Raw genomic sequence first — 43,811 nt, 5'->3', positions numbered from 1 at the left:
GGCCCCGGCAGTGGTCCGCGGCGCCCCGGCGGCGGGCGGCCCCACGCCCGTGTCCGGGCACGGCGACGCGCTGGCGGTGCTCCAACAGGCGGTACGGGACAAGGCGCTGGTCTGGGTGGGCTACGTCGACGCGCACGGGGCGACGGCGTCCCGGCTGGTCCGGCCGGTGTCGATCGGTGCCGGCTACCTGCGCGCCGAGGACGACCGGACGGAGATGCTGCACACGTTCGCGCTGCACCGGATCACGGCGGCAGTGCTGGAGGAGTGAGCTACTCCCCGTTGCGGCGCAGCGTGCCGATCACCGACACGGCCAGCAGCAACGCGAACGCGGTACCGGCCGCCTCACCCACCGAGTCGACGAAGCCCTGCTGCTGCACGAGCAGCCCGAACAGGAACCAGCCGAACACCCCGGCGGCGGCGGCCGCGTAGGCGAGCACCACCGCCGTGGGCACCTCCTGCTGCCGCGTCCGTTCGTCCTCGGGAAGCACGTCCTGGTCAACGGTCATGGCAGTCCCTCCCCGTCCCGGCATGGACCCGGCTTCCAGGGTTACACCAACCGGAGCGCGCGGACAGGGGTTAAAACCCTGATCCGGGCGGTCCGGTCACGGGTGGGGCGGGTTCCGGGCCGGTTCAGGTGCCGGGGCGGCGGGCTCAGGTGCCGGGGCGGCGGCCGATCACGACCACGCGGGTGCCGACCGAACCCAGCTCCCAGAGGCGTACCGCGTCACGGTGCAGCAGGTTCACGCAGCCGTGCGAGCCGATCGCGCCGTTGTGCAGGTAGGTGGTGGTCTCGTGGAAGCCGATCCCGCCGTTGAACTGCTGCCAGTACGGCAGCCACACCTCGTACGGGTTGGACCACTCGCGCGGGTTCTTCCGGCCCACCGAGTACGTGCCGGCCGGAGTGGCGTAGCCGGACATGCCGGTGCGCGTCACCGTCGGACCCATCACCACCTTCCCGCCGCGCATCGCCCAGACCGTCTGCCGGGTCAGGTCGACGCAGAAGGTGAGCCGGGAACCGGCCTTGCACCGCGCGGTGTCGGTGGCGGTGAGCCGCTTCGCCACGTCGTACGTGGTGGGGCCGGCGCGACCCGAGGACGGGCTGATCCCGTACCGGATCTGGAACTTCTTGATCGCCGCGCAGTCGGCGGCGGACTGCTCGCCGTCCACGGTCAGCGTCCCGAAGCCGCCCAGCCGCGTCAGGTACGTCTCCACCGCCCGCTGGTGCTCCCCCTGCGGGCACCCGGCGGACGCGCTCGGCTTCGGCTTGGGCTTCGTCGTCTTCGTCGCCTCGGGTGACCGGGAGGGTTTCGGCGAGGCCGTCCGGCTCGGCTGCGCCGACGGGGACGTGACCGGCTGTTCCGGCGTGGGCGACGCGCTCGCCCCCGATGCTCCCTCCGTCAGCCCGACCGGGCCGGGGGTGCTGCCCCCGGCGCCTTCCGCCTGCGGATCGAGCGCGCAGGCGCCGACACCGACCAGCACGACCACCGCCAGGGCGGTGGCCCGTGCGAGAAACCGGACACGCTGCATGGGCCCTCCCTGGACAGTCGTCCCGCTTGCTAGACGTGTGGGACGAGTATGACGTTGCCTGTCCAGCGAGACTTTTTTGCGGCGCCCTCCGGCGTGCAACACTGGATGGTCGGCCTGCGGCAGGTCAGCCGGGGTGTGGACGGGATGCCGGGCGACCGGGTTCCGGGCGACGAGTTTCCGGGCAGCGGGTTCCGGGCGATGCGAGAGGACGCTGGCGTGAGCGGTGGACCACTGATCGTGCAGTCGGACAAGACGCTGCTGCTGGAGGTGGATCACCCCGACGCGCAGGCGTGCCGGATGGCGATCGCGCCCTTCGCCGAGCTGGAACGCTCCCCCGAGCACGTGCACACGTACCGGCTCACGCCGCTGGGCCTGTGGAACGCCCGGGCCGCCGGCCACGACGCCGAGGGCGTGGTGGACTCGCTGATCAAGTACTCCCGCTACCCGGTGCCGCACGGGCTGCTGGTCGACGTGGCCGAGACGATGGACCGGTACGGCCGGCTCCAGCTCGCCAACGACCCGGTGCACGGCCTGGTGCTGCGCGCGCTGGACCGGGTGGTGCTGATCGAGGTCGCCAAGAGCAAGAAGCTCGCCGGCATGCTCGGCGCGAAGCTGGACGACGACACCGTCGCGGTGCACCCGTCCGAGCGGGGGCGGCTCAAGCAGGCGCTGCTCAAGCTGGGCTGGCCCGCCGAGGACCTGGCCGGGTACGTGGACGGCGAGGCGCACCAGATCGAGCTGGCCGAGTCCGGCAAGGACGGCGGCAAGCCGTGGACGCTGCGGTCGTACCAGCGGGAGGCGGTCGAGGCGTTCTGGGCCGGCGGCTCCGGCGTGGTGGTGCTGCCCTGCGGCGCCGGCAAGACGCTCGTCGGGGCAGCGGCCATGGCCGAGGCGAAGGCGACCACGCTGATCCTGGTCACCAACACGGTGGCGGGACGGCAGTGGAAGCGCGAGCTGATCGCCCGCACCTCGCTGACCGAGGAGGAGATCGGCGAGTACTCGGGCGAGCGCAAGGAGATCCGCCCGGTCACCATCGCCACGTACCAGGTGCTGACCTCGCGGCGCGGCGGCGCGTTCACCCACCTGGACCTGTTCGGCGCCCGCGACTGGGGCCTGGTCGTCTACGACGAGGTGCACCTGCTGCCCGCGCCGATCTTCCGCTTCACGGCCGACCTTCAGGCCCGTCGCCGGCTCGGCCTCACCGCGACTCTGGTACGCGAGGACGGCCGCGAGGGCGACGTGTTCAGCCTGATCGGCCCGAAGCGGTACGACGCGCCGTGGAAGGACATCGAGCAGCAGGGCTGGATCGCCCCGGCGGAGTGCACCGAGGTACGGGTGACGCTCACCGACGCGGAACGGCTCGCGTACGCGACGGCGGAGGCCGAGGAGCGCTACCGGATGGCGGCGACCGCCCGCACGAAGCTGCCCGTGGTGCGGGCCCTGGTGGACCGGCACCCGGACGAGCAGGTCCTCGTCATCGGTGGGTTCCTCGACCAGTTGCACCAGCTCGGCGAATACCTGGACGCGCCGATCGTGCAGGGCTCCACCACGAACAAGGAACGCGAGCGGCTGTTCGACGCGTTCCGCTCCGGCTCGTTGCGGACCCTGGTGCTCTCGAAGGTCGGCAACTTCTCCATCGACCTGCCGGAGGCGGCGGTGGCGATCCAGGTGTCCGGCACGTTCGGCTCGCGGCAGGAGGAGGCGCAACGGCTGGGCCGGGTGCTGCGCCCGAAGGCCGACGGCCGGCAGGCGCACTTCTACACGGTGGTGTCCCGGGACACCATCGACACCGAGTACGCCGCGCACCGGCAGCGGTTCCTGGCCGAGCAGGGGTACGCGTACACCATCGTGGACGCCGACGACGTGCTCGGGCCGTCGCTGCCCACAGTCGACTGAGCGACCGGTGGGCCGCCCCTATCGGGCGACCCACCGTCACGACCGGGTCAGGAGTAGTTGACCAGGAAGTAGTAGCTCGTCGTGTCGGTCCACACGCCGTCGGCGGTCCGGCCGCGCACCCGCATGCTGTACGAGCCGGCCGAGGTCGGCGTGAAGGTCGCCGTGGCGACTCCGGCGGCGTTCGCGGCCACGGTCACCGGCTGCCCGTCCTCGACTGTGTACTCGAACTCGGTCACACCCGGGCTGCCCTGGGTGAAGGTGAACTCACCGGCCACGCCCACACCGCCGGACCACTGACCGGCCGGGTAGGTGCCCGAGCTGACGAGCGGCGCCGTGCCGACCAGGAACGGGTAGTCGGTCTGCGGCGTGTAGTCGCCCGCGGCGGTACGCCCCCGTACCGAGATGAGGTTGGCGCCGTTGCGGTCCATGGTCACCGTGATGTCCGTGACCAGCGCATCAGGCTTCTTCGGCACGCTCTGCCAGGCGCCGCCGTTGAGCTGGTACTCGAAGGTCGTCACCTCGCTGATCTCGGTGTAGACCCCGAACGTGCCGACCGACCCGATCCCGCCACGCGGGCTGTACTCGTCGTAGGCGCTGCTCACGTTCACCCGGGCGTCGCGGACCCGGAAGTAGTACCGGCGTTCCGGGCTGACCGTGCCGTCGGCCGTCCGGCTGGTGACAGTCAGCAACGTGTAGCCGGAGTGCGTCGGCGTGATCTCGACGGTGGCCCGGCCGTCCGCGCCGGCAGCCACCACCTGCTCCTCGCCGGCGTACTCCAGCACGTAGCGGTACTCGGTCACGCCGGAACGGCCCGGGTTGAAGGTGAACCGGCCCGTCTGCCCGGGCTGGCCGCCCTCACCGTTCTCCGGGTAGTCCTCGGACGTCACCACCGGCGCGTCGCTGACCTCGAACGTGTACGTCCGGGTCGGGGAGAAGGAGCCGTCCTGGAACCGGGTACGCACCGTCAGCGTGTTGCTGCCGGAACGGTCCGGGGTGAGCGTCACCCGTGCCCAGCTGTAGTCCGGGTCGACGACCTGCTCCGGCCCGTCGTTGAGGCGGAAGAGGTAGGCGTCGACGTCGGGCATGCCGGTGTCGAAGTTGAACTCACCGGGGATGCCCACGCCGCCCCAGGCGCCGTTCTCGTAGTAGGTGCTGGAGGAGACGTACGGCTTGGTGTCGATGACGTTGAACTGCTGCTCCTGCGTCTCCGAAACAGTGCCGTCGGCACTGATGCTCCGGACGTTCAGCACGTGCCAGCCACCCTCGGTGGGCGTCCAGCGCAGCACCGCCGTGCCGTCCGCGGCCGCGTCGATGCGCAGCAGATCGCCACCACCGAACGTGTACTCGTACGCCACCACACCGGTCCGGCCGGGCCGGAACGTGAAGGTGCCGGGACGGTCCACCACCCCGTCGTGCTCGGGGAAGTCGAAGTCGTCCGACTCCACGGTCGGGAGGTCGCGGACCCACACGTTCTCGGTGTGCCCGCCGACGAGTTCGCTTCCGGCGTAGCTGCGTACCTCGACCTCGACGAGGCCCGCCTCGGCGAACGTCACCGGGATCTCGGTCGGGCCGTCAGGGTTCACCGGCACCCGGGTCTCCGCGCCGGCGCCGATCCGGTACCCGAACTCGGTGACCCCCTCCACGTTCGTCGACAAGGCAAGCTTGCTGGGCAGCCCGACGCCGGCCATCGTCACCTGCACCTGCGGCGCGGTCGACTTCACCCAGAACTCGTAGTGCACAGTCTCGGACGAGTTCGACGCGCTGTCCACGCTGCGCACGCTCAGCGAGTCGGAGAACGAGGTCGGGGTGTATTCGAGCGTCACGTCGGCGCCGGGCGACGGCGCGGGGATGTAGTGGTACGCGTCGCCGAAGCGGCCCCAGTAGTAGCCGACCACGTCCGGCGAGCCGTTGGCCTTGAACGTGAACGTCCCCGGCACCCCCGACCCACCGTGCGGCAGGCCGTCGTTCGGGTACTTCTCCGAGGTCACCACGGGGGCGGCGGGTCGCTGCGCGTCCACCTTGACGTAGCACGGCTCGGCCCACGGCGAGAAGTCGTGATCGTCGTAGGCGCGGGCGGTCCAGGCCACCACTGTGCCGTGCGGGTATTGCGACATGTCCCAGTCGAGCTTCGAGAGGGCGCCGCCGTAGCTGTATCCGAACTGCTCGGCACGCTGGTCCTCGTGGCCGACCGGCCATGCCGCGAACTGCCCCCGGTAGGTGGCGTCGTTGCTGTCCGCGTCCGCGCCCTTGACCATCAGGCCGTGGTTGCGCGGCCCCACCGGCTGCGGGTTCGTCTTGGTCCCGCAGGCCCAGGCCGGGAAGTCGATCCCGATCTGCCCGACCGTCGGCGCGTGGTTCGCCTCACTGTTGATCACCGGGAACGGACGGAGCTTACGACCGTGGGAGAGCTTGCCCTCGGAGCCGTGCGGCAGCCGGATCTCGACGGTGAGCGTCTGCTTGCCCTGATCCGCGAGCTTCTGAAGGGCGGGCATGATGTCCCACGCCAGATAGCCGGGGCAGGCCGCCTCCCCGCCGGCCTGGACCGTGCCGAGCAGCTCGCGACGGCGCGGGCTCGACGCCCAGCTCGTGGTCGCGGTGATCGGGTCGGTACGCCACAGCTCGACCGGCTGGGCGATCGAGCAGTCCGCCGCGGAGCGCTCCGCGACGACCAGGTCCGCCTTGTGGATGACGGTCCCGCGGAAGCGCGAGACGTCGAAGGTGAAGTAGGACCGGGACTTGTGCTTCGTGCCGGTCGCGTCCGTCCAGGCGCCGACCGGCGCGTCCCCGTCCGTGTTGACGAACGACTTCCTCGGCTGTTGCGAATCCGTGTAGGCCCAGCCGGACTTGCCGGTGGTCCGGTGCTCGTAGGCCTGCGCCGGAGCGGTGTCGACGCTGATCAGGCCGGCACCGAGCACTATGCCCAGTGACGCGGCGAGCATTCTTCGTGCGCGCACGACGATGCCCCTTCCCCCCGTAGGACAACGGCGTGCATCGCCGTCGAGTCGCATGAGGGTATCGAAGGGGGACGACAGAGGCGTACGCCGATTCGGCTGGCCTGAGCCGACCGGGCGGACCGCATCGGCGCGGCCCGCCCGGTCCGACGGTCAGCCCTTGCCGCTGGCCCGGAACGCGACCCAGGCGTCGCTCATCCGGTCGGCCTGGCCCGGGGTGAACATGTTCATGCAGGAGTCCTGCGTGTAGTCCATGAAGTTGTGGATCGGGTCCAGCCCCGGCGCGGTGCAGGTGTCCGCCCCGATCGGGCAGTTGAACTGCGGCGCCGCCTCACGCGGCGTGTCCGCCACGAAGTCGCCGGACGCGGAACAGCCGTGCGCGAACGTGTGCTCCAGCATCAGCCAGTGGCCCACCTCGTGCGTCAGCGTGTCACCGAGCGCGTACTTGCCAGCCGTGCCACCGGGCATCGACTCGTCGAGCATCACCACGCCGTCGATGTAGTCACGGCCGTTGTTGTAGCCCTTCGGGAAGTACGCCCAGCCGAGCAGCCCGTCACCGATGTTCGCCGCGTAGACGTTCAGCGTGCGGGAGTCACCGGTGTAGAGCGCCTTCTTCATGTCCCGCTCGTTCTTGCCCGGCACCACCGCGTACCAGGCGCTGTTCACGGTCCAGGTGGTGTCCACGAGCGAGAAGCGGAACGGCGTGTCCGACGCGTCGGCCGCGGTACGACCCGCGAACGAGTCGTTCAGCACCGTCATCTGGGCCGAGATGAGCGTGTTCCAGCGGGCCTTCTCGGCCGCGCTCAGCTCGTGGTCCGAGATCATGTGGAAGACCGTCGGGACGGTGACGCTGCCGTTCGCCAGGCGCGGCGAGTCCTTGATGACGCCGTACGCCTTGGCCTCGTTCGTCGAGTAGAGCTCGGGCTCCTTGGCGGTGGCGCCCTCGCGTACCCGGGCGGCGCTGTGCGTGTCGGCGCCCGGCTCACATTCGGCGGCGGGAGAGGCGGTCACGGGTGCGGCCGTGGCCGCGACGGGGGCTCCGCCGGCGGTCAGGAAGGCGGCTGCGGCAGCGACGAGCACTGCCAGGTGGATCGTCGGTTTCCTGTGCATCGTTGCACCTTTCGAGAGGCATGAAAGGAGTACCGACGCGGGGTTGTCAAAGCTGCGGATCGATGACGTCGTCGTCCCAACATAAGACCACGTCAGAGGCACGGACAACACCCCCACCAACCCGGGAGATCCGTCTCTACCTAGCCACAATCTTTGGTGGCTGCGTAATTCAGCAAACGCTGAACCGGGCGGCAGCCAGCACATAATGGGCCACGCTCACGCCCTCCACCGTAGAGGCTCTATAGGCCCATGACCCGATTCGCTTCGCTCGCAAGAAGCCTCGCGCGAGCCTTGACGAAAGCCTCGTAGTCTCCCGAAAATAGCTCATGCTCGGGAACGAACGCCAACGGAAAGGTTAATTCGGGCGACGCCAGGTGGACCCGATAAGTGGCGGGCGAATCTCCACCGAGAATCTTATTGTCAATAGAACTGATGAAGCAAATGTTGGCCAACAGACTATGCCTTTCCACATCTATCCCGGCCGAACGAAGGTACGCCTGCGGGTAGATGTGATGGAACTCATTACGATTATAGCTTTTTAGCACCGCCGCCAAGTCGATGCTTTGGCCTGAAACAAGACTGCGCGGGCGCTGCTGAGCCAGCATGAGAATGAAGGTGCGACTCAATACAGTACTTAGCTTGAACTGGTGACGGAGAAACAAAGACTCATCGACATTCACAGACATGTCGGTTAGGCGACATTTGCGACCGGCCCGCAGGTTCTTAATCTCACTGATGTCCGCAGCAAGACTCGGAGTTACGGATCTGCCATAGCGAGCAGAGAAGCAGGCTCGCCAGAACCACCTTAGGATAATCCGTCGCTGTGCGTCAGAGTAGCTAACCGACCGCCCATCCGGCGCAGAGAAGAAGACTGACAGGGGAACAAGCGTAGAGGCGTAGGGAAGATTAGCAAGTTGCTGAACACCCAACTCCCTTCGCACGAAATCGATCGCTCCTCGGATTCCATTAATGACATGAGGAAAGAGTTCCCTGACCTTAGCCCCCTTCATTGAGATCATCGCTTTAGGTGAGGCATCACCCTCAACAATTGCTGCACAGCAGCGCAAGAGAAGCGTAATCTCTTCGCCCACATCACCGAAACCGAAGGGCTCCAACTCCTCGCTCAGTTCCGAGAACTTCCGCTGAAGATCGAAATCGTCAGACCAGGTCCACGCGCTGAGCAACTGCAGAGTATCCAGCTCAACCCCAAGACGATTGACGCGCTCAAAAACAATCGCCACACCCGCCCTATCGTCAGTCGCGAAGCTCTGAATGGGGATCGAAACTTCCTTGAACTTGCTATGCAGATCGTCAATCACAGCTATGACATCAGAGGACAATTTCCTTGACGCCTCACCGTAGGCTGGCGCATCAAAAAGTACCGCCAGAGGAAAGTACCTGTCTGGATCCGCGTCAGCAGGTGACAAGGCCAGGAATTGACTATCCTGCGCGTCTGCATCACTTCGATAATCGAAGTAAATGTTCGTCCATTCGGTTGCCTCAGCTGGCTTAAGTTCGGTCTGAAAGACACCAAAGATGCTAGTTAGCCGCTGCTGCCCATCGAGCACGTAATCGACCGGATAGTCGGCAGGCCTGGGCGGAAGAATGAAGGGGCCAAGGTCTCGCTCCGTCTGCAATTCGGCCTTCGTGCGCCAGAAGAGTAGCGCGCCAAATGGATAGCCCTTATAGATGCTATCCATGAGTTGAGCGACACGATCCGAGTCCCACACGAAGCCCCTCTGGAAAGCAGGGATCCTCACTCTACCTTCAGTTACGGCACTGATCAGCTGCCTAATCGAAGTCATGCCCCTACTTCCAGTAGAGTTATCAAAGTTTGACTCATTCCGCAATATCTCGAACCTGCCGCCTACTGAAGATCGTGGCGCAGCTCGGACCTCTTTCCTAGTCGCCTTGGCAGGACTAGGCAACCCTCACTTGCCGACTAGAGCACGATCGGAAAGCGCTACTCACCACTGACCTGCAGGTTCGTCTGTAGAAGCACTAGATCGGCATTCGGTCGGCTTTCCGACACTTCTCGGCGCATGTCGAACGCCTAGCAGGCCAGCGCGGGCACGTCTTGGGCGGCTCGCACCGAAGCAGGACTTGCCCGCACCCTCTATAAGAACGGCACCCGCATCGGGCGCCTTGTCAGCGGCGCCGGTGACGGGCGCGGCGGCCGAAGTCGCGGAAGCCGAGCCGCCGGTACAGCCCGGCGGCCGGGTTGTCGTCGTTGACGCAGAGCCATGCGGCGTCCGCGCCCGCGTCGGCGAGGCCGCGCAGGACGCGCGCCACCAGGTACGCGCCGACCCGTCGCCCGCGCCACCCGGGCACCACGCCGACCTGGTCGATCCAGTTGTCGAGCACGGTGACGAAGCCGGCCGCCGCACCGTCCGGGCCGCGTGCGAGCAGCGTCAGCTCCGGGCGGAAGTCCTCGTCGTCGCGCAGGTCGCCCAGCCACTCGTCGGCCTCCGGCTCCACGAATCCGGGCCGGTCGGCGAACGACGCGCGGTAAGTGGTGAACAACTCCGGCCCCAGCGTGGCAGGCTCCACAGCCACGCCGTTCGGCGCGGCGACCTCGGGCAGCACGTCGAGGTCGTGCCGCAGCACCCACTCCAGGAACGTCCGCGTGTAACCGCGCGCCGCGAACAACTCCTCCGCTGCCACGTTCCACGTCTCCGTGGTGACCAGCAGGCCCCCGTCGCCGGCGTGCTTCTCGGCCCGGTCCAGCAGCGCGCCGCCGAGTCCGCGCCCGCGCCACGCCGGGTGCACCAGGCCGGTGGCGGTGGCGGGCGTCCGCCCGGTGCCGACCCCGACGGCCGCGACCAGGTCGTCGCCGGACCAGGCGCCGTGGGTACGCGTCTGCAGCAGCCGCGCCCGCGCCAACGGGGTACGCCCGAACAGCGGCAACCCGCCGTCAGTAGCGAGGCACGCCTGCGCCAGGCCGGTCAAGGCGGGCAGGTCTTCCTCGCCGAACTCCCGCCACACCAGCCCATCGATCCCGCCCACGCCCACTCCCGCCACCCCGCCCGACCCTCACGGTCCGGCACCCCGACGCAGTAGGCCCCACCCCGCCCCCCACGGTCAACCACTTTCCCCACCCGCCCCACCCGCCCACCCGCCCACCCGCCCACCGCGATCTTGGAGTTGTGGCACCTCACAAAGGCCGCCGATCCGACCATCTGGGCGCCACAACTCCAAGATCGGCAGAAGCGCCCCCACCACCCTGTCGATCATGCAGTTGCTGCCCCGACAGAAGCCGCAACCCGGGCACCAGGAGGGCCGAAACCGCAAGATCGACGGGGGCTCGGGCGGGGGCTCGGGCGAGGGCTACGGGGTGGGGGTGGCGTGGATCAGGACTGTGGCGCCTGCGGACAACGGGGCCAGCAGCCACTTCAGGGGTTGCTCGTCCTCGGTCGGGTTCACCACGAGGCGGTCGCCCGGGTGCAGGTCCATCCGAGTGGCGATCTCGGCGGCCAGGCGCCGCCACGCGCCGAAGCTGGTGCCGTCCGGCGTGGCCGGGTCGGACGGGTCGACGGCTGTGTAGTCCGGCGGGTCGGTCGGGTGGCGCAGCACCTCGGCGGACCAGTCCAGCCAGCCCGGCGGCACCTCACCGAGCGGGCCCGGCCCGGTGCCCACCAGGTAGCGGTGCGCCCCTTCGGGCACGTCCTCCAGCCAGTCGTCGAGGCGTTCCGGCGTCACGAACACCGCGTCGTACGGCCGGTCCGCGTCCGGTTCCAGCACCGGCAGCCCGGCCAGCGCGCGGGGCCGGAACGAGACGGACAGCCCGACCGACCAGGCCCCGAGCAGCACCGCGGCGGTACGCCAGTGCGGCGGCAGGAGCACCGCCACCCGGTCACCGGGGCGCAGCCCGCACCCGTCGCGGAGCAGCCCGGCGCTGCGGGCGGTCCACTCACCGAGCTGCGCGGCGGTGAGGTCGGTGCGTTCCCCGGTCGCGTCGTCGTGGTAGCTGAGCAGCGGGTATCCGACCGCGTCGGGCGCGACGGCGACGGTTGTCTGGTGGGCCATGCGCGGACTCCTGTCTGCCGGTCCGCTCACCCTAACCGCGGGAGCCAGCCGGCCGGGACAGCCGAGCACGCCGACACCGAGCCCGCAGGGACAGATGAAGCAGCCCCGTTCAGCGCGCGGGCAGTTCGGGACCACCGTCGAGCAGCGGCGCCAGCAGGTCGCCCTGCTTCTCCACTCGCTTGAGCACCTCGCCGGCGGTGTACGGCCGCGTGGACGGCCGCTTCCCCGCCGCTCCGGCCTCCACCTCGTCCCAGGTCAGCGGCGTGGACACCGAGGGCACCGACTGGGCCCGCAGCGAGTACGGCGCCACAGTCGTCTTCGCCGCGTTGTTCTGACTCCAGTCGATGAAGACCTTGCCCGGGCGCAGGTTCTTCGCCATCTTCGACACAATCAGCTTCGGGTGCGCCTGCTCCAGCTCCTGCGCGATGCGCTTGGCGTAGTCGGAGACGATCTCGGCGTCCTGCGTGCCGGCGATCGGGCAGCAGAGCTGCATGCCCTTCTTCCCCGACGTCTTCGGGAACGAGGAAATCCCGTCGGAAGCCAGCCGGTCGCGCATCAGCAGCGCGACCTGGCAGCACTGCTTGAGCGCCGCCGGGGCGCCCGGGTCCAGGTCGACGACCATCATGTCCGGGTGCGCGCCGATCTTCCACTGGGGAGTGTGCAGCTCCAGCGCGGCGAGATTCGCCAGCCACACCAGCGTGGGCAGCTCGTCGCAGACCACGTAGTCGATGGTCTCCCGCCCCTTCGTCGACCCGGGGGCGGGCAGGTTCTCGGTGCGTACCCAACCGGGGGTCGCGGCGGGTGCGTTCTTCTCGAAGAACGAGCCGCCGTCGACGCCGTTGGGGAACCGGATCCGGGTCAGCGCGCGATCGCTCAGGTGCGGCAGCAGCGCGGGGGCGATCCGGGTGTAGTAGTCGATCACCTCGCCCTTGGTGAACCCGGCCTTCGGGAACAGCACCTTGTCCAGGTTGGACAGCTCCAGCGAGCGCCCCTCGACCTCGACCTTGAGCCGGTCAGACGGCATCGTCGACCTCCTCGGGCGGCTTGTCCGGGCGCAGGCGCAGGATACGCGGGAAGCGCAGCCGGCCGTCCGGCGTGCGCTGGCCGTACTTGACCTCCACCACGATCCGGGGAGTTACCCAGATCGCGCCCCGGGCATCCTCGCGCGGCACGCCGGCCGCGAACGGCGAGTCGGTGGCGCGCAGCGGCTCCAGCTCGCGCAGCAGTTCCCGTTCGATGGCCGCGCCGATCCCGCCGCCGACCCGCCCCCGGTAGACGAGCCGCCCGTCCGGGCCCGGCACGCCGACGAGCAGGCCACCGACGCGCCGCGCCCCGGGTCGCCAGCCGCCGACCACGAAGTCGCCGGTGACCTCCAGTTTGACCTTCACCCAGTCCGGCGAGCGCACACCGGGCCGGTAGAGCGAGTCGACCCGCTTGGCCATCACCCCCTCCAGCCCGTGCTCGCCGGCCGCCGCGTAGGTGGCCGGGCCGTCGCCGAAGACCGGCGGCACCGCCCACCGGGCGGCGCCGAGCCCGAGCGACTCCAGCGCCGCCCGCCGCTCCCGCCATGGCCGGGCGGTCAGGTCGACGCCGTCGAGCCGCAACAGGTCGAAGATCATGTACGTGACGGGTACTGTCGCCGCCAGCCGCGCCGCCTTGACCGGGTTACGCACGTGCATCCGCTCGGCGAGCGCGGTGAACGAGGGCTGCCCGTCGGTGAAGAGGACGACCTCGCCGTCGAGCAGCGCGTCGCCTACCTGCTCGGCCAGGTTCAGCAGTTCCGGGTACGCGGTGGTGATCTCGACGCCGGAGCGGGCGTAGAAGTGCCTGTCGCCGCGGGAGATGTCGGCGAGCGCGCGGACGCCGTCCCACTTGAACTCGTACGACCAGGCGGCGCCGGCCGGGAGCGGCCCGGTCGTCGCGAGCATCGGCTTCAACGGCGCGCCGGGCACCTCCTGACTGTAGTTGGGCACGGAAGCGCGTGCGTCCCGTTCGATCGTTTGCGATTCTGGTGGTCAACCGGGGAGAGGAGCGCGGGAATGCGGGCGATCTGGAAAGGAGCGGTGTCGTTCGGCCTGGTGTCGATCGGGGTGAAGGTCTACTCGGCCACCGAGGAGAAGGACATCCGTTTCCACCAGGTGCACCGTGAGGACGGCGGCCGGATCCGCTACAAGCGCACCTGCTCGGTCTGCGGCGAGGAGGTCACCTACGACGACATCGCCAAGGGGTACGACATCGGCGGCGGCGAAATGGTCATCCTCACCGACGAGGACTTCGCCGACCTGCCGTTGAGCACGTCGCACGCGATCGACGTGCTGGAGTTCGTACCGGTCGAGCAGGTCGATCCGATCCTCTACAACAAGGCGTACTTCCTGGAGCCGGAGGGCTCGGCGACCAAGCCGTACGTGCTGCTGCGCGACGCGCTGTCCGACTCGGAACGGGTGGCGATCGTCAAGGTGGCGCTGCGCCAGCGCGAGCAGCTGGCCACGCTGCGGGTCCGCGAGGGCGTACTGCTGCTCAACACCATGCTGTGGCCGGACGAGATCCGCCGGCCCGACTTCGGCTTCCTGGACGAGGACCTGAAGGTACGCCCGCCGGAGCTGGCGATGGCCAGCTCACTCATCGACTCGATGGCCGGGGAGTTCGAGCCGGACGCGTTCACCGACGACTACCGGGCGGCGTTGCAGGAGGTCATCGACGCGAAGGTCGAGGGCCGCGAGGTGGTGCAGCCGGAGGAGGAAGAGGCCGCGCCCGCCGCCGCGGTGGACCTGATGGCCGCGCTGAAGGCGTCGGTCGAGCGGGCTCGGGCGGCCCGGGGCGGGGCGCCGTCCGGCGGCGGGGCCGAGCCGACCCCGATCTCGTCGGCCCGATCGGCGAAGAAGGCCGCGAAGAAGGCGCCGGCCGGGAAGACGGCGGCGAAGAAGGCCGAACCGGCGAAGAAGGCGGCTGCCAAGAAGGCACCGGCGAAGAAGACGGCGGCGAAGAAGGCCGAGCCGGCCAAGAAGACCGCGGCCAAGAAGGCGCCCGCGAAGAAGAAGAGCGCCTGACGCGTACGGCGAAGGCCCCGCCCCCGATGGACGGCGGGGCCCGCACCGCTCAGCCGCGGCCGAGCTTCTCGGTCGGGGTGACGCGGACGATGACGCGCTCCTCGCCGGGGCGGCGCCAGGGGTAGGTGTCCTGGCCCAGGTACTTCTTCGCCATCCGGTCGATGTGCTCGTCGGCGCCCTCGGTGACGAACTCGACGGTGCCCTTGATCCACAGAGTGCGGTAGTCGTCGGCCTTGTCCGCCACCGACACCGCGACCACCGGGTTGCGGGACATGTTCAGGTACTTCTGCCGGCCCTTGGCCGTGTTGAACACGACGTGCTCACCGTCGGTGTCCACCCAGACCGGGGTGACGTGCGGGGTGCCGTCGGCCTCGACCGTCGCCACGTGCGCTAGCTGCGGCTCGCCGAGCAGGGCCAGGTCTTCTTCGTTGAGGATCGCCATGGTCGGAAACTACCCCGCGCGGTGCCCTCGTATCGGGCTTCGTGTCCGGATCGTGGTGGCCGTATGGGCACGCTGGGGCTCCGGGCGGGTACCGTGTGCGCTGGCCTCGGCGGCGGCCCGCCGGGGGCGCACCCACCCACCCTGCAGGGAGTCGACGTGAGCGAGCGTGTGGAGAACCGGTCGGCGGGCCAGGCCCCGGCCACCAAGGCACAGCGGCGGCTGGCCGCCCAGCTGGCCGAGAAGAAGGCAGCCGAGGCGCGTCGCCGCCGGCAGTCGATCCTCGGCGCGGCAGTGGGCGTGCTCGCGGTGGTGGCCCTGGTCGGCGGCCTGGTCTGGCTGAACAGCGGGGACGACGACAAGGCGTCCACCGCCGGCTCCTCGGCCAGCCCCACCGCACCGGCCGAGCCCACCGCGCCCGCCCAGGAGCTGCCCGCCGGCATCGACCCGGCGCTGAAGACCAAGCCGACCGTGCAGGCCGGCACCGGTGAGCTGAAGAAGCTCACGGTCACCACGCTCGTCAAGGGCACCGGGCCGGCGGTGAAGGCGGGTCAGAACATCACCACGAACTACGTGGGCGTGTTCTACAAGGACGGCAAGCAGTTCGACGCGTCCTGGGACAACGGCCAGCCGGCCACCTTCCAGATCGGCGTGGGCCAGGTCATCAAGGGCTGGGACCAGGGCCTGGTCGGCGTGCCGGTGGGCAGCCGGGTCCAGCTGGACCTCCCGGCCGAGCTGGCGTACGGCAACGACGCCGCGGGCGGGCGCCCGGCCGGCCCGCTGCGCTTCGTCGTCGACGTCCTCGCTGCGCAGTAGATCACTCCGGGCTTCCGTCCGGTCACCCAGCGGCAGTAGGTTCATGGTCACCACGGGCGGCACGTCCGCCCGTGGTGATCTGCCCACCGACGCGGAGGTGCACGTGGCGGCGCTGGACGAGGCCGGGGTGACCCGGCAGATGTGGACGCTCTACGAGCCGGTCCACGCGGTGACCTACTTTCACCCCCGGGCCCGGGCCGCGTTCGAGGCGGTCGGGCTGCGGGGCTACTGGCGCGGCTACTTCGCCGGCCGGGCCGCGCCGCTCGGGGCGGTCGACGCGCCGGCGGTGACTGCGGCGTTCTTCAGCTTCGCGCCGGCGATGGTGGCCCGCGCCCTGCCGTCGGTGTGGCGCCTGGCCACCCCGGAGGAGGCGCTGCGGGCCCGGCTCACCGGTGGTGTGCAGGCGCTCGCCGAGTTCACCTACGAGCTGCCCGAATCGCACCTGGTCGAGGCCGCCGACCTGCTGGAGGAGGCGGCCGGGCGGGTGGACACGGCCGGGCGGGTGCTCGGCGCGGTGAACGCCGCCCTGCCCCGGGGCGAATACCCGCTTGCCCGGCTCTGGCAGGCCGCCGCGACGCTGCGCGAGCACCGAGGCGACGGGCACGTGGCGGCGCTGGTGACCACGGGCCTGGAACCGGTCGAGGTGGTGGCCTGGCGGTGCCGGGTCGACCAGTCGCGCGAGTTCCACCAGCCGGCCCGGGGCTGGACCGACGAGCAGTGGACCGCTGCCGAGCAGCGCCTGGTGGACAAGGGCTGGCTGACCGCCGACCTGAACACCACGCCGTACGCCACGGAGACGTTCCGCGTGGTCGAGGAGGCCACCGACCGGGCCGCGTCGGGTCCGTGGCGGGCACTGGGCGCGGAGCGTACCGCCCGGCTGCGGGAGCTGCTGGAACCGATCGCGACGCGCTGCCGCACGATCATCCCGGCCAAGGCCCCGATCGGCCTTCCGGCGCAGCGTTCGGCGAAGGCGGCGCAGCCGCACTGAACCGGGCCGCCGACTGGGGCAGGATGGCGGAATGGTGGACGCGGTGCTCTTCGACCTGGACGGCGTGATCGTGGACTCCGAGCCGGTGTGGGAGGAGGTCCGGCGGGCGTACGTCGCCGAGCACGGCGGCGTCTGGCAACCGGACACGCAGCGCCGCCTGATGGGCATGAGCACCGGCGAGTGGGCCGCCTACCTGAGCGGTGAGCTGGGCGTCGACAGGTCGGCCGAGCAGGTCGCCACCGAGGTGGTGACCGAGATGGCCCGGCGGTACGCGCAGCGCGTACCGCTGATCGACGGCGCCGACGCGGTCGTGCGCGGCATGGCCGCGCGGTGGCCGCTGGGGCTGGCCAGTTCCTCGCCGACCCGGCTGATCGCGGCGGCGCTGGACGAGACGGGCCTGGCTGGCGCGTTCGGCGCGACGCTGTCGACCGAGGAGACCGCCCGGGGCAAGCCCGCGCCCGACGTGTGGCTCGCCGTGGCGCAGCGGCTGGGCGTCGACCCGGCGCGGTGCGTGGCGGTGGAGGACTCGTCGAACGGGGTCCGCTCGGCGGCCGCCGCCGGGTGCCGCGTGGTGGCGGTGCCGCACGCGTCGTACCCGCTCGATCCGGACGCCGAGGCGCTCGCGGCCGTGCTGCTCCCCTCGATCGGCGCGCTCACTCCCGACGTGGTCGAGTCACTCGACCGCGGTACGGCGGAATGATCGGTAGGCGGCGGGGTAGCGCCATCACGCGACGACGGTGAGGGGACGGCGATGAAGGCGATCGTGTACGAGCGCAGCGGGGACGCCTCGGTGCTCCAGGTGGTGGAGCGGCCGGTGCCGGAACCCGGGCCGGGCGAGGTGCTGGTGCGGATGGCCGTGTCGGGGGTGAACCCGACCGACTGGAAGGCCCGCCAGGCGTGGCCGCTGCCGGCCGGCTGGCAGATCCCGCACCAGGACGGCGCCGGGGTGGTCGAGGCGGTCGGTGAGGGCGTGGACCGGACGCTGATCGGTGAGCGGGTCTGGGTGTGGGAGGCGGCGTGGCAGCGCCCGTGGGGCACTGCCGCCGAGTACACGCTGGTGCCGGTCCGGCACGCGGTGCCGCTCGGTCCGGCCTCGTTCGACCTGGGTGCGGCGCTCGGTATCCCGTTCATGACCGCGCACCGCTGCCTGACCGCCGGTGAGTTCATGCCGGACAAGCTGCACGCCGGTGCGTTGAGCGACCACGTGGTGCTGGTGCAGGGCGGTGCGGGCGCGGTGGGCAACGCGGCGATCCAGCTCGCTCGCTGGGCCGACGCGTGCGTGATCGCCACGGTGAGCAGCCCGGAGAAGGCGCAGCTCGCGGCGGCGGCGGGCGCCAGCTTCGTGATCAACTATCGCGAGCAGGACGTGGTCGAGGAGGTCCGCAAGGTCGCGCCCGACGGGGTGCACACGATCGTCGAGGTGTCCGCCGCCCGCAACGCCGCCGCCGACGTCCGGATGCTGCGTACCGGCGGGGCGGTGTGCGTGTACGCGGACGACGGCGGCGACGAGGTGACGTTGCCGATCCGGCCGCTGATGGGCCCGAACGCGCGCTGGCAGTTCGTGCTGATCTACACCGCGCCGAAGGTGGCGAAGGCGCAGGCGGTCACTGACATCGCGGCGGCGGTGGCGCAGGGCGCGATCCGCGTCGGTGCGGAGGCGGGCCTGCCGCTGCACCGGTATCCGCTGGCGGAGGCCGCGGCCGCGCAGCAGGCGGTGCAGGACAGTGTGGTGGGCAAGGTGCTGGTGAGCACCGCCGACGAGTAGGCGACCGGATTTCCCCGACAGCCGGACAGACGCGAACAAGTTTCGCAACAATGACGGTGCGGGTCACCCCGTAACGGACGGGCGGCCCCGGCGCGGTGCGAACGCCGGGGCCGCCCTCTGGGAGGAATGTCCGTTGGGAACGCGTTGCTACCCGTGTAGGCGACGGTACGCCGCGAAACGTTACGACGCGGTCAGTTCCCGCACGTCGAGGCCGCCGTCGGCGTACCGCGAGCGCACCACCTTCTTGTCGAACTTGCCGACGCTGGTCTTCGGGACCGCGTCGATGAACGCCCAGCGCTCCGGCAGCTGCCAGCGCGCCACCGAGCCGGCGAGGAAGTCCCGCAGCTCCTCCGCGGTCACCGAGGCGCCCTCGCGGACCACCACGGTGGCCAGCGGCCGCTCGTCCCAGCGCTCGTCCGGTACGCCCACCACGCAGGCCTCCAGCACCGCCGGGTGGGCCATCAGCGCGTTCTCCAGCTCGACCGAGGAGATCCACTCCCCGCCCGACTTGATCACGTCCTTGGCGCGGTCGGTGAGCGTGATGTAGCCGTCCGGCGACAGCGTGCCGACGTCACCGGTCCGCAGCCAGCCGTCCCGGAACTTCTCCTCGTCCGGGGCGTCGTCGCCGATGTAGCGGGCGGTCACCCACGGCCCGCGTACCTCCAGCTCACCCACCGACGTCCCGTCGGCCGGCAGCGGCTCGCCCAGCGGGCCGACGATCCGCGCGGTCACGCCCGCCGGGACGCGGCCCTGCGTGTAGCGGTAGCGCCAGGCGTCGTCGCCGGTCGCGCCGGCCGGCGCCCGGGAGACGGAACCCAGCGGCGACATCTCGGTCATGCCCCAGGCGTGGATGACGTCGATGCCGTAGCGGTCGTGGAACGCGTGCATCAGCGCCGGAGGGCAGGCCGACCCGCCCACGATGACCTCCCTGAGCGAGGAGAGGTCCACCTCGTGCGCGTCCAGGTAGGCCAGCAGGTCGGTCCAGATGGTCGGCACCGCGCCGGCCAGCGTGGGGCGCTCGGCGGCGATCATCGCGGCGATCGGCTCGGCCTGCAGGAATCGGTCCGGCATGATCAGCGACGCGCCGGAGAGAAACGCCGCGTACGGCAGGCCCCACGACATCGCGTGGAACATCGGCACGATCGCCAGCTCGCGATCGTTCGGGCCGAGTCCGAAGCCCTCCGGCATGCAGACCTGGAGCGAGTGCAGGTAGATCGAGCGGTGCGAGTAGGCGACGCCCTTGGGGTTGCCGGTGGTCCCCGACGTGTAGCAGAGGGCGGCGGCGTCGCGCTCGTCCACCTCCGGCCAGTCGAAGTGGTCCGGGCGGTCGGCCAGCAGCGCGTCCCAGTGGTGCACGGTGATCCGGTCGCCGGCCGCGGCCAGCAGCGGCGCCGGGTCGCCACCGCCGACCACCACCACGTGGGCCACTGTGGTCATCTCGCCGATCACCCGGGCGAGCAGCGGGATGAGCGTGGTGTCGACGAGCACCACCCGGTCCTGCGCGTGGTTGGCGATGTAGGCGACCTGGTCGGGGAAGAGCCGGATGTTGAGCGTGTGCAGCACCGCGCCCATGCTCGGCACGGCGAAGTACGCCACCAGGTGCTCGTTGTTGTTCCACATGAACGTGCCGACCCGCTCGTCGCCGGTCACCCCGCACTCGTCGCGCAGCGCGTGGGCCAGCCGGGCGGCGGTGCGGCCGACCTCCGCGTACGTCATCCGGCGAGGTTCGGCGCCGGTCCAGGTGACCACCTTCGCCGCGCCGTGCACGGTGGAGCCGTGTTCGAGGATCCGGGCGACCTGGAGAGGGGCATCCATCATCGTGCTACGCATGGGTAACAAGGTAGTGGCGGCGGTCACATCTGCGGAACCCCCCGGAATCGGCTAGGTGATCACGGATGATGCGTAGATTGTCCGGGTGAGCATCTCGTGGGCCGACTCGTACGTGGGGCAGCTTCGCGCCCTGGCCGGTGACCGCACCCTGATGTTCGTCGGCGCGCGCGCCGTGGTGCGCGACAACGCCGCCCGGGTGCTGCTGATCCAGCGTTCCGACAACGGCCAGTGGGCGTTGCCGGCCGGTGCCATGGAACTCGGCGAGTCGATCGCCGACTGCGCGGTCCGGGAGGTCCGGGAGGAGACCGGGCTACGGGCGCTGCGGGTCAGCGCGTTCGCGCTCTACACCGGCCCTGATCGCACCCACACCAACATGTACGGGCACACGTACCAGGTCTTCACCACGGCGTTCCGGGTCGACGAGTGGGACGGCGAACTCGCCCGGTTCACCGACGAGACCACCGACTCCGGGTTCTTCCACCCGGCGGACTTCCCGCACCCGCTGTCGTCGAGCGTGCACGAGACGCTCGCCGACCTCGACGTGTTCGAGCAGACCAACCGGCTGATCCTCAAGTAGCCGCCGGTCACAGCATCGTCTGCGACTTCGCCTCCATGTCGGCGGCGGCCTCGTCCTTCGACTCCTTCGTCAGCGGCTTGCCGCCCGGCGCGGGCGCCTTCCCGCCGAGCGGGTCGGCGCCGCCGGTGGCGCCCTGCGGGCCGGTGCCGCGTAACTGAAGGTTCGGCATGGCCAGCGTGACCAGCACCGCGATCACGGCGATCAGCCCGGTGGTCAGGAAGACCAGGTGCAGCGACTCGACGAACGCGGCCTGGACGGCGGCGCGTACCGGGGCGGGCAGGGCGAGGATCGCCGCCGGATCGTTGATCGAGAAGTCCCCGCCGGCAGTCACCGCGGCGCGCTGTTCCGGCGGGAGCTGCGCCAGCGCACCCGGCAGCCGCGCGGACATCTCCGAGGTGAGCCGGGACGACAGCACCGCACCGAGGATGGCCACGCCGAACGAGCCGCCGAGCGACCGGAAGAACGTCGCCGACGAGGTGCCCGCGCCCAGGTCGCGGACGCTCACCGCGTTCTGCACGGCCAGGATCAGCGACTGCATGCACAGGCCCAGCCCGACGCCGATCACCACCATGTAGCCGAACGCGAGCCAGAGCGAGGTGCCCACCTGGAGCTGCTGGAACAGCAGCATGCCGGCCACCAGCACGGCCGCGCCGGCCACCGGGAACCACTTGTACCTGCCGATCCGGCTCATCGCCCGGCCGGTCAGCACCGAGGTGACGATGACGCCGGCCATCATCGGCAGCATCAGCAGACCGCTGCGGGTCGGCGAGGCGCCCTTGACGATCTGCAGGTAGAGCGGGATGAAGATGATCGACCCGAACATCACCAGACCGAGCACGAAACCCGCGCCGTTGGCGAGCGCGAACGTGGCGCTGCGGAACAGCCGCAGCGGCAGGATCGGCTCCCTGGTCCGGGCCTCCTGGACGACGAACAGCACGCCCAGCACCGCGCCCGCGGCGAACAGCCCGACGATCACGCCGGAGCCCCAGGCGTACTCGGCGCCGCCCCAGCTCAGCGCCAGCAGCAGGCAGCTCACGCCGGCGACCAGCAGCGCCGCGCCGATCCAGTCGACCGTGTGCTCCCGCCGTTCGAACGGCACCAGCCGCATCACGTGCCAGCAGACCACGATGGCGAGGATCGCCAGCGGCACGTTGATGTAGAAGATCCACCGCCAGTTGTTCTCCGCGAAGTAACCGCCGACGAGCGGTCCGGCCACCGACGACACGCCGAACACCGCGCCGAACAACCCCTGGTAGCGGCCGCGCTCCCGGGGCGACACCACGTCCGAGATGATGGTGAACGCCAGCGTCATCAGGCCACCCGCGCCCAGGCCCTGCACGCCCCGCGTGACGATCAGCTGGGTCATGTCCTGCGACAGCCCGGCCAGCAGCGAGCCGAGCAGGAACATCCCGATGGAGAACAGGAAGACCGGCCGGCGCCCGTACAGGTCGGCCATCTTGCCGTACAGCGGCGTCGAGGCGGTCGAGGCCAGCAGATACGCGGTGACCACCCACGAGTAGTGGTTGATGCCGCCCAGTTCGCCGACGATGGTCGGCAACGCGGTACCGACGATGGTCTGGTCCAGCGCCGCCAGCAGCATGCCGGTCATCAGACCGAACATCAGCAGGCGGATCTGTCGGGCGGGCAGTGCGGGACGGGCGGCCTGGGCGGTCATCCCGCTTCCTATCCCACCGGGGGCGGATCATGCCCCCGGTGGGCGTACGAGTTTCAGCGGGCGGCGTGCCGCCCCTCGGCGAACTCCTCCACGATCTTGGCGCAGAACGCCGGCAGGTCGTCCGGCTTGCGGCTGCTGACCAGGCCGTTGTCGGTGACGACCTCCTGGTCGACCCACTTCGCGCCGGCGTTCGTGAGGTCGGTGCGCAGGCTCGGCCAGGAGGTGATGGTGCGGCCCCGCACCACGTCCGCCTCGACGAGCGTCCACGGGCCGTGGCAGATCACCCCGACGGGCTTGCCGGCGTCGAAGAACGCCTTGACGAACCGGACCGCCTCCGGGTCCGTCCGCAGGAAGTCGGGGTTCGCCACGCCACCGGGCAGGACCAGGGCGTCGTACGCCCCGGCGTCCGCCTCCTCGGTGGTGACGTCGACCTGGTACTGCTTGCCGTGGTCGAGGTGGTTGAAGGCCTGGATCGTGCCGGACTCGATGGAGACCAGCTCGACCTGGGCGCCGGCGTTCTCCACCGCCTCCCGGGGCTTGGTGTACTCGACCTCCTCGACGCCGTCGGCGGCCAGGAAGGCGATGCGCTTGCCCTGAAGTGTCGCTGCCATGCTGCTCTCTCCTCTCCGGGGTACGTCTGAGACGGTTCCCCCGCCCGATGCCGCGAAACCGGACGCATCGGGTGGCCCGCGTCGCGTTTGGCCCGACGGCCCGGGGGGATCCGCAGAGGCATGGCAGGAGCAGCAGCGGAAGAGCGCCGGCTCGCCACAGTCGTGACGAGCTGGCAGCAGCGCCCCGTGCTGGTCGTCGGGGACGCCATGCTGGACGAGTGGCGGTTCGCCGAGTCGGAGCGGCTCTGCCGGGAGGCGCCCGCACCGGTCCTCACCCTGCGGCGGCGGATCTCCGCGGCCGGGGGCGCCGCCAACACGGCGGTGAACGTCGCGGCGCTCGGCGGCCGGGCCGCGCTGGTCGCCCCGGTCGGCGCCGACGTGGCCGGCGACGAACTGCACGACTGCCTGGACCGGGCGGCGGTCTGGGACCGTACGGTGAGCCAGCCGGGCCGGCCCACGCCGGTCAAGCGGCGGATGCTCGCCGGCAACCAGATCCTGCTCCGCGAGGACTCCGGCGGTCCGGAGGACGGGCTGGACGCCGACGGCGTGGCCCGCCTGCTGACCGCGCTGCACTGCGCCACCGAGGAGCTGCGCGCGGTGGCAGCCGGTCAGCCGCTCACGCTTGTGGTCTGCGACTACGGCCTGGGCGCGCTGCCGTCGGCGGTGCGCGCCTGGCTGGTCGCCAACCGCGACCGGTACGGCACCGTGGCGCTCGACGCGCACGACCTGGCCGACTGGCGCGGACTGAACCCGACAGTGGTGACGCCGAGCTTCGCCGAGGCGACCCGGCTGCTGGCCCGTGCCGCCGCCGGGTTCGCGCACGCCGAACGGGGTGCCGTCCCCAGCGGCGACGTGCACCTGGACCACCTGGCCGAGGCCGACGGCCCGTCCGAGCTGATGGTGGGCGCCGCGCCCGGCGGGTCCGGTGAGCGCGTACCGGGCAGCCCGCACCCGACCTCCGGTACGCCCGCCGCCGAGGCCCCTTCCGGCCCGACCGGCGAGCCGATGCCCGGCGAGGAGCGGGTGGCGCTGACCGGCGACGGCCTGAGCGTCACCGGGACCGGCGTGACGGTGAGCGCGGCGGCCGGCGCCGGCGTGGACCGGGCCGTGCTGGCCGAGTCACGCCTGCCCGAGCTGCGCGCGCACACCGGTGCCGACGTGGTGGCGGTGACCCTGGACACCGAGGGCGCTGTGGTCGGCGGCGCCGAGGGCGAACCCCGGCGCAGCCACAGCACCCCGGTCCCGGCGAGTCACGCGGTGGGCGCCGGGGACGCGTACCTGGCGGCCATGACGCTGGCGCTCGCCGCCGACGCGGGCCTGCCCACCGCCGCCCAGCTCGCCCAGCTCGCCGCCACCATCACGGTGGCCGACACCGGCACCTGCGTGTGCCGGCGGCAGGACCTGCTGGCCGCGCTCGGCACCGGTCCGGAGGAGGGTGGGCACCCGGCGCTGGTCGGCGCCGACGAACTGGCCGCGCTGGTGGACGAGCACCGGCAGGCCGGCCGCTCGGTGGTGTTCACGAACGGCTGCTTCGACGTGCTGCACCCCGGGCACGTCCGCTACCTGACCCAGGCCCGTGCGCTCGGCGACCTGCTGATCGTGGCGGTCAACTCGGACGGCAGCGTCCGCCGGCTCAAGGGCCCGGACCGGCCGGTCAACCCGGTCGAGGACCGCATCGCGCTGCTGGCGGCGCTGGCCTGCGTCGACCACGTGGTGGTCTTCGAGGAGGACTCGCCGGCCCGGCTGATCGAGGCGGTCCGGCCCGACGTCTACGTCAAGGGCGGCGACTACCCGCCGGAGATGGTGCCGGAGGCGCCGCTGGTACGGCGGCTGGGCGGGCAGGTGCGCACACTCGGGTACGTGCCGGACCGCTCCACCTCGGCGATCATCGACCGGATCCGCGCCCACCCGGTCACTGACACGGTCGGCGAGAGCAGGCCGGCGTGACCCGTCCGCTCGACCCGGGCACGCCCGGACGGTTCCGGCACCACCGGCGGCTCGACGTGCTGATCCCCACCCGCAACCGGCCCGCCGAACTGGCGGTCACCCTGTCCGGGCTGGCCGCCCAGGAGGGCGTACCCGGGTTCGGGGTGGTGGTCAGCGACCAGTCCGACGGTGAGCCCGCGTACGCGCACCCGGCGGCGGCCACCATGGTCCGGGCGCTGCGCCACCGGGGGCACCCGGTGCTGCTGACCCGGCGGCTGCCCCGGCGCGGCCTGGCCGAGCACCGGTCCTACCTGCTGGCCCAGTCGGCGGCCGACGCCGTGCTCTGCCTCGACGACGACGTGTGGCTGGAGCCGGGCGCGCTGTCCCGCCTGGTCACCGCGCTCGACGAGCTGGGCTGCGGGTTCGTCGGCAACGCGGTGCACGGCCTCTCCTACGCCGACGACGTCCGCCCGGACACGCACCAGCACTACGAGGAGTGGACCGGGCCGCCGGTGCCGGAACGGATCATGCCCGGCACGCCGGAGTGGCACCGGGCGTCCATCCACCCGGCGGCGAACCTGCTGCACATCACCGAGAAGCTGAACCTGGCGGCGGGCGAGTGGCGCGCGTACAAGGTCTCCTGGGTCGGCGGCTGCGTGCTCTACGACCGGGCCAAGCTCGTCGACGCCGGCGGCTTCGACTTCTGGGAGCGGCTGCCCGAGCGGCACCAGGGCGAGGACGTCGCCGCGCAGCTCGCCGTGCTGGAGCGCCACGGCGGCGCCGGGGTGCTGCCCAGCGGGGCCTACCACCTGGAGTCGCCGACCACTGTCACCGAACGCGACGTGGAGGCGTGGGAAGTGGTGCTCAGCGAGTCGCCGGCGGAGGTGTGAGCAGCTCGCGGGCCGCCTCGACCACCTCGGCCACCGGCACGTCGGCCACGAACGACACCCGGTGCGGGCACTCGCCGTCGCCGGGCCGGTGCGGGTAGATCCCGGGTGTGCAGTCGACGCCGCAGACCGGGCAGTGGGTGGTCCAGGCGGCGATCGGGCGGTGCCGCCCGCGCAGCGGCGACGCCCCGTTGATCAGGTTGCCGACCCAGAAGACACCGACTGTCGGCGCGCCCACCGCGGCGGCCAGGTGCAGCGGGCCGGTGTCGTTCGAGACCACGAGCGCGCAGTCCGCGTACGCGGCCGCGAGCGCGCCCAGGCTGAGCGTGCCGACCTGGGGACGCACCGGAACGCCTGCCGCCGCCACCACCGCGTCGACCGTCTCCTGCTCGGCGGGGGTGCCGGTGACCAGCACCTCGTACCCGTCTCCGGTCAGCTCGCGCGCGACCTCGCCGAAGCGTTCCGGCGGCCAGCGCCGCCGCGTGTCGGTGGCGCCCGGGTGCAGCGCGACCCGCGGCCGGGTGGGTTCGCCGAGCACGGCGGCTGCCTCCGCCCGGTCGGCGGCGGTGACCGCCAGCGCCGGGGTGATCGTGGTGGCGGGCGCGCCGACCAGGGCGGCCACCTCCAGGTAGCGGATCACCTCGTGCTGGTAGTAGACGTAGCGCAGCCACCGGTCCAGCGGCGGCGCTCCCTCGGCCCGCAGACCGGCGGTGACCCGCGCGCCGAGCCCGGCCACGAACGGGTTCGAGTTGCCGCCGCCGCCGTGCACCTGCAACGCCAGGTCGAACCGTTCGGCGCGGGCGGCGGCCAGGAACGCCGGGACGTCACCCGGCGACTCGCCGGGCCCCGGGTCGCGGATGCCGGGCACCGCCGGCACCACCAGCACCCGGTCCACCGGGCCGGGCCGGTCGCGCCAGAGCGCCGCGTGCCACGGCGCGCCGAGCAGCACGATCTCCGCCGACGGGTACGCCGACCGCAGCGCGTCCAGCGCCGGCAGCACGAAGATGAAGTCGCCGAGCGCGTTGGCGCGCAGCACGGCGATCCGTTCGACGTCAGGGACTCGCTCGCCGACCGGTCCGAGCACCGACGACGGCCCCAGGTCGCGGCGCGGCGAGTCGGAGTCGCCCGACGGGCTGGTCACGCGGCCCCTACGGCCTGTCGATCTCGTCGAGCGCGGTGTCCGGGTGGTGCAGCTCCCGGTCCGCGGCCGGGTCGGCGGGCATCTGCGTACGGCCGACACCCGGTCGCGGACCGGTCCGCCCGACGGTGATGGTGCGCGGCGCGGGCCGGGTCGCCCGGGGCAGGCGCACCCGGAGCAGGCCGTGGTCCATCACCGCGTCGATCCGGTCCGGGTCCACGCGGGACGGCAGGTCCACGCGGTACTCGAAGCCCCGGGTGGTGAACCCGCCAGGGATGCCGTGGTCGGCGTTCACCTCGGCCTCCGACCGGGCGCGGACGCACAGCTCCCGGTCGTCCAGCTCGACGGCGACCTCCTCCGGCGCCACGCCGGGAAGCCGGACGACCACTTCCCAGCCGTCGGCCGTCTCGGCCAGATCCACGTCCTGGCTGCCGGACCGTCCGCCGACCAGCCGGCTCAGCTCGGAGCGCAGCGACTGGAGCTCGCCCATCGGATCCCAGCCCTGCTGGCGGCCACGCCAGCCCCGTCCGCTGCCCTGTTCCGTCATCGCGCGTCTCCGATCCGCCGTGTCGCCGAGGGGGGTCGCAGCGAGCTGGGCGCGTTCAGATCGTGCTCCGGGTCGACGCCGACACCGAGCCGGTCCACCAGTTCACCGCCGAGCCAGGCGCTGACGCCGAGGATCGCCAGGGCGACCACCTCGATGGCGATCAGCGCGCCGCCGGCCGCGCGGGAGTCGGCGTTGAGCCGGACCGCCCAGACCGCGGCGAACAGCAGGATCACCGCCACGTTGGCGGCGGCGTGGGTGACACCGACCCGCTTGGCGCGGGTGCCGGCCGGCAGGGCGAGCAGGTCGAACGCCCCGGCCGCCGCGGCCAGCAGGCCGCCGATCAGACCGACCGTGATGTTCCAGTACGCGACCTCGGCCAGGAAGCCGGGCCCGCCCACGGTGTCCACCACATCGAAGATCACCGCGGTCACGAAGAGCGCCACCGGGAACATCACGAGCATCGGATGCACGGGATGGCCGAGTACCTTCAGTCGGCTCTCCATCTCGGCCTCCATCCGTCACGTCCGGACGCACGCTGCGAACCGGTCCCTACCCGCCGGTCCCGGGGGCAAACCGGCACTCGACGCGTCTCCTAGGCTGACAGTGGCGGAAACCAGCCCGTCGCGGGCCGGAACCGTCGTGACGATCAACGGACGGGGGAGGAAGACGTGACGACCCGGGAGATCACCAGCGAGGCCGAGCTACGTGAGCTGATCGGCACACCGATGCCGCGGGCGGCCGCCAAGGACCGCCGTACGCTGCACGAACGCGACCGGGAGTGGCTCGCCGCCTCGCCGTTCTGCCTGATCGCCACCGCCGGCGCGGACGGCACCTGCGACGTCTCCCCCAAGGGTGACCCGCCGGGCTTCGCGCTGGTGCTCGACGACACCACGATCGCGATTCCGGAGCGGCCCGGCAACCGGCGGGCCGACGGCTACCGCAACATCCTGGCCAACCCGCACGTCGGGTTGATCTTCCTGATCCCCGGCCGCACCGACACGCTGCGGATCAACGGCCGGGCCCGGCTGATCTCCGAGGCGCCGTGGTTCGCCGACATGGAGGTCAAGGGTCACCGGCCGGTGCTCGCGGTCGAGGTTGCGATCGAGCAGATCTTCTACCACTGCGCGAAGGCGTTCCTGCGCTCCGAGCTGTGGCAGCCGGAGACCTGGCAGCCGGACGTGCTGCCGACGCGGGCCCGGCTGATCAAGGAGGTGGAGGCCCCGGCGGAGAGCCTGGCCGACCTGGAGCGCCACTACGGCCCGGCCTACCTGGAGACGCTCTACCGCTGACCGCTGACCGCTGACCGCGTCGGCGCCGAGCGGTGCGCTTGCGTCAGCGCCGGACGTTGCGCTTGCGTTTGCCCCGGCCGGTGTAGGGGCGGCCGTCTCCGACCGGTGCCGACGCCACCGGGCGCGGCCGGTCGGGGCGCGCCGCGTCGCGGCCTGGCCGGGCGGCGCGGTCATGACCCGCCCGGCCGGCGCGGTCGCCTGGTCGGGCGGCGCGCCGGATGCGGGACAGCGTCAGCACCACGCCGGTGCCCAGGGCGGCCAGCCCGACCGCACCGAGTACGCCCTGCACGCGCCCGCGATGCCCGCTGAGCTGCCCGAAGTCGGTGACGAAGTCGCCCGGGTCCGCCGGGTTGACCCAGATCGGCACCTCGGTGCCCGCCGCCCGGCACACCTCGAAGCAGGCCACCTCCTGCGCGTGCGTCCGGCCGTCGACCACGTAGCTGAAGTACATGGTGCTCGACGAGGAACCCTTGTTACCGCCACTCTCGGTCACCTGGTCGACCACCGTCGCCCGGGCGGGCGTACCCCGCTCGCGCAGCGTCACCGCCCAGTCGTCGAGCGCCGACTGGGTGTGGAACGGCAGCCAGAGCAGGGCGGCACCGGCGACCGCCAGCAGCGCGTACGCGAGACTGAGCCAGAGCGGCCGACGCATGATCACGCCGCCATCGTGACCGGGCGCCGCAACCCCCGCCGAGCTACCCGGCCGGGCTGAAGCGCGCCGGCACGCCGACGTCGGACAGGGCGCGGGCGAGGTGCGGCGCGGTCGTCTTCACGTACGCCGCACCGATGTGCGAGCCACCCCGGTAGATGAGCACGTTGCCGAACACCACCGGGCACCTGTCGGTCGGGCAGACGGCGTCGAACAGGTCGATCATCTTGACCTTCGGCGCGCCGGACACCGCCTGCCGCTGCATCCGGTACGCCGGGTCCTGGTCGTGCCGTTCCCTGTCGAACGCGCACCGGGACAGGCGCTTGCGGTTCTTGTCGGCGCACGTCACCGCCGGGCCGGGGCCGGGGTTGTTGGCGAGCACGACGACCTGCGTGCCCACGGCGTCGAGCTTCTTCCACGCGGACCGGACCCCGGCGACCATCGCCTCGACCGTCGGCTCCTTCGCGTCGCTGTCGAAGGCGCGCGCCGCGCCCTGCGAGGTGACCAGGTAGTCGGGTCGCTCCTCGACCAGTTTGCGCATCAGGGACCGGTTCCAGTCGATGCAGTCGGTGTAGAGCTTGCTCGGGTCGTCCGCCCGGACCGCCGGCGCGCTGGTGAACGGGCACGACGCCTTCGCGGCGATCAGGATCTTCCAGTCGTTCTGCTCGGCCAGCACCTGGAACGCGGGCAGCCACTGGTCCATCTTCGAGTCGCCGACGAGCGCGACGGTGGTGGCCGCGTTCGGGTTGCCGTACGTGCAGGACAGCACCTCGGCGCCGTCGACCTGCTGGAAGCACTTGTCCCGGTTGGTGTCGGGCACGTCCATGAAGCCCTGCCGGATCTGCAGCGGATCCGGTTTGATCACGTCGAACCGCTCCGGGACCGGGCCGATCGGGGCGGTACCGGGCGCTGTCGACAGCAACGCGGCCCCCGGGGCGTACTGGCCCTTGGTGGTGGTCGCGGCGGCGGCCCACGCGCCCATCAGCACCAGGACCATGCCGGCGCAGATGCCGACGAGCGTGAAGTTGCCGCCCAGGCTCAACGCCAGGCGAGGCGACGTGGAGATCTTCCGCGAGTAGCGCAGCGGGTTCTCCACCAGCCGGAACGTGATCCAGGACGGGATCACCGAGGCGAGCGCCACCAGCAGGCCCTCGGTCAGCGACAGGTCACCGAAGTGCGCGGCGGCCACCACGAGCATCGGCCAGTGCCACAGGTACAGCGAGTACGACAGGTCACCGATCCATTGGAACGGACGCGTGCCGAGCACCATCACCGGGCCGCGGGGGCCCGCTGCCGCGCCGGCCGCGATCACCGCCGCCGCACCGAGCGTGGGCAGCGCCGCCGCGTACCCCGGCCATGCGGTCTTCCCGCTGACCAGCAGCGCCGCCGCGACGATCGCGGCGAGGCCGAGCCATCCGAGGACGACAGCGACGGACCGGGGCATCCGGGCGGCGCGGACCGCCAGCAGCGCGATGGCGGCGCCGACCCCGAGTTCCCACAACCGCGTGGTGGAGACGAAGAACGCCCGCTGCGGCGAGTTCGCCGTCTCGACGATCGACCAGACGAACGACGGCACCGCCAGCACCGCGAGACCGACCCACAGGACCGGCCGTACGTTCGCCCGCCGGAGCTTGCGCGCGGCGAGGATGGCCAGCACGATCAGCAGCGGCCAGAGCAGGTAGAACTGCTCCTCCACGGCGAGCGACCAGAAGTGCTGGACCGGCGACGGCGCGACGTCCTCGGCCAGGTAGTCGACTGCGCGGTCGGCGAACCGCCAATTCACGATGTAGGTCGCCGCGGCGGCGATGTCGCCGCCGACGACCTGCCACTCACTCCGGGGTACGAACAGCCGGACCGCGACGGCGGTGGCCGCCAGCACCACGGTGGCGGCGGGCAGGATGCGCTTGGCCCGGCGCGCGTAGAAGCCGACAAGCGAGACCCGGCCGCTGCGCTCGATCTCCGAGATGAGCTGCCCGGTGATGAGGAAGCCGGAGATCACGAAGAAGACGTCGACGCCGACGAAGCCACCGGGGATGAACGGCAGCCCGGCGTGGTAGAGCAGCACCAGCCCCACGGCGACGGCCCGGAGCCCGGCGACGTCGGCCCGGAACCGGCTCGGCGTCGCCTCCCTGCCCGGCTCGCGCGCGGTCGCCGTACCACCCGGCTCCTCGGAGGGTGCACCTTCCCGATCGGCAACCTTCGTCAACGGCGGGGAAGTCATCGCGATCCTCAAACTCTGCGGCTGGGGGCGAGGGAACGATAGCGGCTGGTCACTCGGCGGGACAATCGCGCCGCGTCACCACCTCACCGGCGCGTGGCCTCGAAACCTGATGCGGTTGAATCGGCTGCGTGGCGAAGACCCTGACGATCACCACCCGCAACGCGAGCTTCCAGCAGTGGCAGGCGCTGCTGACCAACCGCACCAAGCGGCAGCGTACGGGGGAGTTCCTGGTCCAGGGGGTACGCCCGATCACCGTGGCCCTGGAGCAGGGCTGGGAGATCCGCGCGCTCCTGTACCCGGACCGGCAGCCGCTGTCCCGCTGGTGCCGTGACCTGCTCGACCGCGCCGACGCCCGGCGGGTCGCGCTCGCGCCGGAGCTGATGCGGGAACTGAGCGGCAAGGACGAGGAGTCGCCCGAGTTGCTCGCAGTGGTGGCGCAGCCCGCCGACGACCTGGCCCGCATCCCGGCCGGGCCGGCGATGCTCGTGGTGGTCTTCGACCGCCCCAAGACCCCTGGCAACATCGGCACGCTGGTCCGCTCCGCCGACGCCTTCGGCGCATCCGGCGTGATCATCACAGGCCACGCCGCCGACCCGTACGACCCGAAGGCGGTCCGGGCCAGCACCGGGTCGCTGTTCGCCGTACCAGTGGTGCGCGTCGCCGGCCACCGCGACGTCCTGGACTGGGTCGCCGCGGTGCGCGCGGACGGACTTCCGCAGGTCCAGATCATCGGTACGGACGAGCACGGGGACGTCGACGTCGCCGAGCACGACCTGACCGGCCCCACTCTCCTGCTCATCGGCAACGAGACGCACGGACTCAGCAAGGGCTGGCAGGAGGCCAGTGACCGGACCGTACGCATCCCGATCGTGGGGGCGGCGAGTTCGCTGAACGCGGCGGCGGCCGGGACGGTGGCGCTGTACGAGGCCGCCCGGCAGCGCGCCGGGCGCCGGTAGCGGGCGCGCCGCCACCGGGGCGCCCGGCGCTCCCCTGTCGGTCGGCGCGCTCCTCTATCCGGACGGGCGAGTGGACGCCCGCTGCGAGGCCGCCTGCCGGTGGGCAGCGCTGCCCTCCCGGTAGAACAGGTAGCCGCCGTGGTGCAGGACGTCGCCGTCGAAGCGGCCATCGGCGGTGAACCCGCTGTCGTCCCAGTAGTCGATGTGCTCGCCGGTCACCTCGTACCGGCCGGTGTAGGCGCTCGCCCGGTCGCCACGCGCCTCGTCGTACCGGCCGTCGGGCAGCAGCTCCTGCCGGATGTAGCCGTCGGCGGTGACCCACATCCCGACGTACGGATGGACGGTCCCGGAGGCCGGGGGCCGCGCCTGCGTCGCGGACGGCGCGGACCGTGGCGCGGGCGGTGTCTCCGTGCCGCAGGCGGTGAGCGCCGCCGTCAGGAAGACGGTGGCGGCCTTGCGGTGGTTGGTGCCGGACATGTCAGCCTCGCTGCCGGGTCGGACGGATGATGATCTCGTTGACGTCCACGTCCGCCGGCTGGCCGACGGCGTACGAGATGGCTCGCGCGACGGCGTCCGGTGAGATCGCGTTCCTGCGGTACTCCCGCATCGCCTCCCGGGCCACCGGGTCGGTGATGGACTCGGCCAGCTCCGACTCGACGACGCCGGGCGTGATCGTGGTGACCCGCAGGCTCGGGTCGGCCTCCAGGCGCAGACCCTCGGTGATCGCCCACGCGGCGAACTTCGTCGCCGAGTACACCGCGGAGGTCGGCACCACCTCGTGCGCGCCGACGGAGGCGACGGTGATCAGGTGGCCGCTGCCCTGCCGCTGGAAGACCGGTAGGACGGCCGCGATGCCGTGCAGCAGACCCCGGACGTTGACGTCGATCATCCGGTCCCACTCGTCCACCAGCAGGGCGTCGAGCCGGGACAACGGCATCAGACCCGCGTTGTTGACGAGCACGTCGACCCGTCCGAACTCAGCCACTGCGCTGCCGACGAACGCCGCGACGTCCTCACGGTCGGCCACGTCGAGCCGCCGTACCCTGATGTTGTCGTGCCGTTGGGCGAGCGCGGCGAGCCGCTCGCGGCGCCGCGCGCCCGCGACCACGGCGTGCCCCTCGGCGGCCAGACGCAGCGCGGTCGCCTCACCGATCCCGCTGCTCGCGCCCGTGACCAGAACGACCTTCTGTGTGGATTCCATGACTCCACGGTGCGGAGTACGGCCTGCTGCAACCAGGGTGCGTCACACCCCGGCTGAGGCTGCTGGCGGCCGGTCGGCCGCGGTTATGTTGGGGTGGTGGACGGCAGCAATCCGCTCGGCGAGTTCCTGCGTGCCCGGCGTGAGACGACCAGTCCGGCGGAGGCCGGCATCGTCTCCTCGGGCCGGCGCCGCACGCCGGGTCTGCGGCGCGAGGAGGTCGCCCAGCTGTCCGGGGTCAGCACCGACTACTACGCGCGCCTGGAGCAGGGGCGGGAACAGCATCCGTCGGAACAGATGCTGAACGCCCTGGCCCGCACCCTCGGGCTCGACGCCGAGGAGGTGGCGCATCTGCACCTGCTGGCCAGGAGCGGCCGCAGGCCTGTCCGGCGGGGTACGCGGGAGACCGTCCGGCCGAGCCTGCTGCGCCTGATGGACGGCTGGCTGCACACACCCGCGCTGATCATCGACCGCAGGACGGACGTGCTTGCTGCCAACCGGCTCGGACGCGCCCTGTTCGCCAAGCTGTTCGAGGCCGACGAGCCCAACCTCGTCCGGTTCGTCTTCCTCGACCCGGCGGCCCGCTCCTTCTATCCCCACTGGGACCGGGTCGCGCGGTCCAGCCTGGGCGCGTTGCGGGCCGCCGCAGCCGACATGCTCGACGACGCGCGGCTCACCGAACTGGTCGGCGAACTCTCGCTGAAAAGCCCGGAGTTCCGCCGGCTGTGGGCCCGTCACGACGTACGGGGAAAGACGCACGAGGCGAAGCTGTTCCACCATCACGACGTCGGCGAGCTGACCCTCACGTACGACTCGCTCACCGTCGCCGGTGCGACGGGCCAGCAACTGGTCGTCTACCAGGCCGAGCCGGGCAGTCGTTCGGCGCAGGCCCTGGCGCTGCTGGGGACGGTGGCCGCCGAACTGCCCGCTCCGGGCAGAACGGCCCGTACGGCCTCGTAACGGCCTCTACAGCCGACGTGCCACCGGTGATCCCGACTGTTCTCCTGATGGGATTTCCCAGCGGCGCGAGGACGATCATCCGATGCGACAGGAGCATCCGCGGCACGTACCCGATCGCGCCGACCCGGGCAGATGGGCGGTCGCCCGCTGGCGGCGCGCCCTTGCGATTCTCGCGCCGCTGGTCGCCGCGGTGCTCGGCGCCGCGATGGCCACGCAGTGGGAGGTCGGCGGCGGCCGAGCCGTCAGCTCTCTCCCCGCTCCGGCGCGATGGATGGCCGATAACCTGCCGTTGTTCGACGCTGGGGAGCCGGCGTGGATCTGGCGTGGGCCCTTCTTCGTGTCGGTGCTGCTGACGCTGCCGCTCGTCTGGACGGTGACCGGCCACGCCACCGCGACGCCTCGACGCCTCACGCGGTACGGGCTCCTCACCGCGGCCATCGCGATCGGCCTGGAATACAACAGCCCCGGGTACGGGTGGATTTTCGACCTCGTGGCCCTGCTGACGGCGCTGGTGGGCACCGTCTGGTGTGGCCTGCAAGGGCTGCGATGCGGTGTGCTGCCACGCCGCGTCGCGTGGGCGCTCGTCGCGGCACTGCCGTTGACGCCACCGGCCGGTTTCCTCACGTTCTGGTACCTGCCGCCCGGTCTGACCATGGGCATACTGCTGGCCTGGGCGGCTGCCGCCGTCTGGTCCGACTCCCCCACACCATCACCTGGACTTGTACGTGGCTCTGTTCGGTGACGACCTGGACGCGGTCGCCCACCCGGCTGGACGAGGCGGTCGCAACGCGGGATGCGGATTGGATGCGGGCCGCTCACGGCGACCAGCGGCAGCAGAGCCTCGCGCTTCGCGTCCTCCAGGAACCCGATGCTCCGAGCAGTGCCGAGGCGGACCTCGCGGCCACCCGCATCGACCTGGTGAAGGCTTGGCAGCGCCTGTCACCCGCCGATCAGGAAGTGCCGACGCTGACCGCGTTCGAAGACCTCACCGGGCCGCAGGCAGCACACGTACTGGGCATTTCCCGGCCGTGTTCAGTCTGCGCCTGCTGCGCGCCTGCCGCCGCCTGCGTCAGCATCTCGGTCAGCGGCCGAACAGCGAACTCACAAACGTCCCTGCAACGGCCGGCCCCTCACGACGCGGAGGCTCCGCATGACCGACGACGATGTCCTCGACCAGACAATCCGCGCTGCCGCGGTCCCGGTTCCCGCACGCGTCGCGCAGGAACCCGCGCGAGAATTGCTCGAGCGGATCGTCGCCACTGATCGGCGACCACGCCCGGCACCAGCGCGCACACCGCACCGTCGGCCTCGCCTGGTGATCGCCGGTGCGGCCGGAGCGCTCGCCGCCGCTGTCGCCTTCAGCCTGACACTTGTCAACGCTGGTCCCGTGTTTGCGTCGTGGACGCCCGAGCCGAGTCCGATCTCGGATACCGAGGCACGCGACCTCGTCAGCAAATGCCTGCCTGCCCAGGACGCGAGCGTCGCAAGGGTGGTCATCGGTGAAAAACGCGGCGAGTACGCATACGTGAACGCCGTGTCGCCGGCCGGAAGCCAGACATGCTTCCGCGATCGCAACGGAGACGTGACGAATACCAGCATCCTTACCGTTCTGACCAGCACCGAGCGGCTCGGCGCCGGGGGTGTCGAGATGTACTCGTGGGGTCAACTACGCACCGACGAAGGCTACGTCCGGATCATGGCGGGACACGTCGGCTCACAGGTGACGCGTGTGGAGATCAACTTGCGGACCAAGGATGGCGATTCGTCACGGACGGCGCGGGCAACCCTTCGCGACGGTTACTTCGGCGCCTGCTACCCCGAAGGCCCCGACGAGTCGAGCAGCAACACCACCACACTGACCGTCCGCCTCGCAGACGGCAGCGCGGTGAACCTGTCCGCCCGCGAACTGTACGAACAACCGAAGCTGGACTGAGAGAGCGGTTCGGCAGGCCCCGCCCGCCGGGATGCCGGCTGGCGGCATGTCCTCGCACCGTCGCCGGCCCGACCTGTGCGGGTAGGCCCGGGACCTGCCTGTCGTACCCCGTGGCGACCACCCGACGTACCACGTACTGGCCGCTTTGCTATCGATCAGCGGCGTCACGGCCGGATAGATGGCCTCGTGCGCCTGGCGCAATGCCTCAACATCCCCGGAGTTCACGGCCTCGATCCATGCCACGAAAATCGGTCGCAGTGGTTGGAATGCAGGCTCTGGCCGAAAGCGCGGATCCAGGGGAAGCCGAGCTCTCGCTCATCGACCTCACCGACGCCTCAAGAAACGGCGAAGCCCAGGCCGATGACCTGGGCTTCTGTACCGAGCCGCCTGACGGAATCGAACCGTCGACCTACGCATTACGAGTCGGTCCCCCGGTGCTGGTCCGCCGCTTGGTCCTCCTCCTCGGCCTAGTGCTGGAGTCCGCGATTGTCCGCTGTCGTTCGCTGGGTTGGCTGCTCGATGTGACCGTCTGATCGGCGTCGGGCCGGCGGATCGCTTACCGCAGCCGGACCGTTCGGGTCAGCTGGCGGCGCCGCGAGCGAGGCCAACCCGCCAACCGGGTACGGTGAAGCTGTCGGCGATGACCGTGACCGTGACCCGTTGCCCGGTCCGGGCAGGCACCTTGAACCTGGGCGGCAGGTCGTATTCAACGGCCAACGCGCCACCCGTCGAGCACTCGCCGCTCCAGTCGTAGAACGCTCGCCGCTCAACCTCCTTTCCGTCGACCAGTACGCGGATCCGGCCGGGCGCCACGGCGCAGATGAAGATGTCGAGCTGCAACGGCATGGCCAAGTCGAGCTGGTGGGATCCGTTCGGAGATGCAAGGGCGCGGGCGTCGAGCTCACCGAGTTGATCAGGGAATGGCTGAGCCGGATTGCCAGTCACCAACTCCCCTGCCGTGTCCAGATCGACCAACTCCGCGGGCCGAGGCGGTATCGGGAATTGCTCGAACGGCACCGGCGTGTAGACACCGACCGCCATCGTGCCGGTGAGGCGGCTCGGGTCACCCGGCCGCGCGTCCCTGTTGTCGGCGACCAGCGGCTTGCCGATCTTGACGGTGACCGTCACCGGTTTTCCCGCCCGAACGCCAAGATCGCTCCACTGTTCATAATGCCCGTTCATCCCGGCGCCGACCAGCACTGTGCCGGGCTGCGGCGACGAGCTGCAGTCACCGGTGCCGATCACGGCCTTGCTGACCGTGACCTGAATCAGGTGGTCGGATCGGCCCGGCGCCGAGCCCGCGCCCAGTCGATCGTCGCATCGGATGCCCAGCTGGAAGTCTGCCGTCTGCGGGGTGAAGGTGAAGGTGATGCTTGACTGCCGTGGCAGCGTCATCTCGCGCGCCAGGATCCGGCGATATCCGCGGAGATACTCGGGCAGCAGTTCGTCGGCCGGTGGAGGCACCGGGCTGGCCGTGGCCGTTGGAGCCGGGGCGGCCGAGGTGATGCTGGCCATGGGCGACGGCGTCGAGTCGGCGGGTTGACGTGTGACCAGGCCGACCGACGTCCCGGTGGTCACCAGCAGTACGGCGGCGACGACGCCCGCGGCGCGGACCCGTCGCTGCCGGGCAATGCGACGGTGCAGCATGCCCACACGGTCCACGCCGGTCGGAATTTCAGCGCTCTGCGTCGTCAGGAGACGGCGCAGGCGCTCCTCTTCGACGGTCAAGGGAGGAGCTCCTTCTGGTCTGGGCTGTCGACTAGCGCGGGATGCGTGCGGAGCTTCGCCAAACCCTTGCTGGCCTGGCTCTTGACGGTGCCTACGCTGATACCGAGCGTCTCGGCGATTTGGGCCTCGGTGAGGTCCTCGAAGTACCGCAGCACGATGACTGCCCGCTGCCGTCGCGGGAGCTCGGCGAGCATCCGCCACAACGCATCTCGTTCGACGTATTCCGTCACTCGGTCGGCTGCTTCGATGCGTTCGGGCAGCGCCTGCGGGATCTCGCCGGTCCAGCGGCGACGGCGCCAGGAGACGTAGGTGTTGACGATGGTCCGGCGGATGTACGCCTCGGCATCGCCGTGCACCCGATGCCACGCGAACCAGGCCTTCACCAGAGCCGTCTGCAGCAAGTCCTCGGCCGCCGCCCAGTCGCAGGTCAGCAGGTAGGCGACCCGCAGCAATCGGGGCGATCGGTCGACCACGAATTGGTCGTATTCGGTTCGGTCGGCCAACCGTCCTCCTCCGTCGGGCCTGCCCCTCATCTACGCCTTGACTCGATGCGACGGTTGCCCCGGCGTCAACGCCCAGGTCATCACCGACTCAGCAGCCGGCTTGCGTGGATCTCACCCGCAGCGCCCGCCCAGCATCCTGCGTCGGACATGACCCCCGGCGGGGGATGCGGACTCGAACTCTTGACGGCTACCGAACCGTGCTGACTGGCATCGGCAAGCAGCTGAAGGCCAGCGCCTCTTGATGCTCCTGGTCATCCCTGCTCAGGCTTCGTGCTGCCTTCTTGCTGCCTCGCCGCTGCGGACGTCTCGCCGTGCTGCGCCAGCATGCTCACGACCGGCATTGATCGCCCAAGCTGGGGCATCACGGCCAGCACAACCAATGCTTCACCAGGCCCAAGGCGGCGGAACGGTTCGACGCTGACAGCTGGGCTGATCCGGCTCTGGTCTTCGCGACAGCCGTTGGCACGCCCATCCATCCGCGCAACGACCACCGGTCGTTCCGGGAGATCATCCGGCGGGCGGGCCTACGTCACCCTCAACATCTACGCCCACGTGGCTCCGGAGATCGCACGGGAAGCGGCTTCGCGGCTGGAGGGGGCGCTGTGGGCGGGTGAATAGGTTGGCTGCTCGCTTGGCTGCTCGGCCCTGCGACGGTAGGCAAAAGGCCCAGGTCATGATCGGCGATCAAGCCGGTGACCTGGGCCTTTCCATGGAGCCGCCTGACGGAATCGAACCGTCGACCTACGCATTACGAGTGCGTCGCTCTAGCCGACTGAGCTAAGGCGGCAACGATCGTCAAGTGTACGGCACGCCCCGCCGGAAGCCGAACCGGATCCCCCCACCCCCGAACCCGGACACCGGGCCACATCCGCCCCGCTACGGGAGAGACTTCGCGCCCGGTCCGGACTACCCTGCGGCGGGTGACCGACGAACCGCCGCGACCACCGGCTCCCGAGGCGCATCCCGGCGAGCGGGCCACCCGCCGCCCCCGCAGCATCGACCCCCGGGAGCTGGGTTTCACCCCGCGCCGGCCGGTGCCGTGGCTCGCGCCACTGCTGCTGATCAGCACCGGCCTACGGACGTTGCTGGCCATGCTGTTCGGGGCGTACCTGGACAAGCGCGAGTTGCAGAACGCGTTCGGCGACGGCACGTTCCGGCAGGTCGGGCCGGACGGCGGGCTCTGGCTGGACTACGTGGCCGACCTGGGTGACGGCTTCGACGCCACGTACTCGGTGGCGTACCTGCTCGCCCAACCCGAGCTGACAGTGGACGGGCATCGCCTTCCCCGCGCGCAGACGCTGGTGATGGGCGGCGACCAGGTCTACCCGGCGGCGGGCTACGAGGCGTACGAGGACCGCTGCAAGGGCCCGTACCAGTCTGCGCTGCCTGTTGCCCCGCCGGAGCAGCCGACCCTGTTCGCGGTGCCGGGCAACCACGACTGGTACGACGGGCTGACCGCGTTCCTGCGCCTGTTCGTGCGTACCCGGGACCGGCACTTCGGCGGCTGGGGCACCGGCCAGTCGCGCTCCTACTTCGCCGTCGAGCTGCCGGCCGGCTGGTGGCTGCTCGGCCTCGACGACCAGTCCGGCTCGTACCTGGACGACCCGCAGCTCACCTACTTCGACGAGGTGGCCCGCAAGCTCACCCCGGAGTCCAAGGTGATCCTGGCGGTGCCGGCGCCGACCTGGGTCAAGGCCGTCGACCACCCCAACGCGTACGACTCGATCGACTACTTCATCCGTACCCTCGTCGCGCCCACCGGCGCGCAGGTGCGGGTGCTGATCTCCGGCGACCTGCACCACTACGCCCGCTACGCCGGGACGGACCGGCAGCTCATCACGTGCGGCGGTGGCGGCGCCTACCTCTACCCCACGCACCGGCTGCCGGAGAAGCTGGAGGTGCCGCCGCGTGACACGCTGACCCGCCGGGCCAGCAACACCCAGGAGTACGACCTTGCCGCACGCTACCCGGACAAGGCGCGCTCCCGCCGGTACGGCTGGGGGATCTTCGCCCGGCTGCCGTTCCGTAACCCGGGCTTCACCACGCTGCTCGGAACCCTGCACACGCTGCTGATGCTGGCGATGGCCGGGGTGGCGGTGCAGCGGGTGGGCACCACCGAGCAGCGGCTGTTCAGCGTGCCGCTGGCGATCATGCTGGTGGTGGCGATGATGGGCGCGGTGTTCTTCGCCAAGCCGCCCACGGCGGGAGGGAAACGGCACGCCCGGCACTGGATCCTCGGGGTGGCGCACGGGCTGGCCCAGATAGCCCTCGCCGCCGGCGGCACGTGGGTCTGGTTGCAGCTGCCGTTCTACGACTGGCCGTGGCCGCTGCCGGCGGTCGCCGCGGTGGTGCTCTACGGCCCGGTGAGCGGGCTGGTCGCCAGCCAGCTCGTCGCGCTCTACCTGCTGGTGGCTGGAGCGTTCGGGGTGAACCTGAACGAGCTGTTCGCGGGGCAGGGCATCGAGGACTCGAAGGCGTTCCTGCGCCTCCGGATCGACAGGGACGGCACGCTGACGATCTACCCGATCGCCGTCGACAAGGTGTCCCACGACTGGCAGTTGAACCCCGACCAGTCCCCCACCGCCTCCTGGCTGACCCCGAAGACCCCCCTGACCCCCCGCCTGGCCGAGCCCCCCATCGTCATCCGCTGACCCCACCCGGCCGACTCACCCCGTTGACCATGAAGTTGGCGGCGAAGTCGATCACTGGTTCGACCGCCAACTTCATGATCGACGGGAACGACCCGAGGGAGAGGGGGCGGGGAAGGCGCAGGGTCAGGGCTGGGGGTAGTGCTGGTCGTGGGCCTGCCTGGGGCCGCACACCGACGCCCGGGAGCACATCGAGCGGGAGCCGTCCGCGTCCAGCCGGACCGTCACCGCGTCGCGCGGGACACTGTGGCCGACCACCTTGCCCTCGCCCTGCGGCGTGGACACCCGGCTGCCGACCGCCGGGGCCGACTCCTGGAACTTCTGGTACAGCGGGTGCTCGTACTTCAGGCAGCACATCAGCCGCCCGCACGCCCCGGAGATGCGCAACGGGTTGAGCGGCAGGTCCTGGTCCTTCGCCATCCGGATGGTCACCGGCTCGAAGTCGGTCAGGAACGTGGCGCAGCACAGGTCACGACCGCACGAACCGATGCCGCTCTGCACCCGCGCGGAGTCGCGGGCGGAGAGCTGCCGCAGCTCGACCCGGCAGTGCAGCGTGGCGCCCAGGTCGCGGACCAGCGAGCGGAAGTCGACGCGGTGCGGCGCGGTGAAGTAGATGGTGGTGCGGTCACTGCCGTTCTCCGGCGTGGCAAGGACGTGGTCGACGGCGACCACCTTCATCGGCAGGCCGTGTTCGCGGATCAGCCGCTTGGCGGCGACCTTCGCCTCTGCCTTGCGCCGGCGCAGCATCTCGTCGCGGCGCAGGTCGTCGTCGCCGGCGATCCCGGCCAGTTTCGGGAAGCTGTCGGTGTCCTCGCTGACCCACTGCGCGGCCCACACGCACTCGGCCACCTCGGGCCCCTCGTCGGTAGGCACCAGCACCCGGTCGCCCACCTGCGGGCGCAGCTCGCCCGGGTCGAGGTAGTAGAGGCGCCCGTACCGGTTGAAGCTGACCGCGCAGAGCATGCCCATACGCCACACCCTACGCGGATCGACGACCGCCGCACGGCGCACCTGTCGCCGCCCGGTCACCCACCGCAGCGATCATCGACGTCGACCCGGCCGAACCGGCCCCATCGCCTCGCCCGGACGGCTGAATCTCCGTGGGGCCCCTGACAAACACCGCCCGGACGCGTTGAGTGAAGGCATACCTGCGGGGGGTGCAGGAAGGCCACGGCGTCGCCGCCGTCACCCGGCCACGGCCGGATCGGCGCGCGACGCCGTGGGCCGTCAATAGCCGATCCGGGTGGTGCCGCCGTAGCGCGGGGCGGTGGTGGCGCGGTCCCGCCACTGTGTCTCGGCCAGGCTCGGCCCCCATTGGCGCAGCAGCGTCTCGGCGCCGTCGTAGGCCACCCCGAGCACACCCAGCACCCTCGTCGCGATCTCGGCGGCGGCCGACGCCCCGGCCCGTCCGGCCTCGGCGCCGGGCCTCGTCGCCGCGTGCACCGCGACCGCCTCGGCCGAGCCCAGCACCTCGGCCAGCGCCCGGGCCAGCGCGGCCCGGCTGCCCTCCACCCAGCCGGCCAGCGCGTCGGCGTAGCCCGCCGTCGACTCCAGCCGCCCGACCAGGCTGTCCGGACCCTCGTCCAGGTGCCGCAGCAGGGCGGCACGTGCCTCGTCGTACGCCGACGCGGCGGCACCGGACCAGGCGACCTGGTCGGCCAGCAGTGCGCAGGTGTCGTCGTACCCCCGGACGAGCCGGCGCACGGCGTGGCCGGCACCGGTCAGCGGCGCGGGATGCAGGTCGAGGAACTCGCGCACGGCCGCGCCGGGAAGCACCTGCATGCGGCGCAGCAGCGGCCAGAGCCGGTGCCCCTCGGGCGCGCCGGCGGCCAGCAGCGTGTCGACGCGGACGAGCAGGTCGAGCCCCGGCTCGGCGAGGCGGTCGAGCGCGTCCATCAGGCCTCCCGGGCCAGCCGCCGGGCGACCGCGTCGTCGGCGGCGGCGTAGCGGTCGGCGGGGCTGGGCAGCGG

General features: G+C 71.1%; 41 protein-coding genes and 1 tRNA gene. 17 read left to right on the top strand and 25 right to left on the bottom strand.

Annotated features, from left to right (window positions below):
* The coding region (locus tag AC2CHG_RS10025) for a WYL domain-containing protein (RefSeq protein ID WP_484524605.1) at positions 1-268 on the top strand (268 nt) is incomplete at its 5' end.
* Between the two features lies 1 nt (position 269).
* Here AC2CHG_RS10025 and AC2CHG_RS10020 read toward each other — a convergent pair.
* Both AC2CHG_RS10020 and AC2CHG_RS10015 read right to left on the bottom strand, forming a co-directional pair.
* A complete protein-coding gene (locus AC2CHG_RS10020; RefSeq protein WP_262015385.1) occupies positions 270-506 on the bottom strand; it encodes a hypothetical protein in 237 nt (78 codons plus the stop codon).
* A 145-nt stretch (positions 507-651) separates the two neighbouring features.
* The gene (locus tag AC2CHG_RS10015) at positions 652-1,527 is read right to left on the bottom strand and encodes a L,D-transpeptidase family protein (RefSeq protein WP_484524604.1); all 876 of its coding nucleotides are present in this window, start codon (positions 1,525-1,527) and stop codon (positions 652-654) included.
* 216 nt (positions 1,528-1,743) lie between these two features.
* Between AC2CHG_RS10015 and AC2CHG_RS10010 the strand changes: the two genes are divergently transcribed.
* Positions 1,744-3,423 (top strand): DNA repair helicase XPB, encoded by a 1,680-nt coding sequence (locus AC2CHG_RS10010; protein WP_402814290.1) that lies wholly within the window; start codon positions 1,744-1,746, stop codon positions 3,421-3,423.
* A 47-nt stretch (positions 3,424-3,470) separates the two neighbouring features.
* Here AC2CHG_RS10010 and AC2CHG_RS10005 read toward each other — a convergent pair whose 3' ends face one another.
* The 7 genes from AC2CHG_RS10005 to ligD (AC2CHG_RS09975) form a co-directional block, all read right to left on the bottom strand.
* Positions 3,471-6,377 (bottom strand): RHS repeat domain-containing protein, encoded by a 2,907-nt coding sequence (locus tag AC2CHG_RS10005; protein WP_484524603.1) that lies wholly within the window; start codon positions 6,375-6,377, stop codon positions 3,471-3,473.
* A 150-nt stretch (positions 6,378-6,527) separates the two neighbouring features.
* Positions 6,528-7,484 carry a zinc metalloprotease gene (locus tag AC2CHG_RS10000; protein WP_484524602.1) on the bottom strand — a complete coding sequence of 319 codons (957 nt, stop codon included), beginning with the start codon at positions 7,482-7,484 and terminating at the stop codon, positions 6,528-6,530.
* Positions 7,485-7,723: 239 nt separating this feature from the next.
* Complete coding sequence (locus AC2CHG_RS09995; RefSeq protein WP_484524601.1) at positions 7,724-9,289, bottom strand: GmrSD restriction endonuclease domain-containing protein; 1,566 nt, start codon at positions 9,287-9,289, stop codon at positions 7,724-7,726.
* Between the two features lie 343 nt (positions 9,290-9,632).
* Positions 9,633-10,490: a GNAT family N-acetyltransferase gene (locus AC2CHG_RS09990; protein ID WP_484524600.1), complete on the bottom strand. Its 858-nt coding sequence runs from the start codon at positions 10,488-10,490 to the stop codon at positions 9,633-9,635.
* A 321-nt stretch (positions 10,491-10,811) separates the two neighbouring features.
* The gene (locus AC2CHG_RS09985) at positions 10,812-11,510 is read right to left on the bottom strand and encodes a TIGR03089 family protein (RefSeq protein ID WP_484524599.1); all 699 of its coding nucleotides are present in this window, start codon (positions 11,508-11,510) and stop codon (positions 10,812-10,814) included.
* A 109-nt stretch (positions 11,511-11,619) separates the two neighbouring features.
* Entirely contained in the window at positions 11,620-12,534 is a 915-nt protein-coding gene (gene ligD / locus AC2CHG_RS09980; protein WP_366618357.1) for a non-homologous end-joining DNA ligase, read from the bottom strand.
* Positions 12,524-13,462: a non-homologous end-joining DNA ligase gene (ligD, locus tag AC2CHG_RS09975; protein WP_463840143.1), complete on the bottom strand. Its 939-nt coding sequence runs from the start codon at positions 13,460-13,462 to the stop codon at positions 12,524-12,526. Before ligD (AC2CHG_RS09975) ends, ligD (AC2CHG_RS09980) begins: the two co-directional genes overlap by 11 nt.
* An 87-nt stretch (positions 13,463-13,549) precedes the next feature.
* Between ligD (AC2CHG_RS09975) and ku the strand changes: the two genes are divergently transcribed.
* A complete protein-coding gene (ku, locus tag AC2CHG_RS09970) occupies positions 13,550-14,557 on the top strand; it encodes a non-homologous end joining protein Ku (RefSeq protein WP_484524598.1) in 1,008 nt (335 codons plus the stop codon).
* A 49-nt stretch (positions 14,558-14,606) separates the two neighbouring features.
* On the opposite strand, the gene AC2CHG_RS09965 is transcribed toward ku, so the two are convergent.
* Positions 14,607-14,999, bottom strand: a complete 393-nt coding sequence (locus AC2CHG_RS09965; RefSeq protein WP_120572015.1) for a PPOX class F420-dependent oxidoreductase — start codon at positions 14,997-14,999, stop codon at positions 14,607-14,609.
* 63 nt (positions 15,000-15,062) lie between these two features.
* On the opposite strand from AC2CHG_RS09965, the gene AC2CHG_RS09960 reads away from it, so the two are divergent.
* From AC2CHG_RS09960 to AC2CHG_RS09945, 4 genes are all read left to right on the top strand, one after another.
* On the top strand, positions 15,063-15,812 hold the full coding sequence (locus AC2CHG_RS09960) for an FKBP-type peptidyl-prolyl cis-trans isomerase (protein WP_262015373.1): 750 nt from the start codon (positions 15,063-15,065) through the stop codon (positions 15,810-15,812).
* A 139-nt stretch (positions 15,813-15,951) separates the two neighbouring features.
* Positions 15,952-16,800 carry an SCO6745 family protein gene (locus AC2CHG_RS09955; RefSeq protein WP_484524606.1) on the top strand — a complete coding sequence of 283 codons (849 nt, stop codon included), beginning with the start codon at positions 15,952-15,954 and terminating at the stop codon, positions 16,798-16,800.
* Between the two features lie 31 nt (positions 16,801-16,831).
* Positions 16,832-17,500: an HAD family hydrolase gene (locus AC2CHG_RS09950; protein WP_262015372.1), complete on the top strand. Its 669-nt coding sequence runs from the start codon at positions 16,832-16,834 to the stop codon at positions 17,498-17,500.
* A 51-nt stretch (positions 17,501-17,551) separates the two neighbouring features.
* Positions 17,552-18,565 (top strand): NADPH:quinone reductase, encoded by a 1,014-nt coding sequence (locus tag AC2CHG_RS09945; RefSeq protein ID WP_262015371.1) that lies wholly within the window; start codon positions 17,552-17,554, stop codon positions 18,563-18,565.
* Between the two features lie 180 nt (positions 18,566-18,745).
* On the opposite strand, the gene AC2CHG_RS09940 is transcribed toward AC2CHG_RS09945, so the two are convergent.
* The gene (locus AC2CHG_RS09940) at positions 18,746-20,380 is read right to left on the bottom strand and encodes a fatty acid--CoA ligase (protein WP_366618904.1); all 1,635 of its coding nucleotides are present in this window, start codon (positions 20,378-20,380) and stop codon (positions 18,746-18,748) included.
* 100 nt (positions 20,381-20,480) lie between these two features.
* On the opposite strand from AC2CHG_RS09940, the gene AC2CHG_RS09935 reads away from it, so the two are divergent.
* Positions 20,481-20,972: an NUDIX domain-containing protein gene (locus tag AC2CHG_RS09935; protein WP_018785677.1), complete on the top strand. Its 492-nt coding sequence runs from the start codon at positions 20,481-20,483 to the stop codon at positions 20,970-20,972.
* Positions 20,973-20,979: 7 nt separating this feature from the next.
* Here AC2CHG_RS09935 and AC2CHG_RS09930 read toward each other — a convergent pair whose 3' ends face one another.
* Together AC2CHG_RS09930 and AC2CHG_RS09925 are read right to left on the bottom strand one after the other, a co-directional pair.
* Positions 20,980-22,647 (bottom strand): MDR family MFS transporter, encoded by a 1,668-nt coding sequence (locus AC2CHG_RS09930; protein ID WP_396882067.1) that lies wholly within the window; start codon positions 22,645-22,647, stop codon positions 20,980-20,982.
* Positions 22,648-22,700: 53 nt separating this feature from the next.
* Complete coding sequence (locus tag AC2CHG_RS09925; protein ID WP_194798915.1) at positions 22,701-23,258, bottom strand: type 1 glutamine amidotransferase domain-containing protein; 558 nt, start codon at positions 23,256-23,258, stop codon at positions 22,701-22,703.
* 120 nt (positions 23,259-23,378) lie between these two features.
* On the opposite strand from AC2CHG_RS09925, the gene rfaE2 reads away from it, so the two are divergent.
* Together rfaE2 and AC2CHG_RS09915 are read left to right on the top strand one after the other, a co-directional pair.
* Positions 23,379-25,205: a D-glycero-beta-D-manno-heptose 1-phosphate adenylyltransferase gene (rfaE2, locus tag AC2CHG_RS09920; RefSeq protein ID WP_366618364.1), complete on the top strand. Its 1,827-nt coding sequence runs from the start codon at positions 23,379-23,381 to the stop codon at positions 25,203-25,205.
* Complete coding sequence (locus AC2CHG_RS09915) at positions 25,202-26,074, top strand: glycosyltransferase family 2 protein (protein ID WP_355512385.1); 873 nt, start codon at positions 25,202-25,204, stop codon at positions 26,072-26,074. Before rfaE2 ends, AC2CHG_RS09915 begins: the two co-directional genes overlap by 4 nt.
* On the opposite strand, the gene AC2CHG_RS09910 is transcribed toward AC2CHG_RS09915, so the two are convergent.
* From AC2CHG_RS09910 to AC2CHG_RS09900, 3 genes are read right to left on the bottom strand one after another with little or no spacing between them, the layout of a single operon-like run.
* The gene (locus AC2CHG_RS09910; RefSeq protein ID WP_484524597.1) at positions 26,049-27,212 is read right to left on the bottom strand and encodes a glycosyltransferase family 9 protein; all 1,164 of its coding nucleotides are present in this window, start codon (positions 27,210-27,212) and stop codon (positions 26,049-26,051) included. The two genes, AC2CHG_RS09915 and AC2CHG_RS09910, sit on opposite strands and share 26 nt — an antisense overlap.
* Before the next feature lie 7 nt (positions 27,213-27,219).
* Positions 27,220-27,756: an Hsp20/alpha crystallin family protein gene (locus AC2CHG_RS09905; RefSeq protein ID WP_484524596.1), complete on the bottom strand. Its 537-nt coding sequence runs from the start codon at positions 27,754-27,756 to the stop codon at positions 27,220-27,222.
* Positions 27,753-28,259: a DUF2231 domain-containing protein gene (locus AC2CHG_RS09900; RefSeq protein ID WP_262015365.1), complete on the bottom strand. Its 507-nt coding sequence runs from the start codon at positions 28,257-28,259 to the stop codon at positions 27,753-27,755. Before AC2CHG_RS09900 ends, AC2CHG_RS09905 begins: the two co-directional genes overlap by 4 nt.
* 165 nt (positions 28,260-28,424) lie before the next feature.
* On the opposite strand from AC2CHG_RS09900, the gene AC2CHG_RS09895 reads away from it, so the two are divergent.
* Complete coding sequence (locus tag AC2CHG_RS09895; protein ID WP_366618372.1) at positions 28,425-29,045, top strand: pyridoxamine 5'-phosphate oxidase family protein; 621 nt, start codon at positions 28,425-28,427, stop codon at positions 29,043-29,045.
* Positions 29,046-29,088: 43 nt separating this feature from the next.
* Here the strand turns inward: AC2CHG_RS09895 and AC2CHG_RS09890 are convergent, their stop codons facing one another.
* Both AC2CHG_RS09890 and AC2CHG_RS09885 read right to left on the bottom strand, forming a co-directional pair.
* Positions 29,089-29,697: a DUF3592 domain-containing protein gene (locus AC2CHG_RS09890; RefSeq protein ID WP_262015406.1), complete on the bottom strand. Its 609-nt coding sequence runs from the start codon at positions 29,695-29,697 to the stop codon at positions 29,089-29,091.
* 43 nt (positions 29,698-29,740) lie between these two features.
* On the bottom strand, positions 29,741-31,915 hold the full coding sequence (locus tag AC2CHG_RS09885) for an acyltransferase family protein (RefSeq protein WP_484524595.1): 2,175 nt from the start codon (positions 31,913-31,915) through the stop codon (positions 29,741-29,743).
* Between the two features lie 128 nt (positions 31,916-32,043).
* Here AC2CHG_RS09885 and AC2CHG_RS09880 point away from each other — a divergent pair, with 128 nt between their 5' ends.
* The gene (locus AC2CHG_RS09880; RefSeq protein WP_484524594.1) at positions 32,044-32,871 is read left to right on the top strand and encodes a TrmH family RNA methyltransferase; all 828 of its coding nucleotides are present in this window, start codon (positions 32,044-32,046) and stop codon (positions 32,869-32,871) included.
* A 54-nt stretch (positions 32,872-32,925) separates the two neighbouring features.
* Here AC2CHG_RS09880 and AC2CHG_RS09875 read toward each other — a convergent pair whose 3' ends face one another.
* Both AC2CHG_RS09875 and AC2CHG_RS09870 read right to left on the bottom strand, forming a co-directional pair.
* Entirely contained in the window at positions 32,926-33,348 is a 423-nt protein-coding gene (locus AC2CHG_RS09875; protein WP_262015361.1) for an Atu4866 domain-containing protein, read from the bottom strand.
* A 1-nt stretch (position 33,349) separates the two neighbouring features.
* Positions 33,350-34,072 carry an SDR family oxidoreductase gene (locus AC2CHG_RS09870; protein ID WP_366618378.1) on the bottom strand — a complete coding sequence of 241 codons (723 nt, stop codon included), beginning with the start codon at positions 34,070-34,072 and terminating at the stop codon, positions 33,350-33,352.
* Between the two features lie 96 nt (positions 34,073-34,168).
* Here AC2CHG_RS09870 and AC2CHG_RS09865 point away from each other — a divergent pair, with 96 nt between their 5' ends.
* From AC2CHG_RS09865 to AC2CHG_RS09850, 4 genes are all read left to right on the top strand, one after another.
* Positions 34,169-35,029: a helix-turn-helix transcriptional regulator gene (locus AC2CHG_RS09865; protein ID WP_366618380.1), complete on the top strand. Its 861-nt coding sequence runs from the start codon at positions 34,169-34,171 to the stop codon at positions 35,027-35,029.
* An 82-nt stretch (positions 35,030-35,111) separates the two neighbouring features.
* Complete coding sequence (locus AC2CHG_RS09860) at positions 35,112-35,771, top strand: hypothetical protein (protein ID WP_484524593.1); 660 nt, start codon at positions 35,112-35,114, stop codon at positions 35,769-35,771.
* 408 nt (positions 35,772-36,179) lie between these two features.
* Positions 36,180-36,962: a hypothetical protein gene (locus AC2CHG_RS09855; RefSeq protein ID WP_366618384.1), complete on the top strand. Its 783-nt coding sequence runs from the start codon at positions 36,180-36,182 to the stop codon at positions 36,960-36,962.
* A gap of 266 nt (positions 36,963-37,228) precedes the next feature.
* Positions 37,229-37,495: a hypothetical protein gene (locus AC2CHG_RS09850; protein WP_366618386.1), complete on the top strand. Its 267-nt coding sequence runs from the start codon at positions 37,229-37,231 to the stop codon at positions 37,493-37,495.
* Positions 37,496-37,541: 46 nt separating this feature from the next.
* On the opposite strand, the gene AC2CHG_RS09845 is transcribed toward AC2CHG_RS09850, so the two are convergent.
* The 3 genes from AC2CHG_RS09845 to AC2CHG_RS09835 form a co-directional block, all read right to left on the bottom strand.
* Positions 37,542-38,690: a hypothetical protein gene (locus AC2CHG_RS09845; protein WP_366618388.1), complete on the bottom strand. Its 1,149-nt coding sequence runs from the start codon at positions 38,688-38,690 to the stop codon at positions 37,542-37,544.
* Complete coding sequence (locus AC2CHG_RS09840) at positions 38,687-39,193, bottom strand: SigE family RNA polymerase sigma factor (RefSeq protein ID WP_274477211.1); 507 nt, start codon at positions 39,191-39,193, stop codon at positions 38,687-38,689. The genes AC2CHG_RS09845 and AC2CHG_RS09840 overlap by 4 nt, the downstream gene beginning before the upstream one ends.
* Before the next feature lie 710 nt (positions 39,194-39,903).
* Positions 39,904-39,980 (bottom strand) — tRNA-Thr (locus tag AC2CHG_RS09835).
* Between the two features lie 133 nt (positions 39,981-40,113).
* Here AC2CHG_RS09835 and AC2CHG_RS09830 point away from each other — a divergent pair.
* The gene (locus AC2CHG_RS09830) at positions 40,114-41,844 is read left to right on the top strand and encodes a metallophosphoesterase family protein (RefSeq protein ID WP_436971606.1); all 1,731 of its coding nucleotides are present in this window, start codon (positions 40,114-40,116) and stop codon (positions 41,842-41,844) included.
* Positions 41,845-41,967: 123 nt separating this feature from the next.
* Here AC2CHG_RS09830 and AC2CHG_RS09825 read toward each other — a convergent pair whose 3' ends face one another.
* Together AC2CHG_RS09825 and AC2CHG_RS09820 are read right to left on the bottom strand one after the other, a co-directional pair.
* Positions 41,968-42,810 (bottom strand): PSP1 domain-containing protein, encoded by an 843-nt coding sequence (locus AC2CHG_RS09825; RefSeq protein WP_484524592.1) that lies wholly within the window; start codon positions 42,808-42,810, stop codon positions 41,968-41,970.
* A gap of 258 nt (positions 42,811-43,068) precedes the next feature.
* Positions 43,069-43,737 carry a hypothetical protein gene (locus AC2CHG_RS09820; RefSeq protein WP_366618391.1) on the bottom strand — a complete coding sequence of 223 codons (669 nt, stop codon included), beginning with the start codon at positions 43,735-43,737 and terminating at the stop codon, positions 43,069-43,071.
* Positions 43,738-43,811 lie beyond the last annotated feature (74 nt).

Source organism: Micromonospora sp. ATLC20, from assembly GCF_057196585.1.
This window is presented reverse-complemented; position numbering and strand designations above follow the sequence as displayed.

What these genes read in the sequence shown, in the direction of transcription:
- AC2CHG_RS10000 (WP_484524602.1), bottom strand. Translation starts at nt 7,484, where the DNA reads ATGCACAGGAAACCGACGATCCACCTGGCAGTGCTCGTCGCTGCCGCA.
- ku (WP_484524598.1), top strand. Translation starts at nt 13,550, where the DNA reads ATGCGGGCGATCTGGAAAGGAGCGGTGTCGTTCGGCCTGGTGTCGATC.
- AC2CHG_RS09890 (WP_262015406.1), bottom strand. Translation starts at nt 29,697, where the DNA reads ATGCGTCGGCCGCTCTGGCTCAGTCTCGCGTACGCGCTGCTGGCGGTC.
- AC2CHG_RS09825 (WP_484524592.1), bottom strand. Translation starts at nt 42,810, where the DNA reads ATGGGCATGCTCTGCGCGGTCAGCTTCAACCGGTACGGGCGCCTCTAC.
- AC2CHG_RS10015 (WP_484524604.1), bottom strand. Translation starts at nt 1,527, where the DNA reads ATGCAGCGTGTCCGGTTTCTCGCACGGGCCACCGCCCTGGCGGTGGTC.
- AC2CHG_RS09885 (WP_484524595.1), bottom strand. Translation starts at nt 31,915, where the DNA reads ATGACTTCCCCGCCGTTGACGAAGGTTGCCGATCGGGAAGGTGCACCC.
- AC2CHG_RS09900 (WP_262015365.1), bottom strand. Translation starts at nt 28,259, where the DNA reads ATGGAGAGCCGACTGAAGGTACTCGGCCATCCCGTGCATCCGATGCTC.
- AC2CHG_RS09820 (WP_366618391.1), bottom strand. Translation starts at nt 43,737, where the DNA reads ATGGACGCGCTCGACCGCCTCGCCGAGCCGGGGCTCGACCTGCTCGTC.
- AC2CHG_RS09945 (WP_262015371.1), top strand. Translation starts at nt 17,552, where the DNA reads ATGAAGGCGATCGTGTACGAGCGCAGCGGGGACGCCTCGGTGCTCCAG.
- AC2CHG_RS09855 (WP_366618384.1), top strand. Translation starts at nt 36,180, where the DNA reads ATGACCGACGACGATGTCCTCGACCAGACAATCCGCGCTGCCGCGGTC.
- AC2CHG_RS09870 (WP_366618378.1), bottom strand. Translation starts at nt 34,072, where the DNA reads ATGGAATCCACACAGAAGGTCGTTCTGGTCACGGGCGCGAGCAGCGGG.
- AC2CHG_RS09985 (WP_484524599.1), bottom strand. Translation starts at nt 11,510, where the DNA reads ATGGCCCACCAGACAACCGTCGCCGTCGCGCCCGACGCGGTCGGATAC.
- AC2CHG_RS09850 (WP_366618386.1), top strand. Translation starts at nt 37,229, where the DNA reads ATGCAGGCTCTGGCCGAAAGCGCGGATCCAGGGGAAGCCGAGCTCTCG.
- AC2CHG_RS09930 (WP_396882067.1), bottom strand. Translation starts at nt 22,647, where the DNA reads ATGACCGCCCAGGCCGCCCGTCCCGCACTGCCCGCCCGACAGATCCGC.
- AC2CHG_RS09860 (WP_484524593.1), top strand. Translation starts at nt 35,112, where the DNA reads ATGCGACAGGAGCATCCGCGGCACGTACCCGATCGCGCCGACCCGGGC.
- AC2CHG_RS09905 (WP_484524596.1), bottom strand. Translation starts at nt 27,756, where the DNA reads ATGACGGAACAGGGCAGCGGACGGGGCTGGCGTGGCCGCCAGCAGGGC.
- AC2CHG_RS09995 (WP_484524601.1), bottom strand. Translation starts at nt 9,289, where the DNA reads ATGACTTCGATTAGGCAGCTGATCAGTGCCGTAACTGAAGGTAGAGTG.
- AC2CHG_RS09965 (WP_120572015.1), bottom strand. Translation starts at nt 14,999, where the DNA reads ATGGCGATCCTCAACGAAGAAGACCTGGCCCTGCTCGGCGAGCCGCAG.
- AC2CHG_RS09960 (WP_262015373.1), top strand. Translation starts at nt 15,063, where the DNA reads ATGGGCACGCTGGGGCTCCGGGCGGGTACCGTGTGCGCTGGCCTCGGC.
- ligD (WP_366618357.1), bottom strand. Translation starts at nt 12,534, where the DNA reads ATGCCGTCTGACCGGCTCAAGGTCGAGGTCGAGGGGCGCTCGCTGGAG.
- AC2CHG_RS09875 (WP_262015361.1), bottom strand. Translation starts at nt 33,348, where the DNA reads ATGTCCGGCACCAACCACCGCAAGGCCGCCACCGTCTTCCTGACGGCG.
- AC2CHG_RS09940 (WP_366618904.1), bottom strand. Translation starts at nt 20,380, where the DNA reads ATGGATGCCCCTCTCCAGGTCGCCCGGATCCTCGAACACGGCTCCACC.
- AC2CHG_RS10020 (WP_262015385.1), bottom strand. Translation starts at nt 506, where the DNA reads ATGACCGTTGACCAGGACGTGCTTCCCGAGGACGAACGGACGCGGCAG.
- rfaE2 (WP_366618364.1), top strand. Translation starts at nt 23,379, where the DNA reads ATGGCAGGAGCAGCAGCGGAAGAGCGCCGGCTCGCCACAGTCGTGACG.
- AC2CHG_RS09955 (WP_484524606.1), top strand. Translation starts at nt 15,952, where the DNA reads ATGTGGACGCTCTACGAGCCGGTCCACGCGGTGACCTACTTTCACCCC.
- AC2CHG_RS09950 (WP_262015372.1), top strand. Translation starts at nt 16,832, where the DNA reads ATGGTGGACGCGGTGCTCTTCGACCTGGACGGCGTGATCGTGGACTCC.
- AC2CHG_RS09925 (WP_194798915.1), bottom strand. Translation starts at nt 23,258, where the DNA reads ATGGCAGCGACACTTCAGGGCAAGCGCATCGCCTTCCTGGCCGCCGAC.